At 45.9% G+C, this 57,671-nt stretch carries 59 protein-coding genes (2 of these 59 only partly in view); 11 read left to right on the top strand and 48 right to left on the bottom strand.

Annotation, left to right across the window (positions count from 1 at the left end; genetic code table 11):
- The 3 genes from L6I86_RS13560 to L6I86_RS35660 form a co-directional block, all read right to left on the bottom strand.
- Positions 1-2,393, bottom strand: the 5' portion of a protein-coding gene (locus L6I86_RS13560) for a helicase-related protein (RefSeq protein WP_236287790.1). 991 nt of this gene lie to the left of the window's left edge; 2,393 of the gene's 3,384 nt are visible here — the first part of the coding sequence; its start codon is at positions 2,391-2,393; the stop codon falls past the left edge of the window.
- Positions 2,384-5,908, bottom strand: a complete 3,525-nt coding sequence (locus L6I86_RS13555; protein ID WP_236287789.1) for an Eco57I restriction-modification methylase domain-containing protein — start codon at positions 5,906-5,908, stop codon at positions 2,384-2,386. Before L6I86_RS13555 ends, L6I86_RS13560 begins: the two co-directional genes overlap by 10 nt.
- A gap of 154 nt (positions 5,909-6,062) precedes the next feature.
- A complete protein-coding gene (locus tag L6I86_RS35660) occupies positions 6,063-6,194 on the bottom strand; it encodes a hypothetical protein (RefSeq protein WP_276574853.1) in 132 nt (43 codons plus the stop codon).
- A gap of 52 nt (positions 6,195-6,246) precedes the next feature.
- On the opposite strand from L6I86_RS35660, the gene L6I86_RS13550 reads away from it, so the two are divergent.
- The 3 genes from L6I86_RS13550 to L6I86_RS13540 are packed head-to-tail and all read left to right on the top strand — an operon-like array spanning position 6,247 to position 8,510.
- Complete coding sequence (locus L6I86_RS13550; protein ID WP_236287786.1) at positions 6,247-6,837, top strand: ImmA/IrrE family metallo-endopeptidase; 591 nt, start codon at positions 6,247-6,249, stop codon at positions 6,835-6,837.
- Positions 6,838-6,839: 2 nt separating this feature from the next.
- Positions 6,840-7,232 carry a hypothetical protein gene (locus L6I86_RS13545; RefSeq protein WP_236287785.1) on the top strand — a complete coding sequence of 131 codons (393 nt, stop codon included), beginning with the start codon at positions 6,840-6,842 and terminating at the stop codon, positions 7,230-7,232.
- 6 nt (positions 7,233-7,238) lie between these two features.
- Positions 7,239-8,510, top strand: coding sequence for a tyrosine-type recombinase/integrase (locus tag L6I86_RS13540; RefSeq protein WP_236287783.1), 1,272 nt, complete (start codon positions 7,239-7,241; stop codon positions 8,508-8,510).
- 769 nt (positions 8,511-9,279) lie between these two features.
- Here the strand turns inward: L6I86_RS13540 and L6I86_RS13535 are convergent.
- The 3 genes from L6I86_RS13535 to L6I86_RS13525 all read right to left on the bottom strand — a co-directional run bounded on the left by L6I86_RS13535 (position 9,280) and on the right by L6I86_RS13525 (position 10,342).
- Positions 9,280-9,471 carry a hypothetical protein gene (locus L6I86_RS13535; protein WP_236287780.1) on the bottom strand — a complete coding sequence of 64 codons (192 nt, stop codon included), beginning with the start codon at positions 9,469-9,471 and terminating at the stop codon, positions 9,280-9,282.
- A 247-nt stretch (positions 9,472-9,718) separates the two neighbouring features.
- A complete protein-coding gene (locus L6I86_RS13530) occupies positions 9,719-9,940 on the bottom strand; it encodes a hypothetical protein (protein ID WP_236287778.1) in 222 nt (73 codons plus the stop codon).
- A gap of 168 nt (positions 9,941-10,108) precedes the next feature.
- A complete protein-coding gene (locus tag L6I86_RS13525; RefSeq protein ID WP_236287777.1) occupies positions 10,109-10,342 on the bottom strand; it encodes a hypothetical protein in 234 nt (77 codons plus the stop codon).
- 132 nt (positions 10,343-10,474) lie between these two features.
- Between L6I86_RS13525 and L6I86_RS13520 the strand changes: the two genes are divergently transcribed.
- A complete protein-coding gene (locus L6I86_RS13520; RefSeq protein WP_236287776.1) occupies positions 10,475-10,648 on the top strand; it encodes a hypothetical protein in 174 nt (57 codons plus the stop codon).
- Between the two features lie 1,261 nt (positions 10,649-11,909).
- On the opposite strand, the gene L6I86_RS13515 is transcribed toward L6I86_RS13520, so the two are convergent.
- Positions 11,910-12,062 carry a hypothetical protein gene (locus L6I86_RS13515; RefSeq protein WP_236287775.1) on the bottom strand — a complete coding sequence of 51 codons (153 nt, stop codon included), beginning with the start codon at positions 12,060-12,062 and terminating at the stop codon, positions 11,910-11,912.
- Positions 12,063-12,080: 18 nt separating this feature from the next.
- Positions 12,081-12,830, bottom strand: a complete 750-nt coding sequence (locus L6I86_RS13510) for a hypothetical protein (RefSeq protein WP_236287773.1) — start codon at positions 12,828-12,830, stop codon at positions 12,081-12,083.
- 169 nt (positions 12,831-12,999) lie between these two features.
- Here L6I86_RS13510 and L6I86_RS13505 point away from each other — a divergent pair, with 169 nt between their 5' ends.
- Positions 13,000-13,170 (top strand): hypothetical protein, encoded by a 171-nt coding sequence (locus L6I86_RS13505; protein WP_157257142.1) that lies wholly within the window; start codon positions 13,000-13,002, stop codon positions 13,168-13,170.
- 82 nt (positions 13,171-13,252) lie between these two features.
- Here L6I86_RS13505 and L6I86_RS13500 read toward each other — a convergent pair whose 3' ends face one another.
- Positions 13,253-13,537, bottom strand: coding sequence for a hypothetical protein (locus tag L6I86_RS13500; protein WP_056624777.1), 285 nt, complete (start codon positions 13,535-13,537; stop codon positions 13,253-13,255).
- A gap of 154 nt (positions 13,538-13,691) precedes the next feature.
- Between L6I86_RS13500 and L6I86_RS13495 the strand changes: the two genes are divergently transcribed.
- The gene (locus L6I86_RS13495) at positions 13,692-14,189 is read left to right on the top strand and encodes a GNAT family N-acetyltransferase (RefSeq protein ID WP_236287771.1); all 498 of its coding nucleotides are present in this window, start codon (positions 13,692-13,694) and stop codon (positions 14,187-14,189) included.
- Positions 14,190-14,309: 120 nt separating this feature from the next.
- Positions 14,310-15,362, top strand: a complete 1,053-nt coding sequence (locus tag L6I86_RS13490) for a polysaccharide deacetylase family protein (protein WP_236287769.1) — start codon at positions 14,310-14,312, stop codon at positions 15,360-15,362.
- 121 nt (positions 15,363-15,483) lie between these two features.
- Here the strand turns inward: L6I86_RS13490 and L6I86_RS13485 are convergent, their stop codons facing one another.
- The 8 genes from L6I86_RS13485 to L6I86_RS13450 form a co-directional block, all read right to left on the bottom strand.
- Positions 15,484-15,942, bottom strand: a complete 459-nt coding sequence (locus L6I86_RS13485) for a Fur family transcriptional regulator (protein ID WP_056612313.1) — start codon at positions 15,940-15,942, stop codon at positions 15,484-15,486.
- Between the two features lie 118 nt (positions 15,943-16,060).
- On the bottom strand, positions 16,061-17,059 hold the full coding sequence (locus tag L6I86_RS13480) for a CobW family GTP-binding protein (protein ID WP_236287767.1): 999 nt from the start codon (positions 17,057-17,059) through the stop codon (positions 16,061-16,063).
- A 41-nt stretch (positions 17,060-17,100) separates the two neighbouring features.
- Positions 17,101-17,643 carry a hypothetical protein gene (locus L6I86_RS13475; protein WP_236287765.1) on the bottom strand — a complete coding sequence of 181 codons (543 nt, stop codon included), beginning with the start codon at positions 17,641-17,643 and terminating at the stop codon, positions 17,101-17,103.
- A 5-nt stretch (positions 17,644-17,648) separates the two neighbouring features.
- On the bottom strand, positions 17,649-18,812 hold the full coding sequence (locus L6I86_RS13470) for a metallophosphoesterase (protein ID WP_236287763.1): 1,164 nt from the start codon (positions 18,810-18,812) through the stop codon (positions 17,649-17,651).
- Positions 18,813-18,850: 38 nt separating this feature from the next.
- The gene (locus tag L6I86_RS13465; protein ID WP_236287761.1) at positions 18,851-19,531 is read right to left on the bottom strand and encodes an SOS response-associated peptidase; all 681 of its coding nucleotides are present in this window, start codon (positions 19,529-19,531) and stop codon (positions 18,851-18,853) included.
- A 147-nt stretch (positions 19,532-19,678) separates the two neighbouring features.
- Positions 19,679-20,203, bottom strand: coding sequence for a YhjD family protein (locus tag L6I86_RS13460; RefSeq protein ID WP_216626293.1), 525 nt, complete (start codon positions 20,201-20,203; stop codon positions 19,679-19,681).
- Entirely contained in the window at positions 20,200-21,477 is a 1,278-nt protein-coding gene (locus tag L6I86_RS13455; RefSeq protein WP_236287759.1) for a DNA polymerase IV, read from the bottom strand. Before L6I86_RS13455 ends, L6I86_RS13460 begins: the two co-directional genes overlap by 4 nt.
- Positions 21,474-21,845 carry a YhjD family protein gene (locus L6I86_RS13450; protein WP_063795520.1) on the bottom strand — a complete coding sequence of 124 codons (372 nt, stop codon included), beginning with the start codon at positions 21,843-21,845 and terminating at the stop codon, positions 21,474-21,476. Before L6I86_RS13450 ends, L6I86_RS13455 begins: the two co-directional genes overlap by 4 nt.
- A 313-nt stretch (positions 21,846-22,158) precedes the next feature.
- Between L6I86_RS13450 and L6I86_RS13445 the strand changes: the two genes are divergently transcribed.
- Both L6I86_RS13445 and L6I86_RS13440 read left to right on the top strand, forming a co-directional pair.
- On the top strand, positions 22,159-22,533 hold the full coding sequence (locus tag L6I86_RS13445; RefSeq protein ID WP_236287758.1) for a DUF3992 domain-containing protein: 375 nt from the start codon (positions 22,159-22,161) through the stop codon (positions 22,531-22,533).
- A gap of 31 nt (positions 22,534-22,564) precedes the next feature.
- The gene (locus L6I86_RS13440) at positions 22,565-22,903 is read left to right on the top strand and encodes a DUF3992 domain-containing protein (RefSeq protein WP_236287756.1); all 339 of its coding nucleotides are present in this window, start codon (positions 22,565-22,567) and stop codon (positions 22,901-22,903) included.
- A gap of 54 nt (positions 22,904-22,957) precedes the next feature.
- On the opposite strand, the gene L6I86_RS13435 is transcribed toward L6I86_RS13440, so the two are convergent.
- The 8 genes from L6I86_RS13435 to L6I86_RS13400 all read right to left on the bottom strand — a co-directional run bounded on the left by L6I86_RS13435 (position 22,958) and on the right by L6I86_RS13400 (position 30,979).
- Positions 22,958-23,626 (bottom strand): S-Ena type endospore appendage, encoded by a 669-nt coding sequence (locus L6I86_RS13435; RefSeq protein WP_236287754.1) that lies wholly within the window; start codon positions 23,624-23,626, stop codon positions 22,958-22,960.
- Positions 23,627-23,728: 102 nt separating this feature from the next.
- Positions 23,729-24,538 (bottom strand): hypothetical protein, encoded by an 810-nt coding sequence (locus tag L6I86_RS13430; RefSeq protein WP_236287752.1) that lies wholly within the window; start codon positions 24,536-24,538, stop codon positions 23,729-23,731.
- 313 nt (positions 24,539-24,851) lie between these two features.
- A complete protein-coding gene (locus L6I86_RS13425) occupies positions 24,852-25,139 on the bottom strand; it encodes a stage VI sporulation protein F (protein ID WP_236287750.1) in 288 nt (95 codons plus the stop codon).
- Positions 25,140-25,531: 392 nt separating this feature from the next.
- Positions 25,532-25,798, bottom strand: coding sequence for a DUF1294 domain-containing protein (locus L6I86_RS13420; protein ID WP_236287748.1), 267 nt, complete (start codon positions 25,796-25,798; stop codon positions 25,532-25,534).
- 94 nt (positions 25,799-25,892) lie between these two features.
- The gene (gene recG, locus L6I86_RS13415; protein ID WP_236287746.1) at positions 25,893-27,938 is read right to left on the bottom strand and encodes an ATP-dependent DNA helicase RecG; all 2,046 of its coding nucleotides are present in this window, start codon (positions 27,936-27,938) and stop codon (positions 25,893-25,895) included.
- Between the two features lie 3 nt (positions 27,939-27,941).
- Positions 27,942-28,802: a DegV family protein gene (locus L6I86_RS13410; RefSeq protein ID WP_236287744.1), complete on the bottom strand. Its 861-nt coding sequence runs from the start codon at positions 28,800-28,802 to the stop codon at positions 27,942-27,944.
- 45 nt (positions 28,803-28,847) lie between these two features.
- Entirely contained in the window at positions 28,848-30,590 is a 1,743-nt protein-coding gene (locus tag L6I86_RS13405) for a DAK2 domain-containing protein (RefSeq protein WP_236287742.1), read from the bottom strand.
- A gap of 29 nt (positions 30,591-30,619) precedes the next feature.
- A complete protein-coding gene (locus tag L6I86_RS13400; RefSeq protein WP_028558212.1) occupies positions 30,620-30,979 on the bottom strand; it encodes an Asp23/Gls24 family envelope stress response protein in 360 nt (119 codons plus the stop codon).
- Between the two features lie 249 nt (positions 30,980-31,228).
- Here L6I86_RS13400 and rpmB point away from each other — a divergent pair, with 249 nt between their 5' ends.
- A complete protein-coding gene (rpmB, locus tag L6I86_RS13395) occupies positions 31,229-31,417 on the top strand; it encodes a 50S ribosomal protein L28 (RefSeq protein ID WP_029197753.1) in 189 nt (62 codons plus the stop codon).
- A gap of 104 nt (positions 31,418-31,521) precedes the next feature.
- On the opposite strand, the gene spoVM is transcribed toward rpmB, so the two are convergent.
- The 19 genes from spoVM to L6I86_RS13300 form a co-directional block, all read right to left on the bottom strand.
- A complete protein-coding gene (gene spoVM, locus L6I86_RS13390; protein WP_036634233.1) occupies positions 31,522-31,602 on the bottom strand; it encodes a stage V sporulation protein SpoVM in 81 nt (26 codons plus the stop codon).
- A 333-nt stretch (positions 31,603-31,935) separates the two neighbouring features.
- Complete coding sequence (locus L6I86_RS13385; RefSeq protein WP_171635556.1) at positions 31,936-32,181, bottom strand: hypothetical protein; 246 nt, start codon at positions 32,179-32,181, stop codon at positions 31,936-31,938.
- Positions 32,182-32,197: 16 nt separating this feature from the next.
- Complete coding sequence (gene rpe, locus L6I86_RS13380; protein ID WP_236287740.1) at positions 32,198-32,848, bottom strand: ribulose-phosphate 3-epimerase; 651 nt, start codon at positions 32,846-32,848, stop codon at positions 32,198-32,200.
- 5 nt (positions 32,849-32,853) lie between these two features.
- Positions 32,854-33,786, bottom strand: a complete 933-nt coding sequence (rsgA, locus tag L6I86_RS13375; protein ID WP_236287738.1) for a ribosome small subunit-dependent GTPase A — start codon at positions 33,784-33,786, stop codon at positions 32,854-32,856.
- Positions 33,786-35,888, bottom strand: coding sequence for a Stk1 family PASTA domain-containing Ser/Thr kinase (gene pknB, locus L6I86_RS13370; protein WP_236287736.1), 2,103 nt, complete (start codon positions 35,886-35,888; stop codon positions 33,786-33,788). The genes rsgA and pknB overlap by 1 nt, the downstream gene beginning before the upstream one ends.
- Positions 35,885-36,649 (bottom strand): Stp1/IreP family PP2C-type Ser/Thr phosphatase, encoded by a 765-nt coding sequence (locus L6I86_RS13365; RefSeq protein WP_236287734.1) that lies wholly within the window; start codon positions 36,647-36,649, stop codon positions 35,885-35,887. The genes pknB and L6I86_RS13365 overlap by 4 nt, the downstream gene beginning before the upstream one ends.
- A gap of 12 nt (positions 36,650-36,661) precedes the next feature.
- A complete protein-coding gene (gene rlmN / locus L6I86_RS13360) occupies positions 36,662-37,732 on the bottom strand; it encodes a dual-specificity RNA methyltransferase RlmN (protein WP_171635546.1) in 1,071 nt (356 codons plus the stop codon).
- Positions 37,733-37,811: 79 nt separating this feature from the next.
- A complete protein-coding gene (rsmB, locus tag L6I86_RS13355; protein WP_420851884.1) occupies positions 37,812-39,287 on the bottom strand; it encodes a 16S rRNA (cytosine(967)-C(5))-methyltransferase RsmB in 1,476 nt (491 codons plus the stop codon).
- Positions 39,288-39,385: 98 nt separating this feature from the next.
- Entirely contained in the window at positions 39,386-40,333 is a 948-nt protein-coding gene (gene fmt, locus L6I86_RS13350; protein ID WP_236287732.1) for a methionyl-tRNA formyltransferase, read from the bottom strand.
- A complete protein-coding gene (def, locus tag L6I86_RS13345; protein WP_057313262.1) occupies positions 40,330-40,815 on the bottom strand; it encodes a peptide deformylase in 486 nt (161 codons plus the stop codon). Before def ends, fmt begins: the two co-directional genes overlap by 4 nt.
- A gap of 40 nt (positions 40,816-40,855) precedes the next feature.
- Positions 40,856-43,369 carry a primosomal protein N' gene (priA, locus tag L6I86_RS13340; RefSeq protein WP_236287730.1) on the bottom strand — a complete coding sequence of 838 codons (2,514 nt, stop codon included), beginning with the start codon at positions 43,367-43,369 and terminating at the stop codon, positions 40,856-40,858.
- Positions 43,369-44,592, bottom strand: coding sequence for a bifunctional phosphopantothenoylcysteine decarboxylase/phosphopantothenate--cysteine ligase CoaBC (coaBC, locus tag L6I86_RS13335; RefSeq protein ID WP_236287727.1), 1,224 nt, complete (start codon positions 44,590-44,592; stop codon positions 43,369-43,371). Before coaBC ends, priA begins: the two co-directional genes overlap by 1 nt.
- Before the next feature lie 182 nt (positions 44,593-44,774).
- Complete coding sequence (gene rpoZ / locus L6I86_RS13330; protein ID WP_056612362.1) at positions 44,775-45,002, bottom strand: DNA-directed RNA polymerase subunit omega; 228 nt, start codon at positions 45,000-45,002, stop codon at positions 44,775-44,777.
- Positions 45,003-45,641, bottom strand: a complete 639-nt coding sequence (gene gmk / locus L6I86_RS13325) for a guanylate kinase (protein ID WP_056612367.1) — start codon at positions 45,639-45,641, stop codon at positions 45,003-45,005.
- On the bottom strand, positions 45,631-45,891 hold the full coding sequence (gene remA / locus L6I86_RS13320) for an extracellular matrix/biofilm regulator RemA (RefSeq protein WP_009672664.1): 261 nt from the start codon (positions 45,889-45,891) through the stop codon (positions 45,631-45,633). The genes gmk and remA overlap by 11 nt, the downstream gene beginning before the upstream one ends.
- A gap of 34 nt (positions 45,892-45,925) precedes the next feature.
- On the bottom strand, positions 45,926-46,810 hold the full coding sequence (locus L6I86_RS13315) for a YicC/YloC family endoribonuclease (RefSeq protein ID WP_236287819.1): 885 nt from the start codon (positions 46,808-46,810) through the stop codon (positions 45,926-45,928).
- Positions 46,811-46,839: 29 nt separating this feature from the next.
- Positions 46,840-48,714: a bifunctional homocysteine S-methyltransferase/methylenetetrahydrofolate reductase gene (locus L6I86_RS13310; protein ID WP_236287725.1), complete on the bottom strand. Its 1,875-nt coding sequence runs from the start codon at positions 48,712-48,714 to the stop codon at positions 46,840-46,842.
- Positions 48,715-48,730: 16 nt separating this feature from the next.
- Positions 48,731-49,561 (bottom strand): diaminopimelate epimerase, encoded by an 831-nt coding sequence (dapF, locus tag L6I86_RS13305; protein ID WP_236287723.1) that lies wholly within the window; start codon positions 49,559-49,561, stop codon positions 48,731-48,733.
- Positions 49,562-49,768: 207 nt separating this feature from the next.
- Positions 49,769-52,573, bottom strand: coding sequence for a calcium-translocating P-type ATPase, SERCA-type (locus L6I86_RS13300; RefSeq protein WP_236287721.1), 2,805 nt, complete (start codon positions 52,571-52,573; stop codon positions 49,769-49,771).
- 227 nt (positions 52,574-52,800) lie between these two features.
- Here L6I86_RS13300 and L6I86_RS13295 point away from each other — a divergent pair, with 227 nt between their 5' ends.
- Positions 52,801-54,564 carry an Rqc2 family fibronectin-binding protein gene (locus tag L6I86_RS13295; protein WP_236287718.1) on the top strand — a complete coding sequence of 588 codons (1,764 nt, stop codon included), beginning with the start codon at positions 52,801-52,803 and terminating at the stop codon, positions 54,562-54,564.
- A 70-nt stretch (positions 54,565-54,634) separates the two neighbouring features.
- Here L6I86_RS13295 and galU read toward each other — a convergent pair whose 3' ends face one another.
- From galU to L6I86_RS13275, 4 genes are all read right to left on the bottom strand, one after another.
- Complete coding sequence (galU, locus tag L6I86_RS13290) at positions 54,635-55,513, bottom strand: UTP--glucose-1-phosphate uridylyltransferase GalU (protein WP_056612386.1); 879 nt, start codon at positions 55,511-55,513, stop codon at positions 54,635-54,637.
- 70 nt (positions 55,514-55,583) lie between these two features.
- Positions 55,584-56,423 (bottom strand): PHP domain-containing protein, encoded by an 840-nt coding sequence (locus tag L6I86_RS13285; protein ID WP_236287716.1) that lies wholly within the window; start codon positions 56,421-56,423, stop codon positions 55,584-55,586.
- A gap of 17 nt (positions 56,424-56,440) precedes the next feature.
- Positions 56,441-57,352, bottom strand: coding sequence for a selenium metabolism-associated LysR family transcriptional regulator (locus L6I86_RS13280; RefSeq protein WP_056612395.1), 912 nt, complete (start codon positions 57,350-57,352; stop codon positions 56,441-56,443).
- A gap of 114 nt (positions 57,353-57,466) precedes the next feature.
- A protein-coding gene (locus tag L6I86_RS13275) for a hypothetical protein (protein WP_056612399.1) crosses the window boundary here: on the bottom strand, positions 57,467-57,671 show its 3' end. It continues 233 nt past the right edge of the window; 205 of the gene's 438 nt are visible here — the last part of the coding sequence; the start codon falls outside the window, past its right edge; the stop codon is at positions 57,467-57,469.

The following is a 57,671-nucleotide window of genomic DNA, read 5'->3' as shown; positions in this document are numbered from 1 at the left end:
ATAGAAGGAAATGTAAGTATCAGTACTTCCCCGACTTGTCCATCATTACGTGGTCTATCAATTCGCCCAATCCTTTGTTCTACATTCATTGGATTAAACGGTAAGTCGAGGTTAAAGAGTACTCTGCAGTCTTGAAGATTTTGACCAACCGATAAAGTCTCCGTACCTATAACAACTTGAATTTCTTCAATTGTCCCAATATACTCTGGATGACCTTTAGAAACAGGCGAAAAGCGGTTTAGAATATTTTCTTTTGTTTGTAAGCCCTGTTCTCCAGTGACACGCGCATCAGCAGCTTGCCCTGATACTAGTCCTATTTTTAAGTTATGGATTTCTTTTTCCAGCCGCTCAAAATAATGCAAAACGGTATCACGAAATTGCGAGATAATCAGTACTTTTTCTCCCTGACTTATATACAAAAGAATCTCTTTTTTGACTTTTTCATATTTTTCGTCGTATCTTTGAAACCCCTCTTTTAGCGAATCTTCGATTTGTTTTAGTTGATTTAAATCTGTTTGAGAATCTTGCCTCATTCGTTTAAGCATTTGCGTCGCGTCTTTCTTTTTTACCGCGTCTATCTTCTCAAGCATCCTACGGACATATTGAGCACGTCTTTGACGAGAACGTAATTCAAAATCAGTTAATTCGTGATCTTCTATAAACCATTCCTCAAAATCACTAAAATTCTCATCAATACCATAATTTACAGAAAGCCACCTTTTAAATTCTTTTAGTAAGTTAGGAGCACTCTCTATCCTCTCAATATCAATCATAAGAGCATTCAGTTTACTTTTAACTTTTATAATCGATGACAAAAAAGCATACCATGACGAATCAGCTCTTTTTAACAACATGAGTTTAAGTTGCTCGCTAGATAATTCTTCCCATTCAGGCGATTCATAATAGCGAAACGTATTCATATAAGGTAAGTGCAAATTTCCAATCCTTTCGTAATTTAATTCAAAAACCGTTTGTTTTGCCGGTTCATATCGAATTTCAATTACAGGAAACTCACGTTTCGCAAAGCTTACGTCTTTGCCTCCATAGGTTCGACGGGTACGTTGGAGAAATAAATCGCGCCAAAATTCTTTAAACGCTGCGTCATCCAATTCAAAACCTTTAGCCGCTTTTCTATTGGCAAAACCTAAATATTCCTTATACGAGCTATTCTTCGTCACTTTTATAGGACGAAGAAATAAGCGACCAAGATGATAAATATCCCTACGAGAATTATTATAAGGGGTTGCTGTCAACAATAAGCCTTGGATATCATGGAATTCCTTAGTTAATTGATGAATATTACGATACAGTTTTGTAGTTGAATGGCGTAACCCCTGATGGGCTTCATCGATAATAACAAATGATATGTCACTAAAAGTTTCCCGTAGTTCCTTTAAGCTCATACGTGAAATCTGTTCTTTTGAATAAAATGCAATTGCTTCTAAAGGAACATTAACAATATTAATCTCATCTACCCATTGATTCTGCAGTTTTTTGGGTACGATTATGATTGTTTTCACATCTCCAAGCGCACGTATAATGGAGACTGCTGTTCTAGTTTTACCTAGACCTACTCCATCGGATAAAACTGCACAACCAAACTGAGTAATTCGGGCGACTAGTTCTCCAATCCCAATTTTTTGGTGCTCATACAGGGTTTCAGTAAAATCTTTTTTTATATAACTATCAAGCAGTGGTTTTGCAAATGATTTTGCAAACTCAACATAGGTTGCCTGTCCAGTCAAATAATGAGCGCTTTTAGATATTTCTCGTTCAATTATTTCAATAAGATCTCTTGAGTATGCCTTTGCCTCTTCACTAATCCAAATCACGTCGAACCATCGAGATAATGACATAAATGCATCCATTGTTACAGCGTTTAACTCTAAATTAATTGTCAAGCCACTTTTAGTAAAATTACTTGAGCCTATAATCGCATAACCTTCCCTATCCTCAAGTGGCTCACGGTGAAGCAAGTATAATTTCGAGTGAAAATAGTTCCCCTCGCCTTTATATACTTTAACATCAACTCTCCCTGACTTAATCCATTCGACTAGACAATGCAATGAATTCTCATCAGCTTGACCGCTAGCAATCTCAGCCATTAAAGCTTCCTGTGGAGTAAGATTAACACTATAGCCTTCGTCTAGAACATCAGCAGTTCTAAAATCAGTCTTAGTACCCATCAACAATCGTATTCTTGAGTCTGGATGTTCCATCATCTTCATTAAAGCTGGTTGAAGTAATTTAAAACCACTTATAAAAAAATAGCCAACTGCAATATCCAGGCAAATAGATTTACCTAGGTAATATGATAATGCCTCTTGCATAGTAACGAGTTGATTATCTATTACCCGTTCCTCTTTCCAGTTATAATTAGAATTTATGGACATGAATGTTCCTCCTCTTTTGAGGTAATAACATCATAATATTCAAGGATCTTTTGTAAATCTTTACGCACTGCAGAAACATGCATAGGGCTTTCAAACGTCGATATTGCCATAATGATTTCCTCTCGCTTAAGACCATATAGTGAGGCTATAATCGCATCAATCTCCGCTCTTAATGTCTGCACTTCGTTTAAATCCAGTTGTTTTATTGGCATATTCAGTTCATCTGCTAATGCTGCCATGTCGTTTGATGTGCAAACTAATTTGGCAACTCTTTCAACAATTGCCTGAAATCTCAGATCATTTTCTTCGAGTAAAACAAGTGGTAAGCTTTCCAATATAAACTTACTCAAATGCTTATCCACTTTGCGCCGCGAAAAGAAATCAACCGTATACGAATTTAATATTCCGCAGAGATATAGCATTTTTTTGTAGTTAGATGAAGTATCCAGTACCCACAATGTATTAGCTATTGCAGTTTGTTTAGGAACAATTGTTGCTATAGTTGTCCTTCGATCAGTTCCCCTTGCAACTTCCCGTAGCAGCAATCTTATGATTCCTTTGCCATTAATTCCAGTTTGACTATGTATAGAAGTATCTATCCAATATCGAATTGATTCTTTGAAATCTTCTGCCATGCCGAATTGTGAAATATGTTTTCCTTCAACTAAGGGAATGCCTACTCCATCAGTATTGAATAATTGTCGTTTACTAGTCATATGCAAACCACTTTTAAACTCAAAACCATATTCTAATTGCAAACATTCCTTAATGGTAGGAAATTTCATCAATCTTCTGGAGATAGATAACTCCTCTTTTGAACGATATTCCATTAATACTAAAGACTCAGGTGCTAATTCCCTTACGTAGTCCACAGGATAGTCAATTTTCAAAGAATCTGCGCTTAAATCATCTAATGTATTTCTATAGAAAAATGCCTTAAATTCGCTAACGGTTGATGCCTCAGCACATTGAAATGTGACGACGGTAAACTTGTAACTCCCATGCACATTTTCAAAAATTCTTTTATTCTTATTTTCAAATCCCAGCATTTCGATCAGATTCGTCTTATCAAATAACAAATGGCGAAGCCCAGATGAACCTAGATCAGTACCAATATTACCAGGTACTAACACACTTACAATTCCACCTGCCTTTATTAGCTGCCAGAATCGTTCAATTGATAATTTGTATAGGTTAAGGTCACTGCCTGTAAATCTTCCACTGACCCTCCAACGGAGAAAATTATACATATTCTCTTGTCTAAAATACTCGTTTGCAGATTCATACATCCTAATCTGGGTTTCCCAGGCTTGCTTCAAGCGTGGGTATTTAATGAATATCTCGTTTTCGATCTCTTTTTTTATATTGTTATCGCTAATTGCCGAAAATCCTTCATAATATGACTCAAAAAACTCATCAGGGTTTATTTTCCATGCTTCCCATGGTGGATTTCCAAGACCTACATCGAAACCTGCGTTATCACTCCAGCCCCCGTCTGGATTGAAAAAGACTTCGGGAAAATGTAATTCGAGAATATCGATACGTAATGTTTCTGTAAACCCATTTACATATGAAAGTTCCCTAATTAACTCATTACGAATATTAAGTCGGATGTCAGCCATTTCTCTCCAATTCGTATCGGTCGGATCCCCTTTTTTGATTTTTGTTCGCAATTCAATTAATCTAGCAATTTTGGTTTTGTATTTTCTAAATGTACTTTTTCCTTTGCCATGTGAGAATGGGGAAATCAGTGCATTTTGATGAGCTAAAGTTAAACCGATCATTCGTGGGAAGTTAACCCCTGGTTGCCAATTTTCAAGTGTTGCAAGTGTTAGCGTTTGTGAACTAATGATAAGAGCTTTATAATCAATATCTATTCCATATATATTATTAAGTAAAATATGACGTTCCCATAGACTTTGCGCTTCTTCAGCATGAGTGAAATAAGGAAATAATTTAACTAGCTCAGGGACTTGTTCTATTGTCTTTGCAACCGATTTACGGTGAGCTGATAGGTAACGAAAAGCTCCTCTTAAGAACGAACCTCCACCGCATGTAATATCAATGATTTTAATATCAGTGATCTCTTCAATTGCCTTTATTGCTTGATCAATGTTACTTTCTGAGACAAATTTTTGTAATTTTAATAGGCGCTGTTGAAAAACATTACCAAGCGCTTGACGGACCATATATTCAACAAGACGATTATCAGTATAATATGCACCTTTTTGTTTTTGCTCCTGCTTATCAGAACCATAATGAATTTTGAAATCATCTGATGTGTAGTCAATCTGAATAGCACTACTCATTGAAATTTCATAATGGTTCTGGATCATTTCCGGTGGCAGATCTTGATATCGAAAATTGTAACGATCCGAACTAGTGTCAGCAATAAGTTTAAGTAGATCTATACTGCCATCACTGATCAATGCTTTTTCAATCGTAGTCGCTACCTCAGCGACATCCCCTGCAAACAGATCGCCACCATAGGCTAATTCAAACTGCTCCCGTAAATGATTTTGAAAACTTCGCACTTCTTCTTCCAGTCCCGGTCGTTTTTGAACTTTTGGTGTTAATTCCTCATAGAAATCATCAAATAACGTAATCTGAACGGCTTCCTTAAGCAATTCCTCTTTTACGTCCGGGAATTCAATCGTCACTAATTTATCGAGAACATCTTCCATTCGTCCTTCCGCGAATCCCAGTCCTATCTTTTCAAAATTCACTTTTGAGGTAAATACCACAGGTCCGTGGTATGCCTCTAAAAAATGTCTTAAAATAATACGAAGCACCAGTGTATCTACTACTGCCCCAACCGCTGCTTTAAAAGAAACTGTTTCAACTAATCCATGTAAATCTGATCTTTTCAGAAGACTTTTTGCCTCCTCAGTTAATAAAGGAAGTAAATAGCTACGAAGCATCTTATCACGAACAATTATTTCCGCCATTCGTCTACGATAAAGACCAACAATATAATGGAATCGCGACCCCAACTCTCTAGTAAATAAGCGCTCAATACCAGTCATTCTGAATCCAAATCCGAATTCATCCGGCTCAATCTTGGCTTTTCCGTAACTAAGTGTATTAATAAAAAGTTCTGCATATAGTGAGACCCTTTGAATTGACATCTCTGATATATCCAATCTTTCATCTCGATTACCACCCATAGCTCTGAACCAAACGATACGTTTCCTTCCAACAAATCCAAGTAAGGTTACTGCTTCAGATGCACCATACTCTTTGCTATATGTCTCCACATCTTCGAAGAGCTTTCGTAAATCATTTACAGTACTCTCCGCAGTAAGTGTTTCTATATATCTAATAGCTATGACGTGAGAGCCTTCAAAATCAGAATGCCCTAACATACGCCAATTGCTTTCAGGATTAATTGGATTTTTCCTCAGTTCATACCCAAGGAAAGAGGCGACTTCTTTCAATAATTCTTCTTCAACATACTGATGAGCACAATCAAGTTTATTAAGTAACACCTGTACGTTTTGCTGATATTGGTCCATTATATCCTCCAAATAGAAATACACATTTTGTTGTTATCTTTGTTGTAATCATTTATAAAAATTCCACAATCGTTTCCTATTTCCTGCTTTTTATACGCGGTATGTATTCACTTACTTGCTCCCGAAGTAGAGTTCAAACTACCAAAAATATACACTATGTGGTTGTTGTATCAATCTTCTCCTTCAGACTCACATTGTATACCGAACTCTTCGTATCGTCTAAGGTGGAAATTTCCTTTTCCGCTAACCAGGTACTAGCCAAATGGCGCACCAAAATTACGAACATATATTCCCATTTATGATTCTTTATGCTACTATCAGACTATTGGAGGTAGCTTATGAATTTATCACTTTATAGACCTACTGAACTAGAAAAATGGCTTGAAAAAGAGTACCGAAGTATCGGTATCGAGTACGCGTCAGATATGGACTTAGACCTAATCTCATCCATTTTCGATGTCGAAATACGAACCTATGCTGGCCCCTCTTTCGCTGAGTGGAAAGAAGATGAATACTCCTTCATTTTCCTAAACGCTTATCTTAACGAAAAACAAAGACGTGAGGTCTTTTTTCATGAGCTTTGCCATCCCCTGCAGCATGTAGGCCAGCAAGAAATCATGCCCAAGTCTTTTATTGAACTGCAGGAAATCCAGGCTAAAAACTTTCAACATTATGCAGCCATGCCTTCTTACCTACTTGAGGAGTTTAAATCAGTCTCTCCATCCCTACTTGTAAAGGTAATAGCTGAAGAGTTTTGCTTAACAGAACCATTTGTTCAGCATCGATTAGAACAAATTCAAAAGCGTGTCCAATCGGCTCAATACGAAGAAGAACTGATTCGACGTCGCAATACGAAGATCGTAATAGACGATGACCATGTAAGGCGTGTGATCGCAGAACTGGGTCGCAAACAACTAGAAGGAGCATAAGCATGGCTAAATTATCCGTTTTCTACTCGGAGCACCCCGAGGATTTCCATCCGGTACCGGACAAATTAAATATCTCATTTGGCTCAGGAAACATTGCCTGGCATAAGAATTTTCTTTACATACCTTTAGAAGCTCCATTTCGCCCCAAGATGGCTGAAGACTACGCAGATGACTCTATAGGCGTCTCTATTCATTTTGAGGACCTGACAAGGAATCCTGAGCGTCCTAATCAGTTTGGAATCGATATACATAGTGTTGTCCGTCGATTGGAGAAGTTGAAATACCAAGAGGGGCTACATTTTGAATATAGCGACATTGAACAATTCATTATTCAAGTGGCTGATATTGAGGAAATTATGCAGATGGATGTAAAACCTTTTTATGAATGGAGGTAATGAGCTGTGGCAAGCATTCAGAAAAGTGGTAGAAATTCTTGGAGGCTCCAGGTCAATCTTGGCTATGACGTAAACGGGAAGCGGTTATACAAGCGTAAGACCGTTTGTGTAGAAAATGCAGAGAAGATGAAAAAGCTGGAGCTAAAACGTTTTTTAGATAGCGAGCTTTCTAAATTTAAAATAGAGGTCGAAGTCGGGGAGTATATCTCACCTGACAAAATGAAGTTCGATCAATTTGCAAAAGAATGGGAAAGCAAATTTGTGATGAAGCAGCTAGAGCAAACATCGCAAGAGAATTACATCAGCATCATGAACAATCGACTCATCCCCCACTTTGGTCATATGCGCGTAGATCAAATACAGACATTCCATGTTATGAATTTCATTGAGTCATTGGACAAGCCTGGAGCAAGAATCGACGGTAGCCTTAAACCTCTTTCTTCTTCATCTAAAGTTTACATTTACAGAGTACTACGTAGTGTATTTATGAGAGCTATTGACTGGAAAGTAATAAAGGTATCTCCGATGGTTGGAACAGTAAAGCCAAAAGAGATTAAAGTGGAATGCGAGGCGTATGACGAGCAGGAAACCATGTTTATTTTTGAGGCACTACAGAATGAGCGCCCTGATTTCAGAATGATAGCCACACTCGCATTGACATCCGGATTACGCCGCGGTGAGCTACTAGCCTTAGAATGGCACCATATAGATCTCGAAGCCGGCACAGTCGAAGTGAAGCAGTCTCTCCCCCGTTTTAAGAATGGAGTTCCTCTTATCAAAGTACCCAAGAATAATAGTTCATTCCGCAAAGTCGCCCTTCCCGAATCCGTCATCTCAGAATTCAAAGAGTATTATGATTACAAAAAGGCTGCTAAAGATGCTATTAATGACAAGTGGCAAGGTGGGGTTCGCTCATTTGTTTTCTGCTCAACATTTGGTAATGCCTATTCGCAGAACTGGCCAACAAAGCAATGGCACTATTTCCACGCGAAATTAAATGGTGCAATTAAATACATCCGGTTTCATGACCTCAGGCATACCTCCGCAACACTCTTGATCAACCAGGGCGTTCATGCTAAGGTTATTTCCGAGAGACTAGGACATTCCAACATTGGTACTACAATGAATGTCTACGGACACGTTCTACGCACTGCTGATCATGCAGCTGCTAACAAGCTTGATTTCCTGTTCGATAGTAGAAAAAACAAGGTAAACAAAGGACAAGATCAAGGTACCATCGAGGTACCAAAAGGTACTATTGAGGTACCAAATAGATAATTTTATATTTTAATTAGATTGAATATACCTTATAGCACTTCAAAAAAACCGCACCAAATCAACATTAACTCCACTGTAACAGAATAGAAAAAAACTGATATTTCACTTCTCCCATGAGACGGTCGTGCAAACGACCGTCGTTATTATTTTATAGGAGAGTTTTCAGAAACCCTTAACTATAAGGGTTTATTTGACTATAACAGACACCAAAAAGTATATAGTACAGAATCCGCCTCTTCAAAATCCTCTAAGTTCATCCCTCTGTTTTCTTCGATCGCATAAATTACTTCTATATATTAGCTAATTCTTCAACATCATCATTCGATGATTATTCTCTTCTAACTCTTCTTGAAGTTTTGCATTTAACACTTTTCTATATTCTTCTGGTTGGAGGAGCATGATTTCATATGTACTACCTAATTTCTCGATCCCTTATAATTCGTTTCAACACCTCCATCAATTGCAGCGATTTGTGTATCCGAAAGCCCTTGTGCTTTCAATAGCTCTTTCAATCAATCCATTTATCTCACCCTCGCTTTTCACTGGTGTTATTTTGGTGAATGAAACACCCAATTTAAGGCCTTTTGGTAGGTCAACAAAAAAAGGACTCCCGAAAATTCAGGAATCCTAAAAGATGGTTCTGATATTCAATAATGTTGATTTCACCCAAAAGAAAAACTGACTCTTGATAAAGCGGTTATGAATGAGAAACTAACGGAATCCCAGTCACTCTCATCAAAAATTGAACCGACACTTTTGCTCCTTTGCTTCATCTACTTCTCATGAGCTTGATTAATCTATCCCATTCCGACCGATCAATCTTTAAATCACGAACTGCCACCCTGAATCCATACTTATTAGCATATTCAACGAATATCTGATCTTCATTCAATATTTCATAGCCAATAATTCCGAATGGTTGTTTTGTCCAAGCTTCTTTTAATAGAACTTTATCCGCCACTCATATCACCAATTAACCCCTCAACGTTAACAAAAATTTTTTTAAACTTTTATATCTGAACCGTATTAATAAATATTTCAAATATGTTTGGGTTACATTGGGTTTAAGAGCGACAAATAAATAAGCTCTTCAATGTGAGTGCCTCTATTTTTCGTCTTTTACAATCTCAATCGGCCGTTTTACAGATTCAATGAACTTTTCAACAAAGTCCGGATCTTCGGGGTTGAGGTTATTCATATAGGTCTCGTCAAATCCCCCAATCTCTTGCTCTTGATGTTTCGAACTCTTCGCCATATAACCACCCCAATTCCTCAATACCGGCTAACATTACGGCATGCGAAAAGTATGCCTTTTGTTCTGATACCGACATTGTAGCATACTTGGATGAAGATTTTAACTGTCCATTTATCTTTACTGCCATCGTTCCCATGACTTCGTTAAATACGAGTCTATCAACCGTTTTACCCAACGTAGAAATACTACTAATACCACCATCGTGTCCTACAGCAACAACTAAGCGTTCCAGCGTATCCTACGGCACCTTCTGAAGTTCAATTTGAAAGCTCGCCTTTGGGTTAAAACACCGATTCGGAGTCCCAAGTGGTTCCTCTACTTCTCCTACCTGCGGCATTTACTGTCAAATGGGGTTAGTCTCCACCTGCAGCAAAAGCTCTTGTTCATCTTCCTCGAGAGTATCCATCCAAATGGATTCGAACTCTCCGCTGGATACTGCTTTCTTTTTTCCAATTGAATCACCGTTTCCTCCACGGTTACCAAGAGCGTTCTTACTCCCTTTGGGAGCCCCGCCTTTATTACCAAGAACGTTACCTTTCGTCTCAATAGTAACGTTACTTTCAACGATGCATCCCATCTGTCCTGGCTTTTCTATTTCCGGATCTGAGCTTTCAGTAGTCCAGCATAAATTTAGTCAGCCGATGCCCATACACTCAATGAATGCTTTGCATAAAATATTTTGCAAGTACTTGTTCAGGGATGTGGTCCTTTGCAGCTATACTATTTAGTATCTAAGCAAGACGTTATTGAACTCATCCGCGAATTCATTGATCAGGCAAACTATAGTGCTGCCATTTATTTACTCGAGATTATTCAGCAAATGGAAGAGGAAAATCGAACCTCAGTACTGATTACTGTAGAAAAACATGACAACTCGAAGTGAGGTGATTCTCTCCCAAGCCCTCAATATTCATTATGTTGTATGGCCATAATCCATCTCGAAGAATCCTTTACTGATGAAGATCCGTTTGTTTGCCGTCCGACACCTCCAAAGGGTCGATACCCACATTACATGCCATGTGTCATCCTGCCTTCTTGCAGCTAATCCCTCTACGGACTTTCTTCAGTGTAGCGATGTAGCACTCATTTATTACAAACACCTCGCCAAGCACTTTTTAACCTCGAGGAACGATTCTTCAATTCAAAATGCGGATCCCGCATATTTGCCTCGTCAAATCCCCCCCAATCTCTTGCACTTGATGTTTCGAAGTCTTCGCCATATAACCACCCATTCCTTCAATAACGGCTAACCTTGCTTAAGATAATACACTGAAAAAATGTATCTTCATTGATAGCGAATTCCCTTGTGTCAACGTTATATTTCATACCAAAAATTTAGATGGTATCACCTTTTATTAATGTTGACAAAGGTACCTTCGTTTCCTTGTAATGAAGAATTCTACAGATAGAAATCATTAAACTCTCGCATCAAAATAAAACGATGATAATACATTTTAATGACTGCAACAGGTGGTATAGTTGTTTTGGTGAAGGTGCTAGAATGGTTTTGGTTTATCATTTTCTGTAGTGCTTTTTGAAATCGATGCTTTAATGTTCTTGACTGGAAAATAATTAACTTGAACATTAATTTTTATCAACCATTTGTTTCTAATGAAATATCACCTTGAGTATATAATTTTGCATCACAAAAAAAACCGCCATCACTGTGGCAGTTTTAAATTTGCTTATTGTTCATCCCCACCCACACCATTCACCCTATTGCCTATAAACATTAATCCTTCTCAACAAGTGGTATGACCCGTTATACATCACTACATTCCCGTGTTGATTGATTGCAAAAACGTTAAATGATAGCATCCCTCCAAACGAAACCCCTCTATTGGCAAAAGCACTGGCGTCGTACGTATTTGATTTGGGGAGGTAGAGACCGGTGTTATACGCAGCAATATCTTTCAAACCAACATAAGGCTGGGTTTCACCATTTGTCTTTACTTCCCAAATCTGTCGTTGCCCTTCGACATAAAGAGCTCCGTTATCCTCGTATACCCTCAGTATCTCTTCCTTTATGTCTACGGGAGCTACGAACCTCAGATTTCCGGATTCCTGCAGTTCAAAAATCGATTGCTTGGATACCATAAACGATGTTACGGCTGCAGTAAATGGGCAGAAAACCCATTGTCGTATTATTTAACAGCACAGGCGGTGTTGAAAGCGTCGGTCAATTGAATCTTTACTCCGACCGAGTTTTTCCCATCATTGGCATAACTCGTTAGGGTATAACTATTAAGCAGCATAGCCGCAAATAATACGAATATCACGTATACCCGATACAACACATTTCTTTCCCCTATTGTCTAGGTACTTGTATTAGAAGATTTAACTTGTAAGAGTTCGTTATTTTTACGTTGCAGTTCATGAATGATGGCATTCGTGTTGTTCAAGTTTTTTTGTGCCGAACGCGTAGCGTTTAGCAGGCTAATCCCAAATTGTTTCTCAAATTCGGGCACGCTGTTTCCAGTAAGTTTAAACACGAGCAAACTCTTCGTTTGTTGAACATTGTTATATGCATCGCTCTCACTCTTAATGATGGATTTAAGATCATCTGAATGACTCACTGTTTCTAAAAGCTTTAGTGCCATTTGGATGGATTCATTATATTGTTTCATTAATTCTTCATAATCTATATTTATTTGATTCACAAATTCATTACCATTCGTTAAATTGGCATACTGCTGAAGTTGTTGTGAGAAAGTTAGTAAGGCGGTATCCGTATCCTTCAGCCATTGATAGACATTTATCAAGTTTTCTAACTCTTGTTTGGCAGGATTTGATGGGTTGGCTGAAGCGGATTGGGGCATTGTCACGTTTACACTGTACGTAGTAGGATCCCACGTTACGAGAACCCCAAGCTGACGTAACATGGACAAGGGCACAACGGTATGATCTTTATATATCATTGCGGGTAGTTCATCGACTTTTAAACTTTGTCCAGCGGATGTTACTTGTACGATAGGATTTCCTTCGAAATCTCCATTTAAAGTGGCAGCTCCCGCTACGCCAACAGGGAGAGATAGTACTAGTAAAGATAATATAAACCTTTTCATTGTGCACCTCGTTAGGAATTTGTTTGACTGCTACTTACATTCCACATTTACAACACGCTCTCCTTCTGCTAGGATTGATTCTCCCTTCCATTTTATGCTATAATCAAAAACAAGAACATACATTCTCTATATTTCACATTCATCCTACAGTCAGAAAAGAAGGGCAGCCATGAAAGATCAACCTGTATTTGAGAATCTACGTGACAAGTATGCCGATGAAGACCGCGCCAAGCTTGTGATGTTGCAGTTACGAACATTAATGGGACAGAAGCAGAAGAAGAAATGGTATCAGAAATGGAAAACGCCGACAAAGACGAAGCCAACGAATTGGAACGACTAGAACGCCCCTGCCAGCGTATAGATTGGGACAATAAAATAGAGACTCTCCTCCGTAGCTAGCTACGTGGAGAGCCTCTTCACTTTTATCGGTTTCTTTTGCGTGAATAATATAAGACTCCTAAGTAATGAGCCCCTGTGAACAAGGTCAATATACCGAAGAACAATAAGAATCCGCCGTTACGATCACGGAAAAACAATTGTACAACGAACAACGCAAGGGAGATTTCGCTCCAGAGAAGTGTTCTTTTCTTAAGTTGTGTCAAATCGGCTGTGGATTTGCTAATTTTGCGAAGATTCATGTAAGTCAGGCCAGCGAGTACAATAACACCAATAACGATTACGAGAATATAACTTGAATTGCCCGACATGTGACTCCCCCTAATTCTAGTAGATATAATATCTAAGATACATGGATTAGGACGGAATGTCTATTTGAAAATGGCATTTCGAAGCAGGGAACTAGCTTACCCTGTTGAACTTATATTGTAATTGGTCTACTAAACTCAGCGAGGTGCCCACATCATGTCTACCTTAACATTCAAGCCATTAGAGACGTCCGACATTCCCTTTCTGATGGATATTTACAATCATTTTGTTATTCATTCTACTTATTCTTTCCATACAGAACCTGTTGCATTACCCGAGTTCACAGAAAGTGTCGTCCACGCTAATCCCCGTTATCAAACGTATGTCATTCTTCAAGATGAGAAGCTGCAAGGCTATGTTCAAGTTATGCCCCATAAGAAAAAACAAGCCTATGATACAACTGGCGAAGTGACTATCTATCTTCATCCTATATGCGTCGGCAAAGGGATCGGATCTGCCTCTATTCAATATGTAGAAGAGATCGCTAAGGAGCGCGGCTTTCATTCCTTAATTGCAACTGTTTGTGCAGATAATTCAGCTAGCATCCATATGTTTACCCGAAATGGCTACCAACAATGCGCTCACTACCGTGAGGTCGGCTTCAAATGGGGTCAATTTTTAGATATTGTTACGTTTCAAAAAATTATTTCTTAGTCCGTCCCACCTGTTCTACGACTTATCTCTAGAACAATCTATTTCCGTTATTTGCACGGGATAATTTCGCCTCTCCTTACAAAACCTAGAGCATAGTCATATTGCTCGGAGGGGATTGCCATGACCAAACGGCTTTGGTCCTTTAGCATCGTTTGTCTGCTTGTAACTAGCTGCGGTGCGCCTTTAACGAAGCCTTTTCAAGATCAGAGCTCAACCCAACATTCCACTCCAAATGTCACTCAGACATCCCTGGAGGCTAGTAGGGACTTCGCGGAGTCCCCGTTCGTTACAGACGCTTCTGATTCCAAGCGATTGAGCATGTTGCCACCCGCCGCGAGCACGCCCTCTGCTTCTGCTTGGCCAACAGCACCTACACGAGCGCCAAGTCCTACGTCGACGCCCAGCTTAAAGCCTAAGATCAACCCGAAAAGGTCATTATCACAATCTGAGGCCTCTAAGCGACCTTCTTTGCCCGTTCAAAAAAATCAAGGCCAAGTAAGAATTTCTCAGAAAAAACTTACACTCTCACAGCTCGTTGTTAAATACCCCGATACGTTCAAGCTCCGCGGCTCCAGCCAGGAGAAGAAAGTGGCCTTAACCTTTGATGATGGACCCGATACACGGTTTACGCCAAAAGTACTTGATGCCTTAAAGGCAAATCAAGTCAAAGCAACCTTTTTCGTACTTGGTGCTATGGCTAATACACATCCCGACGTCATCAAGCGAATCGTGAATGAAGGTCATGTCATCGGCAACCACTCATACAGCCATGAGAATCTACCGAAGCTCTCCGTGGATAAATTTCAAAACCAGATTGAGAGTACTGAAACTATTTTGCAGAACCTCATTGGCTACGCCCCTAGGTTAATCCGTCCCCCTTATGGCGCAATTAATGAAGAACAGGTCAAATGGATTGCGAATCACCACTATTTAATTGTGAACTGGAATGTCGATTCCCTCGACTGGAAATCACTGAATTCCGATCAAGTCCTTCACAATATTATGCAGCAAACGAAGCCGGGGTCCATTATTCTTCAACATTCTGGAGGCGCGGATAGCCAAGACCTATCAGGCACTGTGCAAGCAATTGGACCGTTAATTGCTAAGCTTAAAGCAGCCGGCTACACGTTCGTCACAGTTCCTGAGCTGCTGCACGTAACCAAAAGCAAATAATGCAAATGCAAAAAGAAGCAGCCTTACCGGTGAAGTGCACCCCAATTGTTAGATGGTGTCTAACTTTAAGGGGTGCACTTCACTGCAGACTGCTTTTTTCTTTATGCGCATATAACGTCAATTACTCGCCCACCTGAGCGGTAGGCATAGCTGATTTACAATCGGCACAATAGCCAAATATTTCAAACCGATGGCTTTGAATCTCAAAGCTCTCCGGCAAATCCTTTACAAGCTTCATCGGACAGAACTCAAACGTCACAGTCTTCTCACAACTGACACAAATCATGTGATGATGATGATGGGACAAACAGCTCGCTTTGAACTTCAAGCCATCCGCCAAATGAAATTGCTCCAGAACACCCATCTCGCTCAACAATCGGAGATTACGATACACCGTATCGAAGCTTACGCCTGGATATTTCATTTTCATATGCTCATAAACATCCTTCGGCGATAAGTAACTGCCCGATTCTGCGAATAAGGTCGCTAAGCTTCTGCGCTGTTCTGTAATACGCCAGCCCTTCTGCGACATCGCTCTTAGCATCTCATCGATCGTATCCGTATGCGTACTCACTTGCATTACCCCTCTGTGTTGAAATGTTCTCCTATTATAGTGCAGCAAATAGGCCACTTGCGTCAAGTGTAGAACGATGGCGGAAATTGTATGTACTGGATTTAGCCAAGAAGCTGTTTATCTTCTATGCATCCGACATCGCTTCTAATTTCAGCAATTCTGTGCGAATGACATCTTTGGCAAAGTTCTCCCCAATGAAGACTGCTACGTCAGGCACATCGCCTTTAGGCGTTATTTTCACAAAATCCATTTCTCTATAGGCGTATTGGAATAAGAACCGACTCGATGTATCCGAGAAGCTGAGAATCCCTTTGGCACGATACACTTCCTGAGGAAGTTGACTCACGAATTGTTCAAATGCATTACTATCTACAGCCCGTTCAAAAAAATGAGTATACGCCATGACATGGTTATGCGAATGATGATGATCATGCTCATGATGATGCTCGTGGCTGTGCGGAACTGCCTCTTCGTTCGATGCTACCTGCACAGGTGACCCGTTAGCACCTTCTGTATGAATGTCTTCAATTAGCTTGATATCAATCTGACTGAACACCGTATAATGCAAATCCGCATAAGGGTTCCATTCCCGTACGAGATCATGCACTTCTTGAAGCGCCGATTCCTGCAGCAAGTCCGTCTTATTGAGCAGGAGGAGGTTCGCACAACGAATTTGATCTCGCATGAGCCGGTAGGTTTTGCCGCGACTTGTTCGATTTAATTCAAGCAGCTGCGGGGCATCCACAACCGTGATAATGGCTGAAAGCTCTATCGGAAGTATGAGCGAAGCGTCCGTTATCTCGTCAATAACTTCCATAGGATTCGCAATCCCCGTCGATTCAACGAAAATTATATCTGGCTGCTCTTCTGTCACTAATTCGTTCAATGCTGTGGCAAGATCACCACGACTTGAACAGCATATGCATCCGCCAAGCAGTTCCGACATGGGAACTTCATTGGCGATTAATTGTCCATCCAAATTCACTTCGCCTATTTCATTCATGATCACTGCCGGCTTACGGCCCGCTTCGGTGAAATAATCGATAGCTCTGGTAAGTAAAGTCGTTTTACCGCTCCCCAGAAATCCAGATAACACATAGACATGAACCCGTTTGTTGACCATTCGTGCTGCTCCCCTCCATCTTAACGCTAATACGCCCACTACTACTCTGTCTTCACTTCAAATTTCGTAGCCAAGATAGGCCATTTCCCAACGATACCAGCTAAAAAAGGAAATAATTTTGCCCACAATAAACTTGTACTTGGATCTGCTGGTTTCAACGGAAGCTCTATGCGTTCGTACAGGATTTTCGCTGCTTCTTGGACAAGCTCAAGCGCCAAATCCGCTGGAGCCGCCTTGGCTATTGCCTCTAATCTAGGGAGATAATGCTCTACAATCGCTTCCGATAGTCGATGCTCCGCTAAGTTGTCTGAAGCCATCACTTCGCCCATACCCAAGCTGACTAGGCGTGCTGTTTCTTCCTCAAAAGCGTGCGGGATACAGTAAATCTCCAGAGCCAAAGCCGCTATGTAAATGTCTCTTAACAGTTCATCTTCTTTGGCCATCGTTAAGACAGGTTGTGGTAGATAGGCAATGATAGCAGGCTTCAACGTGTCCCAGCTATTTTCTATACTTTTCATCGTAAACTGCATCATCGCTGCCGCCAGCTCCACAGGTGTAATTTGTTTCTTCTCTAACTCTTGCATAGGTGCTACCCCTCTTCTCTATCATTACTTGTAAAATGGAGCGTCAGCTCAATAATTTCCGATTGGCTGCCCAATCGTATCGGCGGTCCCCATGTACCAAAGCCCGAGGACACCAGCGCATGTAAATTCCCTTTGCGTAAATAGCCCCAATCTAGTTCAAAGATCCGTCTAGTGAACAAATGGTTCGGCGCTATTTGACCACGGTGTGTATGACCTGACAAATTCACATCAACGCCTGCGGCGGCCGCTACGTCTAACTGGTACGGTTGATGGTCCATAACGATAATCGGTTGCGCAAGGTCTAGTCCCTCCATCAAGGAGACTAACGATTTACGTCCCCCAGCGGCATGTTCCGCTGATTTATCTTTACGCCCCACTATAAATAAGCGTTCTTGGACATGGATGACTTCATCCATCAGCACACGAATGCCGATTTGTTCCATTTGTTCCACGAAGGCTGGAATATGTCCGCCATAGTATTCGTGGTTGCCAAGCACAGCATACACGCCTAATGGAGCCTGCAACTCTCGCATGGTCTGTCCCATTCGATAACGAATAAAAGGTTTAATATCATCATCAATGACATCGCCCGGCAGCAGAATCAGATCAGGTTTCATCCCATTCACATGCTTGACAAGCTTGCGCAATTGGCGGTTGCCGACAACGGCACCTAAATGAATATCTGAAGCGACTGCGACCCGAAGCTGTTTCCAGTCCCCTGCTTGCTTAGGAATCGTAATCTCATATTTGCGGATAACCGGTGTTCGCGCCAGATAAGAGCCTGCTAGGAGGAGAATAAGTACAATGGCTATAACGATCCACCCCAGGATAGGCACATAACTAGCTGACGAAACAGAAGCACCGTAAAGCACACCAATCGCCACATCCGTGACCGGCAAAATAAGAATACCAAATTGGATGAGAGCCAACCAGTAGGAACCCATGATGTTAAGCAGTCGTGTTAGCGTTGGAGGTAGAACCTTCGTTCCAAACCGTCCGATGACATAAGAGAACGCAACGATCCAAAACACAGGCCAATACAACCAGGGATGAAATGAAGCACCAAATAGATGCGATAAAAAAACCTTCAAGTGCCAGCCTATATAGCCGTTGATCGCCGCTACAATAGCAAGTATAATCGTGACCCTAAGCAACATACCATTTCTCATGTTTCTTGACGCTCCTATTCTCTACTACCCGCTACCGTTTAAAGCAAAAGACTGATCGGCTCTATACATAGCTCATCATCATTCCGCACATTCCCCACGCGGCTAGACACCGGGTACGCCATCATAAGCTCCGAAGGATATGGCTGCAGAAGTGGACGAAGTTGATCCACATTCTTCCTACTGCGATCTAACCAAACAGCTTCCTTCTCCCGTGGCAAAATGACTGGCATACGTTCATGAATATCCTTCATCATCTCGTTCGATTCCGTTGTAATGACCGTACAAGTTGAGATACGCACACCTTCGGGAGATGTCCATGTATCGTAAAGCCCTGCCATACTGAACAGTTCCTTGCTGCGCAACATGATGCGCATGGGCTGCTTATGCTTGCCGCTTCCTTTCCAGTCATAGAAAGAATCTGCTGGGATCAGGCAGCGTTTACGTTCAAATGGCTTGCGGAAGGCAGGCTTGTCCGCCAAGGTCTCGGAGCGCGCATTAAGCATCTGATAGCCAATTTTCTCATCTTTGGCCCATTCTGGAATCAGCCCCCAGCGCAGTTCACCTAGCTTATTTCGCTGCCCGTCATGGATGATCGCCATCACCTGCTGTCCGGGCGCAACATTATATTTAGGGCTATATCTCGGCATAAAAGTATCGTACATATCGTAACGCAGCATCAATTCCTCTAACGTTACAGTGATCGTATAGCGTCCGCACATAGGTTAACATCCTTCTCCTTCACACCGTTATCCCATTCCCCTTTCTCCATTATGGAAAAAAGATAGGCTTACGTCAATTCGTACAGCCCGAAGAACTGTTCTTCTTCAGGCTGTACGAAGGGGCACTAGCGATATATTCAGGCAGATTCACGATTTCTTCTTCGTTTCCTTCTCTAACACACTCACACGCGGATCCGTTCCATAAATGGTTGTAACCAGACTGTCGGCATATCGACCGATTCGCGCACCAATTTCCGCACGCATATAGTCCCTCGTCATCGTAAATCGATCTTCATGCTCACGGCACCGATACCGGTAACGGATCATCTGATCGTCTTTCTCCTCTTCGGCGACATGCATGTCATTCTCAAGCATATGACGCTTCACTTTGGCTAAATCGGCGTGCATATTCTTGGCCAGCACCTGGGCTACCTTCGAATAGAGTGTCCTTAGCATCTCGGAGGAACGCTCCACTTCACGCGCCCTTCGTACAATAATCGTATGCATGAGCGGCAGAAGCACAGATTCTCGTATAATATTAATATCATCCGCTGTCGGGCGCTTCGTAGGAACAGGTTTGTCATGACGCTGGCTTTGCGCTGCTTCCCGGTGCTGGGGCAGCATCATGCGGCTTGACTCCCATAAACCGTTATTCTGCAATTTTTTGCTCATTTATAATGACCTCCGATTTTGAGCGAGCGAACCTTCGCTTGGCCAGCTGTCGTCAAGGAGGACGCGCGAACAATCGCTGCATTGCCGAACCGATCCTTAATGCTATCCGTTACCTTTTCCAATTCACGTGCCTTCACCTGATCTTCAAAAAGGGTGAGCTGATACGTTTTATCGTCCACAAACTGGCTTAACATAACACCTGCACGACGAACTGGCATCGTGTCCCAGAATTTATAGAAAAGCTGCTTCACAGCTTGGAAAACAGTGCCAGTATGATTCGTCGGGTCTGGCATCTTCATCTGGCGCGAGAAGCCTGTCGGCGCATCAAAGGGACTGCACATACAGCTGACCGTCACGATAGAAGCCATATAGCCTTTGCGCCGGCAATCCCGGCACACCTCCTCTGTCAGCTCCATGAGGATCGTATTTACTTCTGACGATTCTGCATAGTCCCTCGGCAGCGTCATCATATGACCGATCGACTTCGGAGGCGTATCGAACGTACCCGGCGTGACTGGGCTATCGTCCAGCCCGTTCGCGGTTCGCCACATGACCTCCGCGTGAATGTCCGACTGCTTGCCAAAACGCGCACGAAATTTCTGCTTCAGCTGAGGCAGCGGCGTCCGCGCCACATCACCAATGCTATACATGCCCAATTTGGCAAAATGGGCCGTCATCCGCGAACCCACACCGAACATTTTACTGACAGGCTGTTCCCACAGATATTCCTCTACAGCGGATGGAAGCAATGTGAAAATGCCGGTTGCATTCTTTTTGGCCCAAATATCTGTCGCTATTTTCGCTAAGATTTTATTCGAGCTAATTCCCACACGGAGCTTAACGCCCGTTTGTTTGAGAACCTTATACTGCAGACTCATCGCAACCTTCTCCGCGTCTCCAAAGAGCGGCAGGCTCCCTGTGACATCTAAGAACTGCTCATCGATGCTGAAAATTTCAACGAGATCCGTAAATTCCTGATAAATGCTCGTAATCATCAGCGATACATCAATGTAATGCTGCATCCTCGGCCGCATAACAATTAACTCAGGGCACTTCTTGAGCGCTTCACCCAACCGTTCCGCCGTCGATACCCCATATCCTTTGGCAACAGGGCAGGCGGCTAAAATAATACCTGACCTTAACGCAGGGTCTCCTGCTACGGCAACCGGCTTATTCTCTAGACCTGGATGATCGGCCTTTTCTACACTTGCGTAGAAGCTCTGACAGTCAGCCAGGAAGATCGTTCGTTCCCCACCCTTGTTCCCCTTACTCATCGCAATTCCCCCCGCATATTCATCAGCATAGTCATAAGCTCAGCCTTGACCAAACTACGCAGCATCGTGAAATGATGAATGTAACCACGAACTTTGTATTCGACTTGAATCCCTAACGCATTCATTTCCGTGTGAATCACCTTAATCTCTCGCTGCTTCATCTTACTTTTCAACTGCTGTAATTCTGGATAAATCCCCATCTCAACCTCTCTGAGATAGAAAAGAATATGATTATAAACAATTTTATCTTTATAAACCTTAAGCTCCTCCATATCTCTTGCCAGCATATCAAGCAAAATCGGCAACAGTGTGTATTCCTTAATCATTTGAACATCCTCTTCTGTCTCTACTCTTGATGAACCACTCATGTTCTCACCACCATATGCGAACATATATTCGTTTTTCCATATTATATACCGAACACGTATTCGTTATGCAAGTGGTTTTTTGGATATTTTTTTACTAATAAAAGGATGAACTAGAGTTAATTTCAATTACTCCACCTAATTTTTACCTATTTATTGAAAACGAGCATCCCCTTATCGTAACTTGCGCCAAACTCTTGAAGCCGCACCCAGACTTGTCATATTAATTATTCGTCATTCAGGCAGATGTCCAAGCGTTCAGGCAATTGCCTGCATTAGATAGTTTAGAAACAAAGAAACGGAGGTTTTCTTACCTATGGCATGCGATAATTCGGCGACTGCTTTAACTTGCTGCTCAGAGAGAAATTTCGTGCAGGATAAGGTATGTACGCCATGGACCGGCACAGTAACTGGCGCAGAAGTAGACATTGTCGCTTACACGAATAATATTAATCCGAACCTTGTGGGCACGGGATATGTGAAATTCGATTCCGGACCTACTGCTATTACGTTGGATGTATTGAACAGTGCGGGTGCTTCCATCTTAACGGCTACCGTTCCCATTTCACCTGGAACAAGTCTGGCTTTTACTTACCAACGCTTCGCCACTATACAGTTAACGCTGGCTGGAGGAAGCCCTGGTTTATATCAGGGCGAATTTTGTATCACAACCCGCTATTCAATTCAATAATGCCATTTGACAACGAAAGGAGGTACTCATCATGTGCTCTTGCAACTCGGCTCTTTGCTGTTGTTCCGAAAAAACCTACGTACAGGATAAAGTATGTACGAATTGGCTGATGACTACAGCAGGTACAACCACTGTTTACACCGATAATATGGCAACTCTGATTAGTGGCACTGGATATGTCAAGAATGAAACTGGGACCGCTGACATTACGGTAGCCTTTCTCCGTTCGGCAGCTCCCGTCATAACCGCTATCACGGTGCAGCCAGGAGGCAGCACCTCGTTTACTGTCGGGCGGTTCGATACGATTACTATTACGACGACAGCAGCGGCAACCGGGGAATTTTGCATAACCGTGCGATATAGTATGTAAGAAGTATGCTACCATTGAGGTGGTTTTCACCTTAACCGTGGGAAACCACCTTATTCATTCGCAGGATGGATGTTCAGATTGGATTTGGAGTGTTGTAGAAATGGCATACTTACCCTCTACATAAGCCATCTCGTCACGCAGTGAAGAGATGTCAATTGCTCTGACACCCTGGCCTATAAAATTTATAGTACTGCCGGGAGGAATGCTCAGTCGTTTGTTATCAGCATAATCGGTTTCAATGTCAACCTCTATGGCTTGGGTACTACTCGAACTCGAATATATACTAATCTGAGCTACTTCGATCTTGGACTCCACATCGATCTCCCATATCCGAAATCCAGGCTGATTGCCTTGAAGAAGTATATTGCCGCAGCAATCTTTATTGATCGTTGTCAGCGGCGCTGGCGGAGTCGGTGGAGGTGAAGGATGGCAATGGTGGTGCTTAAGTGAAGGACAAGGATTAACCATTGGCTTATATATTAGCTTAATATTTGGTTTTGGATTTAGGTTCCATTCCGACTTTGACTTATTGGTTGGATATCGGCTGCGAGAACAAGGGAGAACGGGATGTGTGATCCTCTTCAGCGACCGACGATCCCCCCCTTTTGTCTGCTTCGGCCTACTGACTTTTCCTTTGTTTAAAGATAGGCAGGAAGACGATGTTTTGTGAACGATGGTCAGCTCTATAACCTTTTTCTTTGCGCTGCCTTTCTTCTTGATCACCGCCCCTCCTCCTCCCTTTAAGTCTATTCCTTTGCATACTTATATTAGATGAATGTTCCACCTCAATGGTTATACATGTTTTTGATTTATTTCAATATTAGACTATGCAATCCGATGCATCGACCACACAACGCCAGTAGTACCATTGCCTATATTGATCGTAATCGTTAATCCAGACGCATTATAGAATAGGCCGACAACATCGCCCGCCGACAACGCAACATCCCCAGCCAATGTGATTTCACCGGTTCCCAATACTGCGCGCAACGTTAGAACCAATGCTACATTAACATTTAAGATAGGTAGAAAACCGCTCACCAAATTGACGGCGGAAGGGGATGTTCGCTGCACGGCAAAAAATGGGTTGACCCCGGGGCCTAGGCTCACGCTGACAGCTGCAGTCGTGGAGTAATTAATCGTTGCCAGTAACGTATACCTTCCTGTTGTCGGTACCGTGAAGTTGCCGGTAACTGCGTTAAAGTTCGCATGTCCATAATAAGGACTAGCCGTCGACCAATTCGTAAGCTGTGTACTTGTTGCAATGGACAGCGTAGATAAGAATGCAGAAAATCCAGTCGACGCAAAATTCGGTCCAATTGCACCGGTTGCACCAGTTGCTCCTGTTGGACCTGTTGGACCGGTTGGGCCGGTTACACCCGTTGCTCCGGTTGCTCCAGTCGATCCAGTTGCTCCGGTTGCTCCAGTTGCTCCGGTCGATCCGATAACACCAGTTGCCCCGGTTACTCCGGTCACTCCAGTTGCTCCCGTTGCTCCAGTTGCTCCTGTTGCCCCCGTTGGACCGATTGGGCATACGCACGGAATTCCGCTGCAACTTAAAGCAACTGAACATGAACAATGTCTATGTGATCTTTCTTGAAATTCATCCTCGTCTGCAGGACCGCAATAGTTCACGAATCATACCCTCCCTAAAGCAAACCATACAAGAACCTTCCTTGCTTCAACGACTCTATTACTAGTAAATGAATTTCAGCTTAATATGCTTGTACTCATGTCTCCCCTTGGATAAAAATGTACCCACATGAAAAAGGACCTTACGGAGTTTACCCAAAGGTCTTTCGCAGCTATTCGATTAGATTGCGGTAAGCGTAGCCATGACATCAAATATCACAGGAGAGCTTTGTGTCACTCTCTGCTATGCCCGCATAGGAAAAAACGCCACAAACAGAGCATCTCACGCTCCACATGCGGCGTTTTCATCACGCAGCTATCGAAATATAGACCATAATCGAATCAAGTGAAACGTGTTGTTCGGATCAATCTTTTGCGCCAGAATAAACGTTAAAATCTGATGCGTTTGGTTCCCACTTAGCTTCTCTCCCAAAATGCCCGCAGCGAGACCGATTAGGCGCGTAACCTTCGCCGTGTTTTGTAAATCCGCCTTCGTGACGCCTTGCAGCAGCATTTTGATGCGTTCCTTTACCTCGGGGTTTTTCATCTTGAACTTTACACGCTCCACGAGCGCAGGATCGATGCCATATTGCTGATAACTCATACCCGCACCTCCGATACCCGTCATGCTCCTATCTTATGAGTGAATATAGGTAAACTTGACTGAGGCGGATGCATATAAGAAAAACCTATGAGGTTAGTTTTAAACGGTACAAGATATTTACAGCAAAATGATCGCTACTCGGGTACTTTCCCTGCTGTACACGCAGCACGCGAATCCGGGGCCGCGTAAGGCCCGACGCATGGCAGGGGTATCTACATAATATCCATCTACTCTTCATTAGTGGGGTATTTCTGAGAAAATAGCTGGAGTTTTTCCGTTAAATTGTTCAGGGGTAGGTGCGTGGCCGGCTAGGTGGGGGTTCGGCAGGAGCCATCATCCTACCTAATACCAAACAAAAAACAGCCACCGTTCCCGGCAGCTGTCCCCTTCACTTACATATACATGGCGATGAAAATAACGCAAATGCAATTTAACGCAATGAGCAGCGGAAAGCCCACAACAAACGAAGTATGCTTCGTTTTGTGACGCCACATGCGCATGCCGAGCCAACCGCCTATCCCACCGCCGAGAGCAGCGAGTAGGAACAGGCGTTTTTCCGGTACACGGCGCCCGCCTTTTTTGGCTTGTCCTTTGTCATGTCCCATCTCAATAAACGTAATAATATTCATCAATAATAAATAAATAAGAAAATAAGTCACGGCTGTACACCTTCATTCCCCTAAAATAGTGCAACTACTCCTATCTTAAAAGGGAACTCGCTAGGGGTCAACTTGTGTCGCAGTCCATTATCTACTAATCTAGCACTTCGCTGTCAAAAATATGAGCCCGCTCCAAATACGCCCTCAGCGGCATGAACGAAGCCCCCGTCCAGAAGGACGAGTCGCCGACCAACTCGGCTGCATCATCTCGCGCCTGCTCCATGATTTCGAAATCCGCCATCATATCGGCGATGCGGAACTCCGGCAGCCCGCTCTGCTTCGTGCCGAAGAAATCCCCCGGCCCGCGCAGCTCGAGATCGCGCCGGGCAATCTCGAAGCCGTCGGTGGTCTCCGTCATCGCCTTCATGCGCTCCTTGCCGACCTCCGTCTTCGGGTCGGCGATGAGCACACAGAAAGACTGGTGCTCGCCCCGCCCGACCCGGCCGCGCAGCTGGTGCAGCTGCGACAGCCCGAAGCGGTCAGCGTCGTAGATCACCATCAGCGTGGCGTTCGGCACGTCCACGCCCACCTCGATCACCGTGGTCGACACGAGCGCCTCCACGTTGCCTTCCTTGAAGGCGCGCATGATCGCTTCCTTCTCCTGCGCGCTCATACGCCCATGCAGCAAGCCGATCCGCATCTGCGGAAAATGCTGCTGCAACTGAATATGGACGTCGATTGCATTCTGCACGTCCAGCTTGTCCGACTCCTCGATGAGCGGACAAATCACATAAGCTTGCCGGCCTGCAGCCACCTCGCGCTGAATAAAGCCAAGCACACGCTCTAGCATCGCATGCTGAACCGCGTACGTCTTGATCGGCTTACGTCCCTTCGGCAGCTCGCGCAGCGTTGAGACGTCCATGTCGCCGAACGCCGTAATGGCCAGCGTGCGTGGGATCGGCGTCGCCGTCATCGTCAGCACGTCTGGATTCATCCCTTTGCGCCGCAGGATGCTGCGCTGGTTGACCCCAAAGCGATGCTGCTCGTCCGTCACAACTAGACCTAGCTGTCGGAAATACACATCTTCTTGAATCAGCGCATGCGTCCCGACCAACACATGGATCAAGCCCATCTGTAAAGAGGCCAGCAGATCCCGTCGCTGCCGGTCTGTTGAGCTTCCGGTCAGCAAAGCGACCTGCAGCCCATAAGGCTCGAACAACGTGCTGAGCGAGCGATTATGCTGCTCAGCGAGAATCTCCGTCGGCACCATCAACGCGCCTTGGTAGCCGGCCTTCACCGTCGCGTACAGCCCGATAGCCGCGACGATCGTCTTCCCCGCACCGACATCGCCCTGCAGCAGTCGGTTCATCGCGTAGGGCTCCTGCATGTCGTGCAGGAGCTCACCAACGACCTTCTTCTGCGACTCCGTCAGCTGGAAGGGGAGCGCGCGCACGAAGGCGCGAACAGCAGGCAGATCGACCTGCTGCTTCAACCCATCCGTGCGGCTGCGCGTCACGGCCCGGTAAGCCTGGAGCTTGAGCTGGAATAGGAACAGCTCCTCATACACCATGCGCCTGCGCGCCTGCTTGCCCTCCTCCACGCCACTCGGCGTGTGGATGACAGCCAGTGCCTTGCTGCGCGGCATAAACCCATACCTGCCGGTAATGACCGCCGGCAGCACTTCACTGATCAAAGCGCTGTACTGCGTCAGCGCCTGCCCAATCACTTTACGCATCCATTTCTGCGTAATCGAGCCCGCAACCGAATACACCGGCTGGATCGTGCCGCTATTCGAATCCCCTTGTCCGGGGAACTCCGAATCGGACACACTCATTTGCCGCCGCTTGGCGTCCCACTTGCCAGTCAAGAGTATCTCCTGCTGCGGCCGCAAGCGATCCTTCAGAAAATGGCGGTTAAACCACACCGCCGTCAGCAAGAAATCATCGACCATCACCTTGCAGGATAGGCGAGATTTGCCGCTGTAGCGCTGCAAGACCGGTTCTCCGATGATATAGCCTTTCACAGTGACACGATCGCCATCCTTAACACTGGCTAAATTGCGAACCGTATAATCCTCGTACCGGAACGGAATATATTCCAGCAAATCCATAACCGTAAAAACGCCCATGGCGTTTAGCTCAAGTGCTTTTTGAGCGCCAACTCCATGGACTTCACGTACCTGACATTGATTTAAATCCATCTCTTACACCGTACTCACGAAGGCTGCAATAGTACCTGGACCAGCATGTGCGCCAATAACAGGGCCTAGGGTAATATACGCCACGTTCTCCACAGCAAACCGCTGCACGATGGCCTCCCGCAGCTGCTCCGCACCTTCCAAATTATTAGCATGAGCAATATGCAGCGAGCGAATCGTCTTGTCCGACACATCCGCCGCTAACAGTTCAAGAATGCGTGCAATCGCCTTTTTGTTACCACGAACCTTATCAACGACGCTCACTTCACCTGCGCTGTCCAACGAAAGAATTGGCTTAATATTCAATAAAGAACCAAGAAGCGCGGACGCTTTGCCAATTCGACCACCCTTTTGAAGAAACTCCAACGTATCGACAAGGAAGTATATATAAAAGTTCGCTCTCATGGTCTGAACTAGCGTTACAATTTCATCGACACTCTTGCCTGCCTGAACAGCCTCAGCAGCAGCCACAACGAGCGCGCCAATACCATACGAAGCAGAGCAAGAATCGACGACGTGAACCTTGCCGAGCTGATCGCCCTCAAGCAGCGTAGAAGCTAGCTCAGCCGTCCTGTACGTACCACTCAACACAGAAGACAAATGAATAGAGATGACCTCTGTATCAGGCTTTTCTAACAAGCTTTGATACACGTCCAGAAACTCACCTGGCGATGGCGTTGATGTTGTTGGGAAATGCGCAGATGACGTCAGCTTGCGATAGAAGTCCTCCGACTGAAGCGTCACCGTGTCCAGAAACTGTTCTTCGCCAAAATTAATTTTGAGCGGCACCATTTCGATGTTCAACGCTTCTCTGACAGCCAATGGAATATCGGCCGTGCTATCCGTTACAATACGAATATTTGTCACAGGGCTCACTCCAATCACGAATTTACACTACCTGCTTGTACGATCCTATTCAACGGAGAAAAGGTAAGCATACAAGGGTTGTCCACCTGGATGAAGCTCAATTTCCATATCCGGATACATCGTCTGGATAAAAGCTTCCAGCTCGCCCGTTCCTTCTTCCGTCGCATCTTCGCCCGTCAGTATCGTTACAATTTCGCTGCCTTCATCGATCATTTCTTCCAGCAGCTTCTTGCAAGCGTCCATCAGACTTGGCTGTGAAGAAACAATCCGCCCATCTTGAATACCGATGAAATGACCCTGTTTAATATCTATCCCATCCATGTTCGTGTCACGCACCGCATACGTCACTTGACCGGATTTCACACGTCGCAGTGATTCATTCATCGCGTCCGTATTCGTCTGTGCATCCGCCTTCTCCTGGAAAGCCAGAATAGCTGCTAGTCCTTGCGGAATGGATTTCGATGGGATCACGATCAGTGTTTTGTTATCGACTAGATCAACCGCTTGCTGCGCGGCCAAAATAATATTCGAGTTGTTCGGAAGCACATAAATCGTATCCGCATCAATACTGTTCACTGCGTTCACGATATCCTCTGTACTTGGGTTCATCGTTTGTCCGCCAGACAGCACGACATCCACACCCACACTGGATAAAATGTCCGTAATCCCGTCACCCAGTGCAACTGCAACGAAGCCATACGGCTTATTTGGCGCAGTGATTACTGCAACAGCAGCAGGACTCACGACAGGAGCCTCGTATCCATGCGTCACGTCTTCTAATATATGTGAATGCTGATCACGCATATTTTCGATTTTGATCCGGCTGAGTGCGCCGTAATTCATCGCTTGATTCATAACCTCGCCTGGGTATTCCGCATGAATATGCACTTTCACGAGCTCTTCATCAGCAACAACAAGGAGCGAATCCCCTAGCTTGCTAAGCTGATCACGGAACGTACCTTCATCGAATGTAAAACCCTTGACCTTGCCTGGAGCAATCGTCAGCATAAATTCCGTGCAATAGCCGAATTCGATATCTTCCGTGGCTAAATGGGCCTGTGCTGGCATGTGAGCATGTACTTCTTTGGCCAAGTTCATGCCAGGAAGAAGCGATACCTCACCTAGATTCGTATCCATCGTTGCAAAGTCCTCGTCGACTTGTACCAATCCGCCGCTTAACGACGTAACGAAACCTTCGTAGACACAGACAAGACCTTGGCCTCCCGCATCAACAACGCCGACCTGTTTAAGAATCGCAAGTTGATCTGGCGTTTTGGCCAATGCTTCCTTGGCTCTGCCCAAAACCTCGTTCATCAAATCCAATACATCACTGCTGCGGCGGAATTGCACGGCATGTTTAGCGGCTTCCTTGGATACCGTTAAAATCGTGCCCTCAACCGGTTTCACAACAGCCTTATACGCTGTTTCTACGCCTTGCTGCAAGGCAGCCGCGAATTGTTGGCCATTCACACTTTCTAATTCATGCACATATTTCGCGAAACCGCGGAACAATTGTGACAAAATCACACCGGAATTGCCTCTTGCACCCATCAGTAACCCTTTGGACAATGCATCAGCTGCTTTCCCAATATGAGAAGATGGCTTCTTTTTCAGTTCCTCACAGCCTGCTGTGAGTGTTAAATTCATGTTGGTGCCAGTATCTCCATCGGGTACAGGGAATACGTTCAATCCATTAACCTTATCTACATTCCTGCGAAGGTTATCCGCACCCGCCAAGACCATGGCAGTGAAGTCATTTCCATTTATTGAAATAAAGCGCTTACTCAAAGTGATTCCCCTTCCTGGTTATCGGGCTTTTATTTGGCCACTCGCACGCCTTGAACAAAGATGTTCACGTCGTCTACTTGCAGCCCTACAACTTCATTTAAAATATATTTGACTTTCGTTTGGACATTACCTGCCACTACGGATATTTTGGTTCCATAGCTGACAATAATATAAAGATCAATTTCAAGTCGGCCGTTCTCTCTACGAACTTCGACACCACGGCTCAAATTGTCTCGACCTAGCAGCTCAGCTATACCGTCCTTCAATTGCTTTCTTGTTGCCATGCCTACAAGTCCATAGCAATCTAACGCAGCAGATCCGGCCAGAGTTGAAATCACTTCATTGGTAATATACACTTTTCCATACTCGGTTGTGAGTTCAATCGGCATTATGTAACAACTCCTTCAAGTTTCGCTTTACCAAGACTAATCTTCATTGTACTATAACATACTTCATAAATAAACGGCAAAAATGCGCTTAATTCGTTGACTAGGCTCCTTTTGCTATGCTATTATGTTTAAGTGTGTTTTTGCTGGTTACGTTCACGTATCACAAGTAAAAATTTGAGGAATACTGTCATGTCAAGCTTAGGCTTGCCACCCAGGCTTCTTTGTATACTGCCGAAGGAGGTGTCAAACATGTCCCGCAAATGTTTCATTACAGGTAAAAGTCCTAGTTCAGGAAATCACGTGTCCCACGCTAACAATAAAAACAAGCGTACTTGGGGAGTTAACGTTCAAAAGGTTCGCATCCTCGTTGATGGTAAACCGAAACGGGTTTACGTAAGTACTCGTGCGTTGAAATCCGGAAAAGTGGCTCGCGTTTAATTCGTAGCTACGGATACTTAACTTACTTATGTGAATGACAAAAAGCACCTTAATCGGTGCTTTTTTTGCATTCCTGGGGAGAATGACGTAAGTATGAGCAAACCCTAGTTTTTACTAAACGTATTAAGTACAGCTTTCACGAATCCTCCCAAAAATCTCGGCAGTTTGATTGTGTAGAATTTCATTCTCTACCCCTCCTTAGAGTTTTCGTCAGAAAACTGGCTTCGAAAGCATCAGCTTAGAATTGTCGTCAGCTCACTGACCTCGTTCAAGCATTCACTTCGCGGCCCGCAGCCGCCTTATTCACAAGCTTCTGCTTGTTCTAGCGCCAGTTCACTGACCTTCTTGAGCAAACGTTTCACAACGTGCATGACTGCTCCTAAAACATCATTACAACAGTGTATGCCCAGAGCGTAGAAAAAGTGCCTTCTATTTTTACTTCCTCCCACAATTCAGTTGCTTCCAGAAAGCAAAAAAAGCTACAAGAGCGCATCACTCTTGTAACTATATGTATGCGGCTATGGAGCCGTTATGCCCACCTCATTGTACAATGCAACAATTAAACTAAATATGAAATAGAAGAATACCGAGATGACGATAAACCATACGCGGAAACTAATTTGTTCAAATCGACGGAAGAACCGCATCCCTACGTAGAGAGCGCCAAGCGAGAAAATGTACTTCACAAAATCGTCTATGGTTGAAAAACACGTCAATAATACCGCGCAAAGCAGACTGTACATCAGTAACCAGAGAAATCTCATTGTCCTTCGTCCCCTTTTAGCCGCGTATTCGTTTAATGGCCTCTGCACGGTCCTGTTGCCCGAATACGGCATTGCCGGCTACTAAGACGTCAGCCCCCGCCTCTATGACCTGACGAGCTGTTATCTCGTTGATACCGCCATCTACTTCAATGTGAAGCCCCGTGAGACCCTTCGCATTCGCCTGCTCACGCAACGCGCGAATTTTAGTCAGCATTCCAGGGATGAACGCCTGCCCACCAAAGCCTGGATTCACCGTCATAATAAGCACGAGATCCAAGTGCTCATCAAGCACATGCTCAATCAGCGAAATTGGTGTAGCAGGATTCAACACAACGCCAGCTTTAATACCGCTTTGTTTAATTAGGTCGAGCGTCCGGTGCAGATGCGTACAGGCTTCTACATGCACAGAAATCAGATCCGCACCAGCCTTTACAAAATCAGGAATATAGCGGTCCGGCTTTTCGATCATCAAATGAACATCCAGAGGCAGCTTGGTGACTGGACGAATCGCGTCAACGACTAAGGGACCAATTGTAATATTGGGCACAAAATGTCCATCCATAACGTCGACATGAATCCAGTCCGCTCCGCCCTGCTCCACTGCCTTAATCTCATCGCCAAGCTTGGCAAAATCGGCAGATAAAATAGAAGGTGCTACATATACCATTACGCCTAATACCTCCTCTTCCGATCCTTGATTTCAGTTAAAAATAACAAGTAATGATCATAACGAGAAGCTGCGATCGTCCCACTGGCAACGCCGTCCCGCACTTTACAGTCCGGTTCATGCAAATGCAAGCAGCCTCTAAATCGACAGCCCTCAGCAACAGCCGCGAACTCTCTGAAGCAGCTGCTAAGCCCTTCCGCCTCGACCTCCATGAAGTCCAGCTGGCTGAAGCCCGGTGTATCGGCAACAAGGCCCCCATTAGCAAGAGGCAACAGCTCCACATGACGAGTTGTATGCTTTCCTCTCCCTAATCGTTGAGAGATCGCATTCGTCTCGAGATCAAGACCGCTAATCATTTTATTCAATAAAGAGGACTTGCCAACGCCGGATTGTCCAGCAAACACACTCACTTTGCCATCCAAATGCTGTAGAATCGCTTCTACGCCCTCTTCTAGTCTAGAACTCGTCGTAACGAAGGGATAACCAATTCCCTCATAAAGGGTCGTAATCCGCTTAAATTCCGTCGAAGTCATTTCTTTGGCATGAGAGACATTGTCATCCGTCTCCGTCAGCAAATCGCTTTTGGTGAAGCATAACAGCACATCAATCCCCGTATTCTCGATATGCACCAGAAACTTGTCCAATAGCTGTGTATTTAGAACAGGCTCTGTCACCGAAAAAACAAGCACAACTACGTTCACATTCGCGATCGGCGGACGAATAAGCTCCGAGGAGCGAGGAAGGATTTCCGTAACGGTTCCCTCCCCGTTCTCCGTGGCTTCGTACACGACACGATCTCCAACAAGCGGCGTTATATTTCTATTTTTGAACACGCCTCTTCCACGACAAGTAACCGTATTCCCCTCTAGAAGAGCAGCTCCTTCAGGCAATACATAATAATAACCACTAAGCGCTTTGACAATGAGTCCTTGCGGCATTAATTGGCCCCTCCAGCAGGTGGTTTAGAAGCTGTTCCACCAGTTTGACCTTGGCCATTCCCACCAACGGGGATAGCGGGTCCGGTATTTTGTGTCTTCGGAGTCGGGGATGGACTTGGCGATACGTTTTTCCCATTTTTTTGATCCAAATAATCTTGATAGGTGCGTGTGATTGAATTAACCAAGCTGTCTCCTTCTTTGATCAAGATTACGGCTTTTTTGTCCGGTGAAACAATGACTTTGACATCCAAGTTTTGCGGCTTCGAGACTTTTTCCGTCAAGTATTCGAAGTTCTCATATTGGGCGTCGCTCACAATGATTTTGAACACAGAGTCCTTGCCTTCTGTTGTAGGCTTCACAGGTACGCTAACCGTGAGTTGACCAGCTTCCTCTGGCAAACCATCACTAATGACGAGTGAAATTTCCCCGCCAATGGAGGCTTCCTCATCTTTTTTATAAGGAAACTGGGCGATTACTTTCCCTTTAGCTACTTTGTAGCTCTTCTCACGAGTAATGCCATTGACAGGGAGCTTCAGACCCAGCTTCGTAATTTGTGCCTTCGCCTCTGCTTCCGCCAAGCCAACTAAGTCTGGCATTTTAACCGTTTCCTTCGCTTTGCTCACCGTTAAGGTAATTGCGGCTTTTTCCAGTTCAAACTCCTCACCAGGAGGCGGTGACTGCCTGAGAATTAGATCAGGCGCATTGTCGGATGTTTCAGGTTTGATCGTAATTTGGTCATCCTTAATACCGAGTCCCTGCAGCTTTAATTTAACATCGTTTAGGGTTTGCCCCGCATAGTTGTCCATTTTGACTTTGGGTATGCCTTTACTCACGTAAAGTATGACCTTCGTACCAACATTCAGTCTCATCCCGCTGGGATCTTGACGAATGACTGTATCTTTGGGCAATTTGCTATCCGCGTCATATTCGACCGTCCAGCCTAATTTGGCAACCGTTAGTTCAGCTTGCGCTTGTGTCAGTATCTTGTTCTCGACATTCGGGACCTCAACGGTCTCAATGGCGAACATTCCTTTCACATAACCAACCATATACCACATGGCACCCAGCACAATTAACAACACAGCAATCCAGATGAGCGGCTTAATCCAGCCTTTCCCCTTCGAAGGAGCTGGCTCTTCTCGCCAAGCGGGCTTGTCTGGTTCATCATCGTCGTCGTCATCGAATTGAGCAAGCTGATCAGCGCGAATGGCTGGCATAACCAGCGTACGCTCTTCATCCATGCCATAAGCATCCCAGAAAGCAACCTTCGCTTCATTCCGACGATCTGGAGCCAAGCACGTATCGAGATCGGCCATCATCAGCTTCGCAGATTGATACCGTTCTTCCGGCTTTTTGCGCATCGCCTTGAGTATAATGTTCTCTACACTTTGCGGAATCAGCGGATTCACCTTACGCGGCTCTTCCACATCTTCCTGCAAATGCTTCAAGGCGACGGAAATCGGACTTTCCCCTAGAAAAGGAAGTCGACCGGTCAGCATTTGATACATCACAATGCCAAGCGAATACAGATCAGATTTCTCCCCCGTATTCGTGCCTTTCGCGTGCTCAGGCGAGAAATAGTGAACAGAACCGACGACAGACCCCGTTTGTGTAATCGTAGATGATGTCGCAGCTCTAGCAATACCGAAATCCGTCACCTTCACACGGCCGTTCTTGCCAATTAGAATATTGTGCGGCTTGATATCACGGTGAATAATTTCATTATGATGGGCGTGATCAAGTGCATCAGCAATTTGACTTGCATAATGAACCGCATCTTCCACCTGTAATGGCGCCTTTTCCTTAATCAAATCATTCAGCGTCTTGCCTTCGATATATTCCATCACGATGTAATGGACATCCTCTTCTTGCCCAACGTCATAAATACTGACAACATTAGGATGAGATAGGGAAGCGGCTGCTTGTGCTTCTCTGCGGAAACGACGAATGAATTCTTCATCGTGCACATACTGTGAACGCAGCACTTTGACAGCCACTTTACGATTCAAAAGCAAATCATGCCCTTTGTAGACTAAAGCCATGCCGCCTCCGCCAATACGTTCTAAGATCTCATAGCGGCCTCCAAGCTTTCTACCGATCAATTCCCATCACCCCTTTTTCCGTCCGAATCCTGATCATGTGCAAATAAAAGGACCGTTACATTATCATCTCCGCCTTCGCGAAGCGCGCTCTGGATTAACGCATCTGCCGCATCTTCCAACTGCTCGGTTTCCCGAACAATTCGCAAAATATCCGCATCATCAACCAATCCGCTCAAACCATCCGAACAAATGAGAATAACATCGTCTGGACGCCACGTGTACTCATACAGATCCACTTCCACGCTAGGCTCAGTGCCTAGTGCACGTGTAATCCAATTACGTCTTGGATGATGATCAGCCTCTTCCATCGTCAGCTGCCCATTCTTAACAAGCTCGTAAACTAAGGAATGATCCTCCGTCAGTTGTTGGATAGATTCCCCAGTCAGTTTATACGCACGGCTATCCCCGATATGTCCAATAATGAGAAGCTCCTGTGAAGCAATAATGGCAACGACAGTCGTTCCCATGCCATGGTACTTTTCTTGATCCGACGCAAAAGCATAAATCTCCTCATTCGCCTTCTCAATCGCTTCCCTCAATATTTGCTTACAGGACTCCACCGACATTCCCCAATGGATGGATTGCAATTGCGCTCCAATCGTGTCAATGGCCATTTGACTGGCAATATCACCAGCTTGATGCCCCCCCATTCCATCCGCAACAATAGCCAAAGATAGACCATTGAGTTGATGGTAGATAGCGGCACGGTCCTCATTGACTTGACGGACCTTCCCTATATCGGTACGACTTACCATCTTCATCCGGCTCTCACCTCATTTACTGCTCTCCATATGCTTAGCTCGCAATTGTCCGCAGGCAGCAGCAATATCACTACCTTGTTCACGGCGTATGGTGGCATTAATTTTGCCCTTCTCCAGAATACGTTGGAAGGTAAAAATATCATCTCGGGGTGTACGCTTGAAATCACGTTCAGCCACAAAGTTGACAGGAATCAGATTCACATGGCTAAGCGGCATATCTTTCAAAACAAGCGCCAACTCTTCCGCATGTTCAGGCTGGTCATTGACTTCGCCCATGAGGGCATATTCAAACGTAATCCGTCTGCCCGTTTTGGCAATGTAGTACTTACACGCTTCGATGAGATCTACGAAAGGGAACCTGCGATTAACCGGCATTAGCTTCGATCGCAGTGCATCATTCGGCGCATGGATCGAAATCGCCAAATTTACTTGCAAATTCTCATCCGCGAACTTATAAATGTTCGGTACGATTCCACTCGTGGATACCGTGATATGACGCTGTCCGATATTCAACCCTTTCGGGTGAATCATGACACGCAGGAAATTCATGGTCGCTTCATAATTTTCGAAAGGCTCACCAATCCCCATGATCACGATGGAAGAGATACGCTCTCCCGTCTCATCAAGCAATTTCTGCGCTTTCACAACCTGGGCGACAATCTCACCTGGTCGTAGATCCCGCTTCAACCCGCCCAAAGTGGACGCACAGAACGTACAGCCGACTCGACAGCCGACTTGGGTCGTCACGCAAATACTGTTGCCGTAATTATGCTTCATCACGACGGTTTCAATAGCATTCTTATCTTCAAGTTCAAACAAGAACTTGACCGTGCCATCCTGGGATTGATATTTCGTAATCTCGGACAGGGTAACGAACTCAAACTGATCCTTCAACTTGTCGCGAAGTGTTTTCGGCAAATTCGACATTTCGTCGAAGCTGAAAACGCGCTTAATGTATAACCAATCAAAAATTTGACCGGCACGAAACGCAGACTCCCCATTTTCTTTGACCCAGCTTTGCCACTCATCCCAATTCAAATCATATACAAACGGTTTCTCTTTCAGATACGGCTTAATACCCACATTTATCACAACCTGTTGTTATTTCGTCTATTTTAAAATATTTTAACACAAAGCAGGAACGAACACACGTCCCTGTCTGTTACACGTCACGCTTACGCAGGCGAGCGATAAAAAAACCGTCCGAATGGAACTGCTGCGGCAAAATTTGCACCATGCCAGACGTAGCCGCCTTCGTGTCAATCTCCGTGAAAACATCCGCTGGCAGCGGAGCTAGCTCGAACTCGCTGTGTTCGGCAAGAAAACGCTCGACCATGCCCTCATTCTCTGCCTGTTCAATCGTGCACGTGCTGTACACCAGCACACCACCGGGCTTAAGCAGACGGTGTACACGACTCAGAATCGCATACTGCGTTTCACTGATCGCTTCGATCTCCGCCTCCTGTTTCGCCCACTTGAGATCCGGCTTGCGGCGAATAACCCCAAGGCCAGAGCAAGGTGCATCAAGCAGGATGCGGTCGAACGACTCCGCCGCAAAATGCTCATCCAGCTTCGCAGCATCCATCACGAGCGTCTGAATCGACGATAGTCCCAGACGCTCCGCTTGATCTGCGATTAATTTCTGCTTGTGCTCATGCAGATCACAAGCCCAAATCTGACCCACATCGTCCATCTTCTCCGCGATGTGGGCGGTTTTGCCGCCAGGGGCGGCGCAGCAGTCCAGCACCTTCATGCCTGGACGCGGATCTAGAGCCTCGGCGACGAGCATCGAGCTCTCGTCTTGAATCGAGAAGTCCCCTTGCTGGAAGCCGGGGACTAACGCCATGTTCCCGGCCCCCTGCACAAGGATGCCAGCCGGGGCCAGCCCTGACGCTTCCGCGCTGAGGCCGCTAGCTTGGAGCTGCTCCAGCAGCTCCAAGCGGCTGCGCCGCCTCGCGTTCGCGCGAATGCTCACGTGCGGCGGCTCGTTGTTCGCCGCACAGATCTGTTCCGTCAGCTCAGGGCCGAGCTGACGGATCCATCGGCGCACGAGCCATTCCGGATGGGAATGGCTCAGTGCGATGCGCTTCACGTCGCCGAGCGCAGCCGGCAGCGTGAGCTCGTCCTTGCTGCGGATGATCGCGCGCAGCACGCCGTTGACCATGCCCGAGATGCCTTGGTGGCCTCGGCGCTTCGCGATATTGACCGCTTCGCTCACGACCGCATGGTCAGGGATGCGGTCCAAGTAATGCAGCTGATAGAAGCTCAGTCGCAGCAGGCATCGCACCCAGGGCTCCAGCTTCGCAAGACCCTTGCTGACGAAGCGTTCCAAGAAGAAGTCAATCGTATTCTGACGCCCAATTGTACCGTAGACTAACTCCGTCGCCAATCCCGCGTCTGCACGTTCAAGGGCATGCTTCTGCAGCACTTGGTTCAACAGCAGATTGCTGTAGGACTGATTCTCTTCAACCCGAATAAGTACATCCAGTGCCGCATCACGGGCAGAACGCTTAACAGCGCTGCTCTTCGCAGCGCCCGAGGATGATTTTGGCGCAGAGGGCTTACCCGATCTCTGCGAATTCGTATGTCCATGTTGCGGACGAGTTGGTTTAGTCGTAGACAAAATCAAATACCTCATTTTTTTCGTGGCATTGTAAATTGATTTTCATCAATCTCAAAAATTATTCTTACATGAGCCCAATCGGCCCAAGCGTGCGCAATATTTCGATTTTACCTTTACGCGTTCCCCAGTACCGTACCCGCAGGAATTTGCGCTCCGCGGACGAATTCAGATACCAGCATCGCCTTTTTGCCAGCAGGTTGAATTTCCGTTAGCCACAAGGCACCTGCTCCCGTCATGACTTCAATCCCTTGCTCGCTGCAGCTAAGCACAGTTCCTGGCACTATGCCAGTTCGATCTTGACCTGATTGCATAGGCTTCAAGCTCGCCCATACCTTCAGCACATCTCCATTCCAGAACGTGTAAGCGCCAGGATATGCGTTTAATCCTCGAATGTGATTCCACAGCTCCATTGCAGAGCGTGACCAATCCAAAAGCTCATCTTCCCTGCGAATATTAGGGGAATAAATCGCATCAGCCTCATTCTGAGGAACAGCCTCGATCCGACCAGCCAATAAATCTGGCAGCGTCCGCTTCAGCAAATCAGCCCCAGCAATACTCAGCTTCTCAAACAACATCCCCGTCGTATCCGTATCCTCAATCGGAAGTGCAACACGCGAGATCATGTCTCCCGTATCCAATCCAACCGCCATATACATGATGGTTACGCCAGTTTCGGCCTCACCTCGCATGACAGCATGATGAATCGGCGCTCCTCCCCGATATTTCGGAAGCAGCGATGCGTGAATATTAATGCAGCCGTACTTAGGCAAATCTAACACCGATTTCGGTAAAATTTGGCCATAAGCCGCTGTTACGATTAAATCTGGTGCAAGCTGGCGAATCTGTTCAACGGAATCTGCTTCACGCAGCTTCACTGGTTGAAGCACCGGAATCCCATGCTTCTCCGCCTCTACCTTCACTGGCGTCGGCGTAAGGACGCGTTTGCGTCCCTTCGGCCGATCCGGCTGCGTGACAACCGTTGTCACATTATAGCCTTCCTCCAAGAGTGCCTGCAAGGAGGGTACTGCGAAATCTGGTGTACCCATGAAAATGATATTCACGCTTCTTCTTCCTCTTCTTCATCGGCCGTATACGTTTTGACCGCAAGATCCGTAAACAATACGCCATTTAAGTGATCAATCTCATGGAAAATGCAACGAGCTAGCAATTCAGTTCCTGTCACTTCAATCGGATTCCCATCGCGATCTTGCCCTTTCGCCGTTACATTCAACGCACGAAGTACATCACCACGAAGCCCAGGAATACTCAAGCAGCCTTCAGGTCCCATTTGTTCCCCGCTGGAAACAACAATCTCAGGATTCACCATTTCGATTAACCCGCCATGCTCCTCGCCGCAATCCATCACGATTACACGCTTCAGAATACCGATTTGTGGAGCAGCAAGACCTACGCCTTCCGCCTCATACATCGTATCTGCCATATCATCAAGCAATTTATGCAGATTGGAATTAAATTTCGTAACTGTGATCGCTTTCTCGCGCAGCACAGGATCTGGATCTTTAACAATAATACGAATAGCCATGAATGTGCACCTACCTTTAAGTCTTCTCGATTAGGGGTTATTACATCAAATATTGCGGGTCAACATCCACGCTTACTAGCAGCTTTTCTTTGGCTGAGCGTTCCTCAAACCAAGCTACTGTCTTCCCAACGATCTCTGCAGCTAAATCTTCCCCACGATATTTTACCACGCATTGGAATCGATATCTATCTTTGATTCGGGAAATAGGCGACGCAACAGGTCCTAACACATCAAAATGAAAGGATGAATCCATCGATACGGCTTCCGAAAACAAATCTACCTGCTGTCTCGTATACGGGAGAGCGATCTCTTTCAACCGTGTAACAAAGGCTTCCGCCATCCGCACCAAGAGCGGTACTTGCTCGTGTGAGAACGTAATTAAAATCAATCTTTGATAAGGCGGATAACCTAAATTAGCACGAATATCCATCTCATGGTTGGCAAACGCAATATAATCATGATGACTCGCATATTGCACACTGTAATGCTCAGGTGTATACGTTTGTACAAACACTTCTCCTTGCTTCTCATGCCGTCCCGCTCGACCTGCAACTTGCGTCAAGAGCTGGAACGTCCTCTCAGCGGAGCGAAAATCAGGTATATTTAACACGGTATCCGCCGCGATGACCCCAACTAAGGTAACATCAGGAAAATCTAATCCTTTGGCCACCATCTGCGTCCCCAGAAGAACATCCGCCTGTTTCTCGCGAAACATCGTCAACCATTTCTCATGAGAGCCCTTTTCAGTCGTTGTATCCACATCCATACGGATGACCCTAATGCCAGGAAATATCTTACTGAGCTCTTCCTCAACACGCTGCGTCCCGGTCCCGAAATGGCGAATATGCTCTGACTGACAGCTCGGACACTCCTTCACTTCACGCTCTGCATAACCGCAATAATGACAACGCAGCGCATGTGAGCTTTGGTGATACGTCAATGAAATGTCACAATGCGGACACTGTGAAACGAAACCGCACGTCCGACACATCACGAAAGTCGCATAACCGCGTCGATTCAACAGCAATACGGTCTGTTCTTTCTTGTGTAACCGTTCTTCGATCGCTTTATACAAAGATCTGCTAAACATCGACCGATTGCCGGTTTTCAGCTCCTCACGCATATCTACAATCGTCACGGGGGGCATAGGTCTGCTAGCAACCCGCTCCTTCATCGTCAGCAATGTAAAAGGAGGTTTAGGGCGATCTCTCCGGCGTCTCGTTTTCTCCATACTCTCCAGAGATGGCGTAGCGGAGCCTAGCACCACAACCGCATCTTGCTGCTTCGCCCTTTGAACAGCCACATCACGGGTATGATATTTCGGACTCTCTTCTTGCTTATACGAGGATTCATGCTCTTCATCTATAATGATTAAGCCAATATTCGTAAAAGGGGCAAAAATCGCCGAACGTGCGCCGATTACGACCTTCACTTGCTTGCGTGTAATTTTACGCCACTCGTCATATCGCTCGCCATTGGACAGTCGACTATGCAGAACAGCAACAAGGTCGCCGAATCTCCCTTTAAAACGCTCCACCATTTGCGGCGTCAATGAAATTTCCGGCACAAGAACAATGGCTTCCTTATCCATATCCAAGCATTGCTGGATGGATTGTAGGTATACCTCTGTCTTTCCGCTTCCCGTCACGCCATGCAGCAGAAATACCTCATGTCGATCTTCGGCCACCGCATCGCGAATAGGGGCAAACACACCGCTCTGTTCCTCCGTCAGAGTAAGCGGCTTCGTCCGTTCAAAAGCACGCCCCATATACGGGTCACGCATCACTTCCACCTCGCGCAGCTCAATCCAGCCGCGATCCGCCAAGCTTTTGACCGTACTCGCACCGACCTCAATCGTTTCCATCAGCTCCGTCAATCGAATGGCATGCGGATGCTCGATCAAATAGCGCAGTACATCCTTCTGCTTGTTCGCTCTGGCAGGAAGCTCGGAAAGCGCCTCTTCCAAGCCACGACCACCTGCTGGCGGAAACACGGTTAGCGCCTTTTTGGTATTCATCCGGTCCTTCACTAGCTGCACTTCCGTCAGCCTACCCGATGAAAGCAGTTCTTTGATCAGAGCGCCTTCCTTCGAAAAACGCTCCAACAGCACGTCCATGGAAACCGATTCCTTACTCTTCACAAAGCTAATAATAGCTTCAATATCTGGCATATCGAGAAAGGATTGCTCCTCAGATTCATCCCCTACGATAATTACACGCTCATATTTCGCTTTCAAAGCCGCAGGAAGCATCGCCTGCAGAGCCGTTACTTCATGACACATATACATACGACTGATCCAGCGTCCAAGACTGACAAGTTCACTCGTCAAGGGTGGGACCAGATCCAACACATTTTGAATCGGCTTGATGCGCTTCGCATCGACTTGCGTTTCCTCTTGCAGTTCAACCACAAAGCCTTGCAGAACACGCGGTCCAAACGGTACACCCACTCGGCTGCCGACTTCGACCCACTTACTCAGAGATGAAGGCACTTCATAGTCGAACGCCCGATTGGTTTGCTTGGCTGGGACATCGACAATGACTTTGGCGTACATCAGGATTCCCCCGCCGCGACAGCCATTCGCTCTGCAGCGAGTTCGAGCAGTTTGCGCGCAACGTCCCATTTACTTTGTATAGGCAGTGCTTGTACAAGCCCGTTCTGATCATAGAAGCGAACCACATTCGTATCCCCGCCAAAGCCAGCACCCTCTTGTGACACATCGTTCCCTACGATGAGATCACAGTTTTTGCGCTTCAGCTTGTCCATCGCATGTTCATCCAACGCTTCCGTTTCCGCTGCAAACCCGATGACGAACTGTTTCTTTGTCTTCAGCGTTCCGATCTCCTGCAAAATATCGGGATTCTTAATGAGCTCAAGCGTCAGCGAGTCCGCTTTCTTCTTGATTTTCTGCTCAGCAACCACAGCAGGACGATAGTCAGCTACAGCAGCCGCCTTAATGATGAGTTGGCTTTCTCCGAGCCTGCTTAACACAGCTTCGCGCATATCCAGCGCAGACTGCACAGGAACAAGCTGAACACCTTCAGGTACGGCTAGAGCCGATGGTCCTGAAACCAATGTTACCTTCGCCCCCATCCGCACAGCTTCTTCCGCGATCGCATAACCCATTTTGCCTGAAGAGTCATTGGTCAAATAACGAACAGGATCTAGACGTTCTACCGTGCCTCCGGCCGTCACTAACACACGTTTACCTGCTAAGCGCCCAGGCTCCCCTTGAAAATGCCGCTCAACCGCGGCAAAAATCTCCTCCGGCTCAGCAAGACGCCCCTTGCCCACATAGCCACAGGCCAGTTGCCCCTCGCCTGGTTCAATGAAACGAACGCCGCGACGAAGCAACGTCTCCATGTTGGTTTGTACCGCAGGATTCGCGTACATGTGCACATTCATCGCAGGTGCCACCCAGATCGGTGCCATGGTTGCAAGCAACGTGGTACTCAGCATATCATCGCCAAGCCCTAAAGCTAGTTTGCCGATCGTATTCGCCGTAGCTGGGGCGATTAGCACGAGATCCGCGCTGTCCGCCAAATTAATATGAGACACAACTGCGGGATCCTTCTCATCGAAGGTATCGACAAAAACATGATGCCGCGACAACGTTTGAAACGTTAACGGCGCAACGAATTGCACCGCGGAGCGTGTCATAATGACCCGCACAACAGCCCCAGCTTGTGTTAATTTACTCGTTAACGCCGCAGCCTTATAAGCCGCAATGCCTCCACAGACACCGAGCACGATCGTTTTGCCTTGCAATACACCCATGGGAATCCCCTTTCGAAATGCCAAATGAGAAAATCTCTATCGAAGTCATTCAATGATGAGCGACCGCGTTTAGAGGAAAATTTTATCGCCAATAAGAAAGCTGTATTCGGAATCCGAAAACTGCCACTTTCTTATGTGGAGAGAAAAAAATAACAACCACGAGGGTTGTTGGGTAAGGCAGTTTATTTCTTCGCGTATTTCTCGCTCTCGTTTGTGTTAATTTTCTCGTAACCGATGTAGTTACCGTATAGTTCTTCTAACGCAACACCGACATGTTTATGAGCTTTCTGGCCTTTTAAATCGGATTTTGCACCGTCACGCAGGGATCTTGCTCTTTTGGAAGCTGCAACAACCAAGGAGTACTTGCTGTCTACGATATCAAGCAGTTTATCAATTGAAGGGTATAACATTCAATTCACCTCATCCATCCATTGTACGATTTTGGGAAACATACGATCTTTTTTGCAATGCTCAGCGGCTAGTATCGCTTGTATTTTCGCGCATGCGGTATCTACATGATCATTCACGATCGCATAATCATAGTGTTCCATCAAACGAATTTCATCGATAGCCACTGACATGCGACTGCGGATGACCTCATCCGTTTCCGTGCCACGTGTAACAATACGATTCTCAAGCTCATCTAGAGATGGCGGCAACAAGAAAATAAATACACCTTCATCAAACTTCTGCTTGACCTGAAGGGCACCTTGAACCTCGATTTCCAAGATCACATCGTGGCCTGAACGAAGCGTCTCCTCTACAAAACGTCTTGGTGTTCCATAGAAGTTGCCCACATATTCAGCCCATTCCAGCACTTCATCAGTTTCAATCAACTGCTGAAATTGTTCGCGAGTTTTGAAAAAATAATTAACACCGTCTACTTCACCTTGTCTAGGAGAACGTGTTGTCGCTGATACCGAGTAGACAATATCAGGGGCAACCTTGCGCAGCGCCGCACAAACCGTTCCTTTACCAACACCAGACGGTCCGGATAAAACAATCAGAATACCTCTCTCACGCTCAAGAGTGTTCGTATTACTCGTCATGATCATCGTCCTTATTCGAAAGTCTATGCGCTACCGTTTCTGGTTGTACTGCCGACAAAATCACATGATCGCTGTCCGTGATAATAACGGCACGGGTTCTTCTACCATATGTAGCGTCAATCAGCATGTGACGATCACGCGCTTCTTGAATGATTCTCTTGATCGGAGCGGATTCTGGACTCACGATCGAGATAATACGGTTCGCCGATACGATGTTGCCGAACCCAATATTGATTAATTTGATAGCCATCTAGGACTTCCTCCTCGCGAAGCACATGCAAGCTTCACTCGATATTCTGTATTTGTTCCCGCATTTTCTCAAGCTCTGCCTTCATCGCAATCACTCTAGCCGTAGGCTCCGAATGATTCGACTTCGATCCGATCGTATTCACTTCCCGATTCATTTCTTGAATCAAGAAGTCCAACTTTCGACCAACAGGCTCTTTGTCTAAAAGCAATGCCTCACATTGCCCAAAATGACTCTTCAGACGCGTTAATTCCTCATCCACATTCGAACGATCTGCGAAGAGAGCAATCTCAGTCGCTAGGCGCTGCTCATCTACAGGTATCCCATCGAGAACGAGGGACTGAATTCGAATCGTCATCTTCGTCGCATACTCCTGAACGACTTGAGGAGCAAGTGCTTCTAACTCGGTATGAATTCGCTTCATCTCGGCTAGCCGTTCGCGGATATCCTGCTCTAAAAATTCACCTTCGCGGTGTCTCATCGCGGAAAGCTGAGCGACAGCCTCCTGTAAGCAGGCGCATAGCTCCTGTTCAATCTCGTCATCAGGCTCTTGACGTACGTCTTTCATTTGAATCAGCTCAGGAAGTTTCAATAAAACATTGAGATCTACCTGACCCGTGATCCCATACCGCTGCTTCAACTGCTCAGCTGCTTCCAAATAAGCATCTGCCAAAGCATAATTAACCGTTACGTTCTTCGGGGAAGCTGCTTCACGTTCCGCCGTGATGAAGACATCTACTCGTCCTCGCTTCACAGCATGCAATACCGTTTTCTTCAAAGCGTCTTCAAAAGCCGCCCATTCCTTCGGCAACCGAATCGACACTTCACTATACCTATGATTGACCGATTTCACATCGATAAACACGTTGTATCCCGCAAAAGAACGATTCGCTTGTCCGAACCCGGTCATACTGCAAATCATTCTAATCACATCCATTACCCTATTTTAATTCATTTTGAAAGTGGGTACAAGTGGAAATCATGCCTTTTCGACTTTTCCCACACATAGTTCGTCAGATCTACGCACATTTCATACGCCAGAAATGGGGTCATTAGATATATACCATTAAAGTATTGCATCGCGGTATCCAGCAATTCTTTGGCAATTTCCACACCCATTGCGCGACCTTCGGGGCCTTTCAAGCCATCCATCCGTGCTCTAACTTCATCCGATAGACGAATACCTGGAACCTCATTGTGCAGGTATTCGGCATTGCCGCCACTAGCCAGCGGGGCGATCCCGATGAAAATAGGGATTTGCAAATGCTTGGTCGCTTCATAGATGTCTTCAATGAGCTTCGTATCGTACACGGGCTGCGTCATGATATAATCTGCGCCAGCCTCGATCTTGCGCTCCAAGCGCTGAACGGCTTTATCTAAATGCTTCACATTCGGATTGAATGCCGCACCAACAACGAAATTAGCCTTCTGCTTCAAAGGTTTACCTGAGAAGGCGATGCCTTCGTTAAGCTGTTTGATCATCCGAATAATTTCGAATGAGGTAAGGTCGTACACAGAGCTGGACCCGGGGAGATCGCCAAACTTGGCGGGATCGCCGGTCACGGCCAGCACGTGGTCTATCCCCAGCGCGTGCAAGCCCATGAGATGGGACTGCGTCCCAATCATGTTGCGGTCACGACACGCGATGTGAATGAGCGGACGCGCGCCCAAACGCTCCTGCACGAGGTAGCCGAGGGCCAGGTTGCTCATGCGCGTCACAGCAAGAGAATTGTCGGCCATCGTAATGGCGTCGACATGCGCCTCCTGCAGGGCTTTCGACCCCTGCATGAACTTCTCGATGTCGAGATCCTTCGGAGGATCCAGCTCGACAATCACGGTTTTGCGCTGCTTCACGATGTCCAGCAGCGAAGGTATGCCCGCCGGCGGCGCAGGCTTCGCCGGTGCCGGTTCAATCACGATCGCAGCGGCTCCCGCAGGGACTGTGCCTGGCGCAGCCGGCACGTAGCCCTGCAGCGCCTTCGCAACAGCGGCGATGTGCTCCGGCGTCGTGCCGCAGCAGCCGCCGATGATGCGCGCGCCAAGATCAGCGAAGCGCAGCGCACTTTCGGCGAAGTACTTCGGCGTCGCCGCATACGTATAATGCCCGTCTACGTAGTCGGGCAAACCTGCGTTCGGAAACGCGGAGAATGGAACACCAGGAATCGGTGCGATCTTCTCCATCGAACGCAGGATCCCGTTCGGGCCTACCCGGCAGTTGAAGCCGATCACATCAGCGCCTTCATCACGTAGCCGCAGGAAAGCTTCTTGCAACGGAACACCGTCCTGCGTGCTGCCCGTGCCCTCATTGGCAAACTGGCAGATCACAGGAAGCCCACTCATGCTGCGAATAATTCGCAAAGCAAGCTGCAGCTCTTCCAAATCGTAGAAGGTTTCTAATAATAGCCCGTCCACCGGTGAGTCAAGCAGAATGCCTATCTGTTCCTGTAAGGATTGCTCGACCTCAGAGGTTCTCACATTCTTCCGCTTGCCTGCGCGAATGGATCCGATAGCTCCAACGACATAAGCATCGTCGCCAACAGCGTTCCTAGCCAGCTCAACACCCGCACGGTTAATGGCTTCAACGTCGCCTTCCAGCCCATATTTCGACAATTTCTCCCGATTCGCCGAAAACGTATTCGTTTCAATAAGACGAGCACCTGCCTCGAAATAACGGCGGTGCACGTCAGCGACCGTTTCTGGTCTAAGCAAATTCAATTCTTCATATGAAATGCCGACGGGAAATCCCATCTGATATAAGTATGTCCCCATAGCACCGTCACCGGTCAAAATCTCCTGTTGCAGCGCTGCACGAAGATCCAATTTCATGCATCATTTCCCCTATCTATAGTTTGCCTGTAAACACTTCTTCTGCAGGCCCCGTCATATAGACGTGATTATCCTCTTCCAGCCACTCGATGAACAGGTTTCCACCTTTGAGTGAAACGGTCGCTTCACGATCAGATAGACCATTCAGCACGGAAGAGACCAGCGTAGCACACGCGCCCGTTCCGCAAGCAAGCGTAGGCCCAGCGCCACGCTCCCAAACTCGCATATCCGTATAAGCGCGATCTCGTACAGTTGCGAATTCGACATTTATTTTACGCGGAAACATAGGATGTGCCTCAAGCTTAGGCCCCCATGTTGCCAGGTCAAAATTCACAGCATCCTCTACATAAATGACACAATGCGGATTCCCCATGGACACCGCTGTGAAACGAAATGATGTGCCATCTACCTCGATTGGATAATCGATCACCTTGTCAGCATCAACTGTCGTTGGTACCTGAAGTCCTTGTAGAATGGGCTCTCCCATGTCCACACGAGCAGTCACAACACGGCCATCTTGCACATGTACTTGAACCTTCTGTACACCAGCACCAATGGTTTCGATAGTAATTTCAGTAGCATCAATCAACTTATGGTCGTACACATATTTGGAAACACAGCGGATCGCGTTGCCGCATTGCTCGGCCTCAGATCCATCCGAGTTGATAATGCGCATTTGAAAATCAGCTTTTTCTGAAGGAAGAATAAAGACAACACCGTCAGCACCGATGCTAAAAAATCGATTACACAACTGAATGGCCAACTGGTCCGCCCCGGCAGGCAGCTCTTTCTCTCCGGCTACGACAATAAAATCATTGCCAAGACCGTGCATTTTCGTAAAATTCATGTCAAGCACCCCTATGTGCGGTTTAGCCATTATCATAGCGTAAAATCGTCAGTATGCATAGCCCTGCGCCCTCGCAGCATGTCATAGTCGCTAAATTGCCATAGTTAGGAGCATCGATGCTAAGGTAGTTAGTAATACCGTGTTAGTCGGATGCTGTATAGAGAAAAAGCTGCCTCTCGGCAGCTCTTTTCCATCTTTCCATGTCCCTTATCGGAAACTCGGTTTAGACGATTTCGTATACACAGAGGTGTTTGAACCTCTGGAACCTTTGTTGCGTTTTGGCGACAACACGCTGCCTAGACCCATAAAGAAGGTTGGAATTCCAGCAGCAATTAAAACAAGAATCCAATCTTTCCAGCCTAGCGGAACGGTTTTGAAGATCGGTTGGAGTGCGTCGATGTACATAACGCCTAGCATAAGAATGAGTGATGATAGCACAGCGAGAACTAGGTATTTATTTTGCAAAGGATTCCGGTGGAAAATGGAACGTGAACTGCGACAATCAAACACGTGGATGAGCTGCGCCATAACCAAGGTTGCAAACGCGACACTTTGTGCTTTCAACAAGGTCTCTGCATCCGTTGGATTCACACGTAAGATGAGCCAGAAGGCCCCCAGTGTGCATACTCCGATAAGGATACCACGGGAAATAATTTTCCATCCTAAGCGTCTTGCAAAAATACTTTCCTTCGCTGAACGCGGCTTATGCTGCATGAGGTCTTTCTCTGCCTGATCCACACCTAGTGCCATCGCCGGTAGACCATCCGTCACTAAATTCACCCAAAGAATTTGAATAGGCACAAGCGGAAGCGGTAACCCCGCCATCATAGCGATGAACATCGTCATAATCTCGCCAACGTTAGAGGCAAGCAAATAACGAATGAACTTGCGGATATTTTCATAGATACTGCGTCCCTCTTCAATCGCCGCAACAATCGTCGAGAAATTATCGTCGCTGAGAATTAAGGAAGATGCCTCTTTGGATACATCGGTGCCCGTAATCCCCATGGCAATTCCGATATCTGCCGCTTTAATGGCTGGTGCATCATTAACACCATCACCCGTCATGGCAACAACGTGTCCATTGCGCTGCAACGATTTCACAATACGCAGCTTATGCTCAGGGGACACCCTCGCATAGACGTAGGTATCATTGACTTTGGCATCGAGCTCATCATCGGAGAGCTGTCCAATTTGTTGACCGCTCATGCTGACACCATTGGTTGGAATCATCCCAAGCTGCTTCGCAATGGCTTCTGCTGTCGTTTGGTGATCCCCTGTGATCATAACGGTCTTGATGCCCGCTTTACGGCATTTCGAGATCGCTTCACGCACTTCTTTACGCGGAGGATCAATCATGCCAGTTAACCCTACGAATACTAAGCCATTCTCAACATCCTCGTGATCATCATATCGATCACTCGCTTTAAGCTCCTTATAAGCAATACCCAACACCCGCAGCGCTGATTTGGCCATACCTTCATTTGCTGAGATGACCTTTTGTTTCAGTGTTGACGTGAAGGGAATGACTTTGCCATCCCACAAAATATAACTGCAATGCTGCAACAACACATCTGGCGCCCCTTTGGTACAAGCCATGCGGCCATTCTCGGAGGACACCAGCACAGACATCCGTTTGCGTTCCGAATCGAAAGGGAACTCGGCGATCCGTTTATATTTTTCACTCAACGAAACTTGTGTAATCCCGCTCTTGGCACTCAGAACAACTAAGGCTCCTTCTGTTGGATCCCCTTTAATGTTCCAAATCGAAGCTGCTCCCTCGCTGCCCTCTTTCCCTTTCTTTCTCTTTGTTTCTTGTTTTTCTTCGATTAAGGTTGCGTTATTGCAAAGGGCTGACACGTGGAGTAGCTTCGAAAGTGTTGGATGCTTGTGTGCGTCCGTATGTTGACCGCTCAGAAGAATGTTACCAACGGGCGCATATCCGTCTCCTGTAACCTCAAGCACATCACCACCGACCCATAAATGGGTCACAGTCATCTTGTTCTGCGTGAGCGTCCCCGTTTTATCTGAACAAATAACGGAAGCACAACCTAACGTCTCCACCGAAGGCAGCTTCCGGACGATCGCTTTACGCTTAATCATTCGCTGAACGCCGAGCGCTAGTGCGATAGTTACAATCGCTGGAAGCCCTTCTGGGATAGCAGCAACAGCTAAGCTGACGCCTGCTAAGAACATCGCATACGGTGGTTGTCCATGCATGATGCCAGCTACAACAACAAGAATCGTCAACGCGATTGCGACGATAATTAAGATTTTACCTAGCTGCTCCAAACGGTGCTGTAGCGGTGTTTCCATGGATTCAGTATTTTGAATCAGGTCAGCGATTTTGCCCATTTCCGTGCTCATCCCAATTCGAACGACAACTGCTTTCGCCGTGCCACGAGATACCATCGTCCCCATGAAGCCCAGATTTCGCTGGTCACCAAGCGGTACTTCGTCATGAGGAATAGGCGCTATCGTTTTACTGACGGCAATGGACTCCCCGGTTAAGGCGGACTCTTCGATATAGACACCATTCGTCTCCAGAAATCGAACATCTGCTGGGACTCTATCTCCGCTCTCCAAGAACACAATATCCCCTGGCACCAGATCACGCGCCGGAATTTGATGAATAGCTCCTTCTCTCCACACATTGGCATTCGGCGCAGACAGCTCTTTCAGTGCACGTAGTGAGCGTTCCGCTCGAAACTCTTGTGTAAAACCCAAAATCCCATTCATCACAATAATGATGACGATGGTAATCGCATCTAAATATTCACCTAGCAAGCCGGATATCAGAGTCGCCCCCAATAGCACCAGCACCATGAAATCTTTAAATTGATTCAACAGCAACGTGATTGGCGATACACGTTGCCCCTCTGAGAGCTCGTTTCGCCCTACCTCAGCCTGCCGTTTCCAAGCTTCCTCCCAGGGCAATCCTTGCTGCATATTCACCTGCTGTAACTGCAAGACATCCTCCGAGTTCAACTGGTACCACTTATTCTGACTCATCCGCCCTTCTCCCTCCCACATCCACTTGATCTTGTCTCACACTTATACGTATTTGTATTCAGACAAGCAGGAAAATATCCCTGAAATCATCTTTCCTCTCCAGAGCCCCTTAAGTTTTTGTGAAAAGTATGGCATCATAGAGATTAGCAAAGTTGTCAGACACGGAATGAAGATGTACCCGCAATGACAAATGACAACTAGCCTCAAAGAATGGAGTTGTATGCATCATGGCTTTAGACGGACTCGTCCTTCATGCAATTGTTCACGAACTTCAAATGTATGTAGGAGGCCGCATTAATAAAATTCACCAACCGAGCGATAATGACGTCGTACTTCAAATTCGCACCCAAAGGCAGAACGTGAAGCTGCTCCTTTCCGCCAACCCTACGTATCCACGCGTTCAAACGACAGAACAAGTTACCATGAATCCAATGGATGCGCCGATGTTCTGTATGCTGCTTCGCAAATATTGTGAAGGTGGCGTCATTGAGGTCGTGGAACAAATCGGTATGGAACGTGTCATTCGTTTGCAGATTCGTCATCGTGACGAATTAGGAGATATATCCCTCAAGTATATTATTGTGGAAATCATGGGTCGCCACAGCAATATCATTTTGCTCGATCCCGTGACGGGAACAATTCTTGATGGCATCCATCATGTGACGCCAGCCATCAGTTCGTATCGGGTTGTCATGCCGGGGAGTACATATGTAACACCGCCTGAACAGGATAAACAAAATCCACTTGAGGTTGATAGCGCATCATTCTTCCAAGCCTTAGAGCGGACAGCGTCGTCAGATGAGGTTTCCGTATCTCCATCTCCTATTAAACCTGAGCAACAGCTAGTTGCTGCATTCAGCGGACTCAGTCCACTGATCGCCAAGGAAATTGTATATCGCAGTATGCAAGGTAAAACGGAAGTCGATACCGCATCGCTTTGGCAGGCGTTCAGTGAAGTCATGACCGCGATGCGCGAGGATCGCTATGAACCTGTCATTGTAGAGCAAGAACCTACAGGCAAACTATTCTTCGCGATGACACCACTTACGCATATCAAGGGCACGTCGAAATCATACGCTACGCCAAGCTTGTGTTTGGAGCAATTCTATGGCGACAAAGCGGAAAGAGATACGGTTAAACAACGTGTATCTGATTTATTGAAATTTTTACAAAATGAAGTCAATAAAAATGTAAAAAAACTGGAAAAGCTCCAGGATACGATCGAAGATTCCAAGGACGCGGATAAATATCGCATTCTCGGAGAGCTGTTAACCGCCTCGCTTCATACGATCAAGAAAGGCGACAAAGAAGTCCAAGCCATAAATTACTACGATGAAGATCAGGCGATGATCACCATCACATTGGACCCGCTTCTTGGGCCGGCGGAAAACGCTCAGCGCTATTTTAAGAAATATAGTAAATTGAAAAATAGTACGGTAATCGTTGAGGAGCAAATTGCCCAAACGCATCAAGAGATCACCTATCTCACGACGCTACTGCAGCAGTTGAGTGTTGCCTCCTTGCCGGATATTGAAGAAATTCGTGATGAGCTTATGGAGCAAGGCTATGTGCGCGACCGCAACAAAAAGCAGCGTAAGAAAAAGAAAAAAGACAAGCCGGCTCTAGCCTGCTACGAATCCAGCGAGGGTGTTCCTATCTATGTTGGGAAAAATAATACGCAAAACGAATATCTGACGAATCGTCTTGCTTCTTCTATGGATACATGGTTACACACCAAGGATATTCCTGGCTCCCACGTCGTCATTCGCGGTGAGTTCAGCGACACCACCTTACTTGAAGCCGCGCAGCTAGCTGCTTACTTCAGTCAAGCCAAAAACTCCAGTCAAGTTCCTGTGGATTATACAACAATCAAACATGTCCATAAACCAAACGGCTCGAAGCCTGGCTTTGTCATTTATGTGAATCAGAAGACACTTTATGTAACCCCGGAAGAAGAGGAAATCAAGCAATTGAAAGTGACCATTAAATAGACATACTAAAAAACCTATCAAGAGAATAATTCTCGATAGGTTTTTCTATTCTCTAGGTAAATCACCACTGCTACAAGTCCCATTGCTTAATTAATGACAGTAAATAAGCCTTTACTTGTTCTTGCAAATCCGGACGCTGTAAGGCGAGTTCAATGGTTGCTTCAATATACCCCAGCTTGTCCCCAACGTCGTAGCGCTTCGCTTGCATCAGGTAAGCCGCCATCTGCTGTTCCTTGTTCAGCACACGCAGTGCATCCGTTAATTGAATTTCACCGCCGCGGCCAGGCTCTTGACGCTCCAAAATGCGGAAAATTTCCGGCATAATGATATAACGGCCAATTACTGCTAAATTCGAAGGCGCTTGATCACGATCAGGCTTCTCTACCAGATCCTCAATCAATCGATAGTTCTCGTAACTCGTCGCAGGAGAAACGATCCCATATTTGCTAACATCAGCCCAAGGCACCTCTTGAACCGCGATGACGGAGGTTTCCGTCTGCTCATAAATATCCATCATCTGTTTAAGCCCTGGCGGAGAAGATTGAAGAATATCATCCCCAAGTAATACAGCGAATGGCTCATCTCCAATAAATTTGCGCGCGCAGAGAATAGCGTGACCCAAGCCAAGCGGCTGCTTCTGACGAATGTAATGAACATCCGCTAGATTAGACACCGATTTCACAATCTCCAGCAGCTGTGTGCTGCCTTTTTCTTCAAGCATCATCTCAAGCTCTACAGATTTATCAAAATGATCCTCGATCGCGCGTTTGTTACGCCCTGTAACGATGATAATATCCTCAATGCCGGACTCGATCGCTTCTTCTACAATGTACTGAATAGCTGGTTTGTCAACAATGGGCAGCATTTCCTTTGGCTGCGCCTTGGTTGCGGGCAAGAAACGAGTACCAAGTCCCGCGGCGGGGATAATGGCTTTACGAATTTTTTTCATGAAAGATCCTCCTAAAAGTTTTGAGTAACCGGTGCAAGCGAAGTGTCAAATTGCAAGCTCAAAACTCGCTTCATAAGCGTAGGCTTGACTGTAAAAGTTCCACGACATCCATGCCGATGCGTTTCGAGCCGATAGCCCCGTGGAAAGCAGTATCACCACGTACGCCATGGAAATCAGAGCCTGCCGTGATCAGCAGCCCCTTACGCTCTGCAAGAAGCCTATATCTTTCTTCATCTTCTGGCGAATGATCGGCATGATACACTTCAATCCCATCTAATCCCTGTGAAGTAATGACCTCTACTAGAGCGTCATCGTGATAAATACCTGGGTGTGCAAGTACCGCTTTGCCGCCAGCTTCATGAATCCACGTAATCGCCGTTGCCGGCTCAATACGAGGTGGATTGGCGAAAGCAGCCGCACCAGTAGCCAAATAGCGATCGAAAGCTTCCGTTATCGTACTCACATAGCCTTTATTCATGAGCACTGCAGCAATATGCGGTCGGCCAACTGTATCACCTTTGCGCTTCACATTGGCAACTTCTTTGAGAACTTCCTCCATCGTAATGTCGATGCCAAGTTCTTGTAGTCGTGCAATAATCATCTCATTGCGAGTATCCCTTGTTTCACGTAAAGACGACAAGCGTTGTAGAAATTGTTCATCTTCAATGTTCATGTAATAACCCAGAATATGAATGTCCTGGCCATTTGCAACCGTTGAAATTTCAACGCCAGGAACAACGACAATGCCCAATTCCAAGCCTGCCGCAAGTGCTTCCGCTACCCCCGAAATCGTATCATGATCGGTAATTGCAATTGCTCCTAATCCTGCGTTTAGAGCCATTTGGACGTTCGCTCTCGGCGACTGCGTCCCGTCTGAAGCTGTTGTATGTGAATGTAAGTCTGCTTCCATTCAATCCCCCGTCCTTCTTATAGAAAACGACTTAAATCTTCTTGTCTCAAGAACGTCATGAAGCTTACGGCCGAAATAGGCAGCAAGGTCGAGTTTAAATAAATCGCATAAAAGCTGCGCTCAAACACGATATTCTCGATTTTCTTCACTTTAAAAAGGCCTAGTGTTACCTCATGCTTCACGGACGATTGCGAAAGAATAGAAATCCCTAATCCCGCTTCAACAGCTGATTTGATGGCTCCAGTGCTTCCTAGCTCCATTACAATCTTCATCGAGGAGCAATCCATGTTGCAGCGAGCGAATTCCTCCTCCATGACTCTCCGAGTACCTGAGCCCTGTTCACGCAGAACAAACGGATACTTCAATAATTCTTCCAGCGTAACGACCGGGGCATCTGCTAGCGGATGATCCGAAGGGACAATTAGTTTCAGCTCATCGCTAAGAATTGGTTCGGTATGAACATCCGGATGATGAATAGGTGCCTCAACAAGGCCGAAATTGAGTTGATGACTAAGCACTTCATCCAAGATTTGTGCTGTATTCATTACTTTCATTGAAACAGAGATATTCGGGTAATCCTTGCTGAAGGGGCCAAGAAGCCGCGGTAAAATGTACTCCCCCATCGTTAAGCTGGCGCCTAGTTGTAGCCGCCCTTCGATCATCATTGTAAATTTCGACATCGCGACATCGGTGTCCCGAATAAGCTCAATGCTATTTTTGGCAAATGGCAGCAAAGCTCGTCCCGCTTCGGAAAGTTCGATCTTCTTAGTGCTGCGATGAAAGAGTTTCACACCAAAGTAATCTTCAAGTGACTGTACCTGCATCGTCACGGCAGGCTGTGTCATATGTAACGCACCGGCTGCATGTGAGAAACTACCTTTTTCCGCTACGGTATAGAAAATGTGTAATTGATGAAAATTAAGTGCCATGATATACCGCCTCTCTTTGCTCCATTATATGAAATCGAACCCGTACAGTCCATCAAGACGGCAAAAAAGAGTATGTCTGCCCTAGCTCCAGACATACTCTGCTCAATGACATGATTAGCGCCGCTTGCGACTATTCTTGATTAAGGTCATACGACGAGAGTGTCTCAACCAGGAATAGTACGATTTCAAATCGCGCAGCTCCATGGTCTCTGACATTTTGCCAAGAAAGGTAACGATGATCATTTTGTGCAGAGGATTGCCTACAAGATCCGTCTCATGCTCCAAATGGGAGAATTCGGCCACAACCACCAAATCATCA

Origin of the sequence: Paenibacillus allorhizoplanae (assembly GCF_927798215.1) — a bacterium.
In the GTDB taxonomy this organism is placed as follows: domain Bacteria; phylum Bacillota; class Bacilli; order Paenibacillales; family NBRC-103111; genus Paenibacillus_E; species Paenibacillus_E allorhizoplanae.
The sequence above is the reverse complement of the archived record's forward strand: the minus strand, read 5'-3'. Positions and strand labels throughout refer to the sequence as shown.

Coding starts and splice junctions, on each gene's coding strand:
- L6I86_RS13555 (WP_236287789.1), bottom strand. CDS start 5,908: ATGGACCAATATCAGCAAAACGTACAGGTGTTACTTAATAAACTTGAT.
- L6I86_RS35660 (WP_276574853.1), bottom strand. CDS start 6,194: ATGTTCGTAATTTTGGTGCGCCATTTGGCTAGTACCTGGTTAGCGGAA.
- L6I86_RS13550 (WP_236287786.1), top strand. CDS start 6,247: ATGAATTTATCACTTTATAGACCTACTGAACTAGAAAAATGGCTTGAA.
- L6I86_RS13545 (WP_236287785.1), top strand. CDS start 6,840: ATGGCTAAATTATCCGTTTTCTACTCGGAGCACCCCGAGGATTTCCAT.
- L6I86_RS13525 (WP_236287777.1), bottom strand. CDS start 10,342: ATGGGATGCATCGTTGAAAGTAACGTTACTATTGAGACGAAAGGTAAC.
- L6I86_RS13510 (WP_236287773.1), bottom strand. CDS start 12,830: ATGAAAAGGTTTATATTATCTTTACTAGTACTATCTCTCCCTGTTGGC.
- L6I86_RS13505 (WP_157257142.1), top strand. CDS start 13,000: ATGAAAGATCAACCTGTATTTGAGAATCTACGTGACAAGTATGCCGAT.
- L6I86_RS13500 (WP_056624777.1), bottom strand. CDS start 13,537: ATGTCGGGCAATTCAAGTTATATTCTCGTAATCGTTATTGGTGTTATT.
- L6I86_RS13495 (WP_236287771.1), top strand. CDS start 13,692: ATGTCTACCTTAACATTCAAGCCATTAGAGACGTCCGACATTCCCTTT.
- L6I86_RS13490 (WP_236287769.1), top strand. CDS start 14,310: ATGACCAAACGGCTTTGGTCCTTTAGCATCGTTTGTCTGCTTGTAACT.
- L6I86_RS13485 (WP_056612313.1), bottom strand. CDS start 15,942: ATGCAAGTGAGTACGCATACGGATACGATCGATGAGATGCTAAGAGCG.
- L6I86_RS13480 (WP_236287767.1), bottom strand. CDS start 17,059: ATGGTCAACAAACGGGTTCATGTCTATGTGTTATCTGGATTTCTGGGG.
- L6I86_RS13475 (WP_236287765.1), bottom strand. CDS start 17,643: ATGCAAGAGTTAGAGAAGAAACAAATTACACCTGTGGAGCTGGCGGCA.
- L6I86_RS13470 (WP_236287763.1), bottom strand. CDS start 18,812: ATGAGAAATGGTATGTTGCTTAGGGTCACGATTATACTTGCTATTGTA.
- L6I86_RS13465 (WP_236287761.1), bottom strand. CDS start 19,531: ATGTGCGGACGCTATACGATCACTGTAACGTTAGAGGAATTGATGCTG.
- L6I86_RS13460 (WP_216626293.1), bottom strand. CDS start 20,203: ATGAGCAAAAAATTGCAGAATAACGGTTTATGGGAGTCAAGCCGCATG.
- L6I86_RS13455 (WP_236287759.1), bottom strand. CDS start 21,477: ATGAGTAAGGGGAACAAGGGTGGGGAACGAACGATCTTCCTGGCTGAC.
- L6I86_RS13450 (WP_063795520.1), bottom strand. CDS start 21,845: ATGAGTGGTTCATCAAGAGTAGAGACAGAAGAGGATGTTCAAATGATT.
- L6I86_RS13445 (WP_236287758.1), top strand. CDS start 22,159: ATGGCATGCGATAATTCGGCGACTGCTTTAACTTGCTGCTCAGAGAGA.
- L6I86_RS13440 (WP_236287756.1), top strand. CDS start 22,565: ATGTGCTCTTGCAACTCGGCTCTTTGCTGTTGTTCCGAAAAAACCTAC.
- L6I86_RS13425 (WP_236287750.1), bottom strand. CDS start 25,139: ATGAGTTATCAGCAATATGGCATCGATCCTGCGCTCGTGGAGCGTGTA.
- recG (WP_236287746.1), bottom strand. CDS start 27,938: ATGGATTTAAATCAATGTCAGGTACGTGAAGTCCATGGAGTTGGCGCT.
- L6I86_RS13400 (WP_028558212.1), bottom strand. CDS start 30,979: ATGCCGATTGAACTCACAACCGAGTATGGAAAAGTGTATATTACCAAT.
- rpmB (WP_029197753.1), top strand. CDS start 31,229: ATGTCCCGCAAATGTTTCATTACAGGTAAAAGTCCTAGTTCAGGAAAT.
- spoVM (WP_036634233.1), bottom strand. CDS start 31,602: ATGAAATTCTACACAATCAAACTGCCGAGATTTTTGGGAGGATTCGTG.
- L6I86_RS13385 (WP_171635556.1), bottom strand. CDS start 32,181: ATGAGATTTCTCTGGTTACTGATGTACAGTCTGCTTTGCGCGGTATTA.
- rpe (WP_236287740.1), bottom strand. CDS start 32,848: ATGGTATATGTAGCACCTTCTATTTTATCTGCCGATTTTGCCAAGCTT.
- rsgA (WP_236287738.1), bottom strand. CDS start 33,786: ATGCCGCAAGGACTCATTGTCAAAGCGCTTAGTGGTTATTATTATGTA.
- L6I86_RS13365 (WP_236287734.1), bottom strand. CDS start 36,649: ATGAAGATGGTAAGTCGTACCGATATAGGGAAGGTCCGTCAAGTCAAT.
- rsmB (WP_420851884.1), bottom strand. CDS start 39,287: ATGAGGTATTTGATTTTGTCTACGACTAAACCAACTCGTCCGCAACAT.
- def (WP_057313262.1), bottom strand. CDS start 40,815: ATGGCTATTCGTATTATTGTTAAAGATCCAGATCCTGTGCTGCGCGAG.
- priA (WP_236287730.1), bottom strand. CDS start 43,369: ATGTACGCCAAAGTCATTGTCGATGTCCCAGCCAAGCAAACCAATCGG.
- coaBC (WP_236287727.1), bottom strand. CDS start 44,592: ATGGGTGTATTGCAAGGCAAAACGATCGTGCTCGGTGTCTGTGGAGGC.
- rpoZ (WP_056612362.1), bottom strand. CDS start 45,002: ATGTTATACCCTTCAATTGATAAACTGCTTGATATCGTAGACAGCAAG.
- gmk (WP_056612367.1), bottom strand. CDS start 45,641: ATGACGAGTAATACGAACACTCTTGAGCGTGAGAGAGGTATTCTGATT.
- remA (WP_009672664.1), bottom strand. CDS start 45,891: ATGGCTATCAAATTAATCAATATTGGGTTCGGCAACATCGTATCGGCG.
- L6I86_RS13315 (WP_236287819.1), bottom strand. CDS start 46,810: ATGATTTGCAGTATGACCGGGTTCGGACAAGCGAATCGTTCTTTTGCG.
- L6I86_RS13310 (WP_236287725.1), bottom strand. CDS start 48,714: ATGAAATTGGATCTTCGTGCAGCGCTGCAACAGGAGATTTTGACCGGT.
- dapF (WP_236287723.1), bottom strand. CDS start 49,561: ATGAATTTTACGAAAATGCACGGTCTTGGCAATGATTTTATTGTCGTA.
- L6I86_RS13300 (WP_236287721.1), bottom strand. CDS start 52,573: ATGAGTCAGAATAAGTGGTACCAGTTGAACTCGGAGGATGTCTTGCAG.
- L6I86_RS13295 (WP_236287718.1), top strand. CDS start 52,801: ATGGCTTTAGACGGACTCGTCCTTCATGCAATTGTTCACGAACTTCAA.
- galU (WP_056612386.1), bottom strand. CDS start 55,513: ATGAAAAAAATTCGTAAAGCCATTATCCCCGCCGCGGGACTTGGTACT.
- L6I86_RS13285 (WP_236287716.1), bottom strand. CDS start 56,423: ATGGAAGCAGACTTACATTCACATACAACAGCTTCAGACGGGACGCAG.
- L6I86_RS13280 (WP_056612395.1), bottom strand. CDS start 57,352: ATGGCACTTAATTTTCATCAATTACACATTTTCTATACCGTAGCGGAA.